Below are 57,671 nucleotides of genomic sequence, written 5' to 3'. Positions count from 1 at the left end.
GCGGGCTTTATTGGCAGTAAATTTGGTAACAAAGCACACTCAACTGAAGAAATGGACGTACCTAAAGGTCTGCTGTTCCTGCGTGATACACCGGTAGCAATTTCCTTCACTATGGGCATCATCTTTATGGTGACTTGTTTGTTCGCGGGCGGTGATTTTGTACGCGAAGTGAGTGGCGGCAAACACTGGTTTATGTTCGCGCTGATGCAATCCATCACTTTTGCTGGCGGCGTGTATGTCATATTACAAGGTGTGCGTATGGTGATTGCCGAAATCGTCCCGGCGTTTAAAGGCATCTCAGACAAACTGGTTCCTAATGCCAAGCCTGCACTCGACTGCCCTGTTGTATTCCCATACGCACCAAATGCAGTGTTGGTCGGTTTCCTATCTAGTTTTGCCGCAGGTTTGCTAGGTATGTTCTTGCTGTACGTAATGGGTTTAACTGTGATTATTCCCGGTGTAGTGCCTCACTTCTTCGTGGGTGCGGCGGCAGGTGTATTTGGTAACGCCACTGGCGGTCGCCGTGGTGCAATCCTAGGGGCTTTTGCCCAAGGTCTGCTGATCACCTTCCTACCTGTCTTCCTGATGCCAGTACTGGGTGATCTGGGCTTTGCGAATACCACCTTCAGTGATGCTGACTTTGGTGCTGTGGGTATTTTGCTGGGCTTGATTGTTCGCTAAACGACTCACTCAAACAAAGATCAAAAAGGCCGCCCGTTATACAGGCGGCCTTTCTATTTTGAAACAATAGGTATGTGGTGATTAACGTGCGCGATTCTTCACATGTTTTTTGACTTTTTTCATCGCCATTTGCTGTTTCAGTGGTGAGAGATAGTCGATAAACAGATTGCCAGAAAGATGGTCAATTTCGTGTTGCATGACAATGGCAAGGAAATCGCTCGTTTCGATGCGCAGTGGCTTACCCTCACGATCCAGCGCTTCCACCACGACAGAAGTATAACGCTCCACGTCCGCGTAGTAGTCTGGCACCGATAGGCAACCTTCTTGGCCCATCTCTTTATTGCTGCCACTGACCACTTTTGGGTTGATCAGCACAAGTGGCTGGTCACGATTATCTGACAAATCAATCACCACAATCGCTTCTTCGCGGCCCACTTGCGGCGCTGCTAGACCAATACCGTTGTCCGTGGCGTACAGGGTATCAAGCAGGTCGTCAATTAAGGTTTGTACTGAGGCCACATCCGTGACCTGTTTGGATTGAACACGAAGTCTTGGATCGGGTGCAGTAAGAATCTCTAGAACAGCCATGGTTTCCTTGGAGCATTAGTTGAATAAAAATAACGCGGCGTAAGATAGTATTTTCTCTCCCAGTTGTAAACCAAGGCCGATAGTTGCAAAAACAATGTTTGGCGAAAAAATAAAGCCAGTCGTTTGACTGGCTTTGAGCTTGAGCGAGGTTTAAAACTGGCCGAGATATTCCCAGTGTCCATTGGTTGGATTGGGATCGGTTGGGTAAGGGAAATAACCGTATTTCGTCACTTTTAAGCGGTAATAGTGGTAGCCACCTCTAAACGCATATTGATAAATATCGTTCACGTTGCCACGCTGGCCATCACTGCCCCACACGCCCATTGCATCTTGTTGATACCATTCGAGCAGTGCACGTTCAAAGCTCGCCAAGTCACGATTTAGCTCAGAAAGATAAGCTTGAATGGTGCTGTCACTGCCAAGGAAGTACCAATCTTGGTTTGAGTCGCCATGGATTGGGAATGCCTCCCCTTCGCCCGGACGTTTTTGGATGAAGTAATGGTCTTCCCCCTCAATTTGACCAACAAACACTGCGTTATAAGCGTTGTCCCACGTGGTTGAGGTGCGTTCATCCCATGTCAGCAAGCGTGATACACCAAAGTAGCTTTGCACACGTGCTTCAACGCTCACACCCTCGGCTCTGTTGAGCTTGATTGGGTTGAAAGCAAAGTTAATGTGGTCATCTGCCGAGCCAAGGTATTTCCAACCTTGATCACTGGTTTGGTCGGTCGGGAACGCCCCAGCTTCAAGCGTGCGCATCACAAAGTAGTCGCGCGTGCCCGTTTCTGGATTCGGGTAAACATACAACGCCCCCGCACGGCGCTCCGCTTTCGTCACACCATTGTTGAGCACGCCGCGCCCATAGTGTTCGGCCACAAAGGCATCAAACTCAGCGATGGTCGCAAAATCCGTGTTCAGCAAAGTCTGGTTCTGGGCGAAGGTTTTCGTCATATCGATGACTTGGCTGTAACCGTATTCCTGACCGATGATGATTGGACCTTTGAGCTTATCCAGCGGCGGATTCTGATCTGGCGTGAAACGTGTCAGCGTTGAAGTACCGTTAAAGTCACTACAGCTCAAACTCACTTGGGTAGGTACACCTTTTTCCATCGATAAGTTAACGTGGAACTTGTTACTTTCGGTCGATTTATGACGATTGCCATCCAGTGCGATGTGGGTTGAACCATTGCGATGTTCCACCACTAACTCACAACGACGTTGAGAAGCTAAGGTTCTCGACAACACTTCGCTATTACGAATTGCATAGCTCCAAACGCGACCTTCAGCGTTATTTTTCACGCCTTCGACTTGCTCACAGCGGCCATTGCGAACAAAACCTGCTCCGTCATGACTACCGTTATTGTGCGGCTTGTTTAGAGTACACAGTTGCACTTCTCCAATCTCCGCATTCGGAGTGTAGGTGGCATTACCTGCACCAAATTGTGAAAGTAACTCATACTGCCCTACTGGCGAATCGATCTGATAATCGTTATACCAGCGCATATCTCGGCTACCTTCACACACGTTACGCTGTGCATTTAAGCCGCCAACAAACGTCGCGCTTTGACCATTGGTATTGGTGTAATCAAAGCGGCAAATTGGCAGTTGTTGCCCATCAATCAATAACGTCTGCCATTGGTTGTATTGGATTTCGGCTTGAGTGAGATCCCCGGCTGCTTGCCAACCTTCTAGCTGATACTCACCTTGCTCTGGCTGTGGCAGTTCAAACACGTTGCCATAATTTGAATAAACCAGAGGATAGATTTGGCTAGGGTTCTCATTCTGCGGATCGTAAATCCCCAATAAGGTCACTACCGGCACACCCACTTGCTGGGGTTTGGGTGTATCCGTTTCGACGGCTTTATAACGTTGCGTCGCCTGATCCCATTGCACATAGCCGCTTGGGCTGTGGCTATCTAGGTTGAAGCCGTTGTTCATCCAACGCTGTGCTTTGCGCGACTGAGCCGGATGCTCCAAGGTAAAGCGGCTGATGGTGCCAACGTACTCTTGCTCTCCGCCATTTTGCGCATCACGTAAGAAACGGAAGGCATCTTTAAACGGTGGCACAATATCATCACCTTGCTGTTGAGTATAAACATCGCCTTTCCAGTGTAAGTTACCAATAAAGCGTTGGTGGAATGCATCCCACCCCCAACCGGACTCCAGATCGTGAATCGAGGCCATGTATGGCCAATGACCTAAACCATAGTTATGCCCAAGCTCATGAGACCACTCGTTACCGGTCGTCGCTTCCAGTGTCACGATGCCGCCGCCACCACTGCCGCCATGCACGACGACTTGCGGTAAATCCGTGTCTTTTTTGGTGTAGATGCCCACGTTGGTATGGGCAGTGATGTGGTTAAAACGTCGATTGTACTGCTGCGAATAACCCGCACTGCTCACAATACCAACATTGGCATTATTGATACCCGTAGAGACCATGGCTTTACCGATCGCTTCACGCATATCACCGCTGTGCCAACCGCCCGTACTTGCGCTCTTATCGGTATACACCACACCGTTTGGCATGGTCACGACTGGGAAATGCGCTGGCGTATAATCGGCCATCACCAGTTTAGAGGCAGGAATTTTCTGGAAATAATCCGCCGCAAGCGTAGGCAAGTTTTGGATCATGGTGTTGCGATCCCGCGGTGGCATTAACATGCCGATATCGATGTTCTGGATCACCAACTCAGGCGCACCGCCAAACTGGATTTCACCTTGGCTGAGCACACCCTCACGGCCTAAGTTGTCAGTCAGGCGCAGCGATAGTCCCGGCTTCATCCAATCCCATTGCAGGGGCAATGACCATGCAAGATGCGAAAACACCACTTTCATGCGGCCATTCTCTGGCTGATCCGACGCAGCCAGAGCGCTTGGCGGCAGCATCAAGGTGGTTTGCACTACTTCGCCATCGAGGAACACTTCGGCGCGGACTTGGTTAATCTCCTCACCTTGCTGCGGCGTAAACAGCAGCATCGCTTCACGGTTCATGATCGCATCGAGATGGCCTTGCCCTGTCAGTTCGTTACCCTTGGGCGCAACCGAAGTATGGGTTTGCGTGATGCTCAACCCGCCTTCTAAACTGCCTTGCAAATGGTTCGGGGTTGGGATCTCATCAGCAAAACCAACTCGATCTTCCTGAGTCGTGAAGCGCACCACTTTCGGCTCAGCGCAATCGACCTGATTGCAAGAACTTAAGGCAATTTCATACTGGGTTTCTGGCTTAAGCCCACCCACAAAGAAACCCGCAGAAACATGGTCATAACGTCGAACATCACTGTGATCACTGAGGTTAGTGACCGTGAGTGTCACTGAGTCCGTTTCGTTTTGCCCAAGCCAGTCAAATGACACACCGACATCAGACAGGCTCGAAACGGTTAACGAGCGAATCTCTGGCTTTACTAACGCACCGCAATCATTGGTTTCGGTGCGATAGATGACATCGCGCTCCCAAATGTAGCTGCCATCGGCACGCTTAGAGCCGTGTGACGCAGGAATGTATTCAATAAAGCAGCCTTGCTCGTCTGATTCGTAAACACCAAATTCGCGGCTCATGAGATAAAAACCGCCGTCATACATCATGAATTCCCAACTCTGATCGACAAAGTCAATCACGTTGCGATAAGGCGTATCATCGCCGCCTTGATAAGGTAGAAAAGGGAACTGCAGATCATTTTTGTAGCTCAGGCGATAGTCCGTCCCTTTGTAACGGATCCAGCGTTCGCCATTGCGCTCAAACACCCCTTCTCCGCGTTCGGCCATCGCTTTAATCGATTCTAGCCGCTCAACGGTTTTTTCGCCGATCTGCACTAGCGTGAGCTCATGTTGCGCCCACGCCGATGTGCTTTCCAATAGCCCAGCTATCAGAAGCGTTAATGGTTTCTTGTTCATGGTTGGATTTCTCATTTTGTTTTTCTTGTGGTTAGCGTGCGTGATGCGACCTGAATTTCGGCCGCAGTAACCCTCGAAACCTAGGGTATTCACACCACAATAGGTTCCGGACATAGACAACCGAGTTACGGATTTATTATTAGTTACCGAATGGCATTTCGGTAGAATCGCTGCTTCCACAACGAGATAAGGGTTCCAACTCTGTGAAGATGGCTTCTTGGAAATGAGACTCCGTGCCAAAAAATATGCAAATGATTACACATAAAATCAGCAAATAGTTACACAACAATCAATTAAAGATTATGATATATAAGTACTTTACAATTCGAGGTGAAGAAGATGCCCACCTTCATTGATGGGCATTGAGAGGCTCAAGCAAGCGATTTTTCCGCGATTTTGTCGCACAGATATTCGCCGATTGGCATTGCGGAAGTGGCCGCTGGAGAAGGCGCGTTACACACATGCAAACTGCGCGGACTTTCGGCAAACAGAAAATCGTGCACTAGCGTACCATCACTTAATACCGCTTGGGCACGAATGCCTGCAGGGTAAGGCTCAAGATCGGTCAGTTCGATACTTGGGCAGTATTTACGTACCAACTGTAAGTAGCCCGCTTTCCACCATGAGTTTTTCATTTCGACCATGCCCGTTTTAAAGTGCTTGGTACTCACTTTCCAAAAGCCGGGGAAGCGAACCATCTCCCACACATCGCGTAGGCTGACATTCCATTTACCATAACCTTCACGCTTAAAGCCTTGAACGGCATTGGGGCCAACGGTCACGCTGCCATCAATCATGCGGGTTAAATGTACGCCGAGAAACGGCAATTCAGGATCCGGAATCGGGTAGATAAGATGACGCACCACTTGGTTATGCTTGAGTGCCAAACGGTAGTATTCGCCACGATAAGGGATGATCTGAAAATCGGTCGGCAAACCGAGCATCTTGGTTAAGCGATCGGCCATTAAGCCTGAACAGGTGACCAGAAATTTGGCCTGATAACTCACGCGTTGGTTCTTCTGTTGGCAAGTTAGCGTGACCGAGGATGGCGTTTCTTCCAAGCCCACCACTTCCGTGCCTATTTTCACATCCCCACCCAACTGCATAAAGGCTTCGGCCATTTTCTCAGTCACCAGACGATAATTGACGATACTGGTCGCTTTCACCAAGATCGCCCCCAAGCCACGAATATTGGGCTCCGCCAGCTTCAACTGCACGGCATCCAGTTTTTCAACGTCGATCTGATTTTGTAAGCAGCGATCATAGAGTGCGTGCATGCGTTCGAGTTCTTGCTCATTGGTGGCCACCAGTAACTTGCCGCAGTTTTCCACTGGAATCTTGTGCTGCGCGCAAAACGCCAAAGTGCGTTCGACTCCGCGTTTACAAAAATCAGCCTTCAAACTACCGGGAGCATAATAAACCCCCGCATGGATCACCCCGCTGTTGTGACCAGTTTGATGGCGGGAGAATCCCACCTCTTTCTCAATCAACAGCACCGATTTTTCCGGATAACGCTGTTTCAGTTGCCAAGCCGTGGAGACACCGACAATCCCACCACCAACAATCACGTAATCATAAGTCATGCGGATTTTGCTCCCCGTACTGCGCTGTGGGCACGCTCAACACGCGCTGCCGTTTTTCCAGAGTAGATAAAGATAGCGATAAACAGCGCCACACAGACTAAACGGATCCAAATCGGCAAATTTGGCCACACCAGCAGCACACCGATCACCGCCAGCAGCAAACGCCATAAGAGATTTAGCTGCCCTTCCAGATAGCCTTCAATCGCGCCAATCATGGCGTAAGTGCCAAAAATCGCGAAGATACCGATGGTGACAACCGTGGTCGCATCCCAACTGATGAGTTGGGTATAGGCAATCAACACGGGAACCAAATACAAGCCTTTAGCAATTTTCCACGCGGTAAATCCGGTGCGCATCGGCGGGGTTTTGGCGATGGTGGCCGCGGCAAATGCCGTCAAACACACCGGTGGCGTCACGTTACTGTCTTGCGAGAGCCAGAAGATAATAAGGTGCGCCGAAAGCAGAGCCAGACCAATCGCTTCTAACCCTAAGCTTTGTTGTAACAAGGTTTCCACAAAATCCGCGGGCACAAGGCTAATCAGCTCATGGGCTTTTTCCGCCGCCATGGGCGCATTGAGCAAACTGAGTTGATCCGGTGCCGCCAGCATGAAAATCGCTTTGGCTTGTTCCGGTAATTGCCCCGAAACCATCAAATCCACCAACTGGCTTTCGGCCAGCAGTTTGTAAAGCGCAGGAGCCGAAAGAGTACCCAGCACAATGTACGCCGCCGTTACTGGCAGCCCCATACCAAGCACCAAAGAAGCCAAAGTGATCAACACCAGCATGGTCAGCAGATCGCCATTTGCCCAGTTGTTGATCATCAATGAGAAGGTATTGCCGATGCCCGTTGTGCTAATCACGTTAATCACCAAGCCGATACCGACCAGCAATACCGCGGTAGTCGCCATGTTTTTCGCCCCTTGCTCCAACGCTTCAATGATCGCTTTAGGCCCCATTTTGTGATTTTTGGAAAACCACGAAGCAACAATCACCGACAGAATCGACAAGCCCGCCGCGTACGTTGGAGTAAAACCGACTACCAATAACGTCACTAACACGGCAAGTGGGATCAAGTTATGCCAACCCGACAGCAGCACTTTCATAAACGGCTCTTGGCTCGTAGTGACAATCTGTACGCCCATGCGTTTGGCTTCAATCCGCACGAAAAACGCAACGGAAAGGAAATAGATAAGTGCCGGAATAAACGACACCGCAACAATATCCACATACGGAATTTGCGTGTACGACGCCATGATGAACGCGCCTGCGCCCATCACCGGCGGCATGAGTTGCCCACCCGTTGAAGCTGCGGCCTCTACCCCTGCGGCGAAACGTGCGGGAAAGCCCGCTTTCTTCATCATGGGAATGGTAATAACGCCCGTAGAGACCGTGTTCGCGACACTGGATCCAGACACCGACCCCATCAAACCCGAAGCCAGTACAGCAATAAAACCGGGGCCCCCCACCACTTTACCTGCCGCAGCGCGTGACACATCCATGATGTAATCGCCAACACCAGAGCGCACTAAGAAGGCACCAAACAGGATGAACATGAACACGAAGCTCCAGCTTATCGCTGCAATCGAACCAAACATGCCTTCCGAGGAATAGAAACTGCGATACAGCAGGGTTTCGGCACTTAAGCCGGGGAAATGGAAAATGCCGCCGGCCCATTTGCCCCAGACCGAAACATAGGTCAGACAGATCAAAATCAACGTGGGGATAAACCAACCCATGGTGCGGCGGATCATCTCCATCACAATCAAGATCGCGAGAATTGAGAACACCCAATCGCTGGTGACAAATTTCACGCCGCGCTCATAGAGTGCATCTTCCGCCAGCATCAAATAGATCAAACATGCCAGTGCCAGCAGCGCTAACAACACATCAAACGCCAGCGCAACTTTGCTCTCACGCCAACGAGGTAAGGCGGGATACCACAGCGCGCAAATCATCGCGAACCCCGCGAAGTGGATGGCCGAAATCCATAATTCTGACCAAGTGGATAACGTATTAAACCAAATGTGCGCCAGTGACAGCAGCACACACAGTACGGAAATCGTGCGCGTTACCCAGCTAAAACGGGTACGGGTCGGCACTTCGAACTTTTCCAGTTCTTGTTCTACTGAATTGCTCATTGCGTTACTCCAACAGCGAGACAACTAAGCCATATCCCCGCGCGAAGCGGCCGTATTGCAACCACTTCCAGCGGTTTGGGGATAGACGAAGAAAACAGAGATGCCCTTTCTTTATTTGTGATTGAAAGGGCAAGACTGCCCGCTCACGAGCAGTCTTTCGCGTTCACCGAACTTACTGTGGCATCAAGTGGGCTGGAATTTTAATTCCCACTTCTTGGTAGTAACGCGCCGCACCGGCGTGCAGTGGCATGGGCAAGCCTTCGATGGCTTTCTCAATCGCCATATCTTTGGTCGCTTTGTGGATACCTTGTAAGAAAGCTAAGTTCTCGTACATGGCTTTAGTGAGCTGATACACATCCTCTTCCGAAATGTCGGTGCGCACCGCGAGGAAGTTCGGCTGAGCAATGGTGGTGATGGTTTTATCGACGCCCGGATAGGTGTTCGCCGGAATATCAAACTTGGTCCACAAATTGTAGTTACCGTTGGCTTGTTTAATCTGCTCATCAGTGAAAGAGAGGATCTTGATGTCGTTACCCATCGCTGCAAAAGCTTGAGTCACCGCGCCCACGGGCACACCCGCAGGCGTGTTCATGCCATCAATGGTGCCGTTTTGCAGCGCACTAGCACTGCCGCCGTAACCCAAATAAGCCAGATTAAAGGTATCAGGGTCAACGCCAATCCCTTGCATGATCTGCCGACCAGAAAATTCCGTGCCTGAATTTTTCGAACCAATCGAAAACTTTTTCCCTTTCATGCTGGCCAGATCGGCAATGGTTCCGGTTGGCGCGAGATCAGAGCGCACAATAAAGTGTTCCACGTTCTGCCACAGCATAGAAACCGAACGTAATTGGTTTTGACGCTCCGTATACGGGCCTTCGCCTGCCCATGCCCAAGCACCATACAAACCTTGCAAAATCGAGAACTGGGCTTCGTTATCGTTCATCAACTTCACGTTTTCACCCGATCCGGCCGAGCTAATCGCGGAGAGTGAAAAGTGGTAGCTCGGGGTGAGTTTGACTTTGGTCAGGGTCGCCAGAGCTACACCTACGGGGTAATAGGTCCCTCCGGTTGAAGCGGTGGCAAGAATGTAGCTACGCTCTTCTGCTGCGTAAGCTCCACCGATTAAACCAAACGAAGTGATGGCGGCTAATAGGGTTTGCGTAAGGCGCTTTTGTTTCATCGTGACTCTCCATGTTGTGATTATTTTTCGATGCTGCACCGTTTCCAAACGTACAGCATGAGCAATATCAGTAAGAGCAAAGAAGATGCCAAAAATTAATCCATTGTTTTATAAGGAATTAATTTTCAAAACAGATAAAAATGAGCAAAATCTTGCTGATTGAGCCTAAAGTACATCAGCAAAAAACCGCCGATCATCGCGCGTGTTTTAGGCTCAAAAATCAGGAGAGCGATCACGCAAGGTTAATTAAATGTGATCGATGTTAATAAAAACCATTGAAAAGTGATGAGCAAAATTTTGCTCATTCCTCCTGCGCAGTAAAATCACCGCGAAGCAAACCAAACTTCTGCATTTTCTGATTTAGGGTGCGCCTTGGCAAATCCAGCTCTTTCATCACTTCACTGATGTTACCTTGATGACGATGCAGCGCCTGAGCGATCACTTTACGTTCAAAATTGTGTACCTGAATCGCCAGCGGTAACCCCGCCGAGGCTTCTTCTTCAGTCATTCCCGGACGTGAAGCCAGAATTTCCCCAACACTGATGCTGTCATCCAGCGCATAACGCAGCGCGACATTGCGCAGCTCGCGCACGTTGCCCGGCCAACGATAAGTGAGCAGTGCCAGCCGATCCGCTTCACTCAGGCTGCGCCAAGTCGGTTTCACTTGTACGCAGAAGTGTTCAAACAGCAGCAAAATATCGTCGCCTCGCTCACGCAGCGGCGGTAAATAGAGCTGCGCGACATTGAGGCGGTAAAAGAGATCTTGGCGAAATTCCGCGTGTTGACGCAGCTCTTCCTTGGCTGCCGCGATGACCCGCAGATCAATGGTGATCGGCTGATTACTGCCCACCCGCTCTACCACATGATCTTGCAGCACGCGGAGCACTTTCACTTGCATGGCCAGCGGCATGCTCTCGATTTCATCCAGAAACAGGGTGCCTTTATCGGCCAGTTCCAGCTTGCCAATCCTCCGCTTCACCGCACCGGTAAACGCGCCCGCTTCATGGCCGAACAGTTCACTTTCAAACAGATTTTCTGGGATCGCGCCACAGTTGATCGCCACAAACTGACCACGCTGACGCTCGCTGGCTTGATGCAGACACTGCGCCACCAGTTCTTTGCCACAGCCGGTTTCGCCGTAAATGATCACGTTGGTATCCATCGCTGCGACTTTGGCGATTTGCTCGCGCAGCAGTTGAATCGACTTACACTGCCCAATCAAGATCTGCTCTAACCCTTTGGCAGAGGCAAGATAGTGGGCACGCGATTGTGATGACAGCGCGTTTTGGTACTGACTGACCGCTTGCGCCACGGTGTTGGCAAGACGTTCTGGTTGAAATGGCTTCTCGATAAAATCGAACGCGCCTTGATGCAGCGCTTTCACCGCCATGTCGACATCGCCATGCCCAGTGATCAAAATCACTGGCATCAGCGATTGCACATTTTTCAACGCCACCAACAGACTCAATCCATCAGTATCGGGCAGGCGCACATCACTCACCACGGCGGCGAAATTCTGCTGCTCAATCGCCGCTAACGCGGATGCGCCATCAGCAAACATCGCCACGTCAAAACCCGCCAGTTGTAACCACTGGCCTGTGGCTTGACGCACAATGTCGTCGTCCTCAATCAATGCAATCCGTTGGCTTTCCACGCTTTATTCTCTGTTCTATTTATAGTGCGGCTAAAGTAAGCAAATTTGTCGAGCTTGGAAAGGAGCCGCCTCTCACTTCTGAGTTACCCGTCATTAACATTTATCGCTTTCGTTGCTAAGTTGAACCGTCAATCTCGGTGCTCGTTTTAAATAGGGAAATGCTTTGAAGCTCAATAAAGCAAGTTGGATAGTGTTGGTGATTTTACTGCTGATCGCGGTGCGATGGGGTTCGCATGCCGTCAGTGAAAACTGGCAATTGGGGCAAGCGCAGCGTCACGGCGAGCAGCGTTTGCTCGATTACATCAGTGATGTGAGGCGCACCCTAAGCCGCTTTTATCATTTGCCCTACTTGATGACCAATGAAGCCAACACGCTCAAACTGTTTCAGGGCGATGATCGCCCGCAAGCCCAATTACAGCAACAATTGGCGCAACTCGATAAAGCCGCGAATACCAAAGGTTGGTACATACTGACACTTTCCGGTTCACTGCTAACGGCCAGTAAAAATGCTGAAAACTGGAAGCTCTCTGATGGCAAAGCCATCATCCATAAGATTTTGCAGCAACGCGAAGGGATTTCGATTGTCACCAAATCCGTTGGCAGCACCCCCACCTATTTTGTTGCTGCGCCAGTTTATCTGGATGTCGAGATCGTCGGTGCGGTTGCCGTACAAGTGGATTTAAACGTGCTTGCCGATCAATGGTTTGCCAGTGATGAGTTAATCCTTTTTCAAAATGCTCAACGCCATTTTTTTCTCTCCAGCAGTTCAGTTTACAGCGCAGACTGGATAGCGACTCACCCCGAAGTGGTCACGGCGGCGCAAAAACGTAGCTTATTTGATGGAACACGCCTAACACTGTGGCAAGTTGAACAAGCGCCTTATCTTGCCCAATCCGTCACGCTGGATGATCTGAATTGGACGCTCACTTACCTCACGCCGCTTAAAAATCTTAATGCCACGGTTAACTGGATCAGCACCAGTGCCATGGTCGGCGTATTATTGCTGCTATTACTGATACGTCTGCGTTACGAGCAGTATCAAAAGCGCCTCAGTGAAGCCAAGATTCAGCAAGTGTTGTTTGAGGCCGAAGAGCGACAACGCAATATGATCAACAAAACTCATGTTGGGCTGCTGCTGATCGATGGACAAGGCCGCATTGAAGAGATCAATCCGATGGCGAAGCGCTATTTCAGTCTTTCGGAAAGCATGGTGCGTCAGCTGCAAGCGTGGTCGCTGTTTGATACTGGAAACCCGAATGCCACCGTGCCACTGCTGCTGAAAAATCTCACCGAGCATCAAGAGCTGGCCGACATCACCAACGTGGAAACGGTCGCGCGGCGCAGTGATGGCAGTTTGTTTCCGGTGCTGTTCTCCCTGATTGCGGTCAGTTGGAAAGATCGCCGCCACTATTTGGTGACACTGATTGATATCAGTAAACGCAAGAAGGCGGAAATCGCACTTCAGAATGCCAACCGCGATTTGCAACAGCGAGTAGAAGAGCGCACCGCAGCGTTGAAATCCGCTCAACAAGAGCTGATTGAAGCGAGCAAAATGGCCGCATTGGGACGTATGTCAAGTGCGATTACCCATGAGCTCAATCAGCCCCTTACCGGTTTGCGCACCCTACTTTCTAGCAACGAATTGCTCCTTGAACGCGGTGAAACTCAGCTGCTCAAAGCCAATACCAAGCTGGTGCATTCTTTGATTGATCGTATGGCGGCGATGACTTCCCAACTCAAATCCTTCGCGTTCAATCGACCCGATGCTTTGCAAGCCATCTCGCTGCCCGATGCGTTACAGGAGATTTTGCGCATCCATCAAGCACGCTTAACTCCGGTGGATGTTCGAGTTCGGCTTTCTAGCGATCTGCCGTTGGTGATGGGGGAAGAACAACGCTTGCGCCAGGTACTCGGCAATTTGGTGTCGAACGCGTTAGATGCGATGAGTCAAACCTTAGAACCGAAGCTCAGCATTAGCGCCGTGAGTGAAGAACAGCAAGTGATCGTGCGCGTGAGTGACAACGGTTGTGGGATTGCCCCCGAGCTTCTCACCACCATGTTTGAGCCGTTTCAAACCAGCAAGAAAATGGGCGAAGGATTAGGGCTTGGCCTAGCGATTGTCGCCAATAGCCTGCGAGATATGCAAGGCAGTATCGTGGCAGCGAATAATCCCGATGCGGGCATGAGCTTTGAAATCCGCTTGCGTGCCGCCCAATAGCGGCAACCTGCTTGTTAAAAAGAAAAACAGGTTGTACGAGACAACCTGTTTTGGCGAGTGACAGCCCCCTTTTGGCTGCATATAAACGCTTAGTTTGTCAAATAGGTAGCGCGCTTAGCGCCACACCCCCCATTCGCCTGTGGTTCCCGGCTCTTCACCTTGTGTCCACCACTGGGCAGTCCAGCTCTTGCCTTTATGAGTGACTACCGCGCCTGCGGTATAAGTCTTGCTCTTATCCCATGCATTTTCGGGTTGAGTCGGTGGCGTGGTATCTCCCTTCGTCAGCGATAAGCGGTAAGTGAGGTTACTGTTTGGCGCAAAGACTTGGTTGGCGTACAGATTTTGCGTATCAAACATGTAGTGGTTCATCTCTTGGTGCCAAATACCAATAAACCATTCGCCGTTTTTGAGTTGATTAAACTGACCCGCTAGCTCGGCAGGCCAAGTCTCCAAATTGTTGGCACGGATTGGCAAGGCAATATCTGTCGTTTCCATGCCCGTCGCATCAAATGTTCGCAAGCGAACACTGTCTCCGACTTCAACAGGGCCAAACCCTTGCGGTACGTAGTAACCCAAAGCGGTGAGCTTAGCCGGATCGGTCGGGTCAGTCGGATCTGGTGGCGTGGTAGCGCCGCCAAAGGTGATGTCACTGCAGTTATAAAAGCCTTCACCACCTGCATCTACCCGCTGCCAGCGCGTGTAAAGAATCGCATCGCCACTGCGATCTTGTGGCAAGGTGACTTTAAAACGGTATTTCTTATCACTTCCCGCGGCGACATCGTCCGAGCTGCCCACCAATTCCAAGTCATCCCACGTCAGTGGTTTGGTATGGTCGTAAGTCGCTTTACTTAAATAAAATTGCCAATACGAGGGATTGTGGGGCGTTGCCGCATGGAACACGACCTCAATTTGACCATTAGCATCTAGGGTAATTCCGGTTTTTTGCCAATGGGCAGAAGGCACATTCAAGCCCGCTTTGGCTTTATCGCCCGCCGAACAGAGCTCGCCATCTTTCACCACCGCTTTTACCGCGGCCATATCCCGATACAGCTGCACATTGGCCGAGACTTCATTGCGCTGCACAAACGGAAAAGCGCCGGAAACATCATAGGCCGCCTGACAAGCTTGATTTGGAATCGCGTTATCCCAAAAACCGCCGTCGAGATAACAGGTGTTTTGTCTTGCACTTGGGAATTCCACCCAACCATGTGCTTGTACCTGCGAAGCCGCCAAAGCCCCGAGTATGACTGAGCCTAGCGCACTGATTTTTAATCCGTATTTCATGGTTATTCCTTCTTGATTGTGACTCTTGTTATTCGCCATTTCTGTTTACAAATGGCTAACAAAAGCTAGCAATAACCCCAAAATAACGTGTCAATTTCGGCACAAAGCCACACGGAAAATCGTCAATTTGCCGCCTACTTTCCAGTAACTACATGCAACAGTCTTGACTTGCTTGGGCTCTTCGAGGCACTTCAAACTCCCTTAGCCAGAGCCCGGTGTGACGATGCTAAATCAGAAAACTAAGGCTGATGGAGACTTAACAGTGTCATGAAAACCCAGCTTAAGTCAGTTTATGTAAAGAAACCCAACCATACCTTTTCAAAAGCTTTACCCTGCTTGACGGACTCTTTACATAACCATTGATAGTATGAATACCTCTCTCAATAAGAGAAAACAAATTACTTTTAGAAACTCATTACAGCTTTCAAACTCAATAAGGAAAACTTATGAAAAAGATTATTCTCGCCGTTACCGCTCTTACTCTCAGTGCTGGTGCGTTTGCGTCTATCGATACCAACCACAAAGCACGCTCAATCAATGCGGGTGTTTACGCGAGCCAAGAACAAGCTTACGCCGCTGGATTTAAGAAAATCGAGCAGTTACAAGCTCTACCTAGCAACAAATTAGCGAATGAACTTTCAGTATGGCAAAACAGCGTTGTGCCAAAAAGTGTCAAGATTGATGATACTGAAGTTGTGGTTCAATCTTTTGCAAAACAGCCTGGTGTCGTTGAGTATCGCTCGATTGTTAAAGTCGACTATCAATACAAAACTCGTGAAAGCAATCGAGACTAAGTCGATCAAACCTGTCTCAGATGGCAAAGGATTGCCATTGATTCACCCTCCTACGTCCATTCCCTCTCTTCTTATCCCCATACGCACTTCCAGCACTCAATTTACGAAACTGATTTATTTTCGTTCAACCTACATTTAATTTCAGACGAAAATTTCATCACCACAAAAGCAATGGAAATAATCCAAACGCTTAATTTTGCGATTAAAGTCAACAAAATCGAAAATTTACAATTTGTTTCTATACGTAAAATAATTCACGTGCCACATCAATCACAGTAATAACAATTCAGAAACATAAGAATCTCGACACTTTCGAACGAAAATAAATTGCTCGTTCGCCATTTCTTTACTGCGGTGATGCTCACATCTGTACTGTGAGTTCCGATAGTAGAGGTTTATACCATCGCAAAAACAATGAGGTCACTATGTTCGAGCTCTTCAAACCGGCTGCGCATACGCAGCGGCTGCCATCCGATAAGGTGGACAGCGTCTATTCACGCCTTCGTTGGCAACTTTTCATCGGTATTTTTGTTGGCTATGCAGGCTACTATTTGGTTCGTAAGAACTTTAGCTTGGCAATGCCTTACCTGATTGAACAAGGCTTTAGTCGTGGCGATCTGGGTGTGGCTCTCGGTGCGGTTTCAATCGCGTATGGTCTGTCTAAATTTTTGATGGGGAACGTCTCTGACCGTTCTAACCCGCGCTACTTTCTGAGTGCAGGCCTACTCCTTTCGGCACTAGTGATGTTCTGCTTCGGCTTTATGCCATGGGCAACGGGCAGCATTACTGCCATGTTTATTCTGCTGTTCTTAAACGGCTGGTTCCAAGGCATGGGTTGGCCTGCTTGTGGCCGTACTATGGTGCACTGGTGGTCACGCAAAGAGCGTGGTGAGATTGTTTCAGTCTGGAACGTCGCTCACAACGTCGGTGGTGGTTTGATTGGCCCCATTTTCCTGCTCGGCCTATGGATGTTTAACGATGATTGGCGCACGGCCTTCTATGTCCCCGCTTTCTTTGCGGTGCTGGTTGCCGTATTTACTTGGCTAGTCATGCGCGATACTCCTCAATCTTGTGGTTTACCACCGATTGAAGAGTACAAAAACGACTATCCCGATGATTACGATAAGTCGCATGAAAATGAGATGACTGCGAAAGAGATCTTCTTTAAGTATGTCTTCAACAACAAACTGCTTTGGTCGATTGCGATTGCTAACGCCTTCGTTTACCTGATCCGCTACGGTGTACTTGACTGGGCTCCGGTTTACCTCAAAGAAGCCAAACACTTCACGGTTGATAAATCTTCTTGGGCTTACTTCCTGTACGAGTGGGCGGGCATCCCGGGTACTTTGTTGTGTGGTTGGATTTCCGACAAAGTGTTTAAAGGCCGCCGCGCTCCAGCAGGCATCCTGTTCATGGTTTTAGTAACTCTGGCAGTTCTGGTTTACTGGTTCAACCCAGCTGGTAACCCAGCGGTAGATATGGCTGCTCTGGTCGCGATCGGCTTTTTGATCTACGGCCCTGTGATGCTGATTGGCCTTTACGCTCTGGAACTGGCTCCGAAGAAAGCCGCCGGTACCGCAGCAGGTCTGACTGGTCTCTTTGGCTACTTAGGTGGTGCTGTGGCAGCTAACGCGATATTGGGCTATACCGTTGACCACTTCGGTTGGGATGGCGGCTTCATGGTCTTGGTTGCCTCTTGTGTACTCTCAGTGCTCTGCTTGATTTACGCTTTCGTTGGCGAACGCGCTCACCATAACGATAAGCTTAAACAAGCGACCACTTAAGAGCGTGTGTCATCAAGCAATAACATCGTCAGTATAGCTTGTCCCCCTCGCCGCGCTCTTGCCTGATTAGGAGCGCGGCAACTCTCTCTCCCACCCTAACATCACGCGCCATTTGACGCCTTAGGGTTGGGAAGAACAAAAAAGGAATTCATGATGCTAAAACCATTCTCGCTTTCTCTGCTAGCACTGGCCTGCTCAACGTCTTTATTTTCAAGCATTGTTTCTGCAGAACCATTAGTGATTGCTCACCGTGGAGCCTCTGGCTACTTGCCAGAACATACATTAGAAGCCAAAACGCTGGCTTATGCGATGAAACCGGATTACATCGAGCAAGATGTGGTGATGACCAAAGACGATCAATTGGTGGTATTACATGATCACTATTTGGATCGCGTCACCGATGTTGCGGAGCGTTTCCCTAACCGCGCACGAGCCGATGGCCGTTATTACGCGATTGACTTTACCTTAGCCGAAATCAAAACCCTGCGTGTCACGGAAGGGTTTGATATTGATGCGCAAGGCAATAAAGTCGCCGGCTTTCCTGATCGTTTCCCTCTTTGGAAAGGGGATTTCACTGTCCCGACTCTCGCAGAAGAAATTGAGCTGATCCAAGGGCTCAATAAAACGCTCGGTTATAACATTGGTATCTACCCTGAAATCAAAGCACCTTGGTTTCACCGCCACGAAGGCAAAGATATTTCTCAAGCCGTCCTCAAAGTGCTAAAGCAGTATGGTTACGACAGCAAAGACGACAAAATCTATCTGCAATGTTTTGACCCTATCGAGCTAAAACGCATTCATGATGAGCTGCTGCCAGCGATGAAGATGGATCTCAATCTAGTTCAGCTGCTGGCCTACACCGACTGGAACGAAACCATGGTTTATCAAGCAGACCAAGCCACACCCTATGACTATGACTGGATGTTTGCCGAAGGCGGCATGGCCAAAGTCGCGCAATACGCCGATGGCATCGGCCCGTGGAAACCTATGTTGGTTGATGATGCTTCCACCAAAGACAACATCATGATTAAGCCGTTGATGAAGCAAGCAAAAGAGGCTGGCCTCGTGGTGCATCCTTACACCTTCCGAGCCGATAAAGGGCGCATTGCACCTTGGGCAGACAACTTCGAAGGGATGTTGGATGTGTTCTACAACCAAGTGAAGGTGGATGGTCTGTTCACTGACTTTCCCGATAAAGCGGTAGCTTTCTTAAATCAATAATGCTTTAAATTGACATTATCACCAGTCAGCGAATAAGCGAGGGACACCTCGCTTATTCAAAGCTGGCCACAAAAGCACGCAGAGCTTCAAGATCTTTGATGATAAGTCCACGCTCGCCTTTTTCGACCAATCCCCTATCCACCAACTCTTTCACCGCTCGGCGATAGACCCGGCTTGATGTACCGAAGCGCTCCGCTTCGGGTTCCATCCGTTCAAAGCCACCCAAATTGACCCGAGTTTCATGCTGGAGCAGCAGATCATACGCAATGTTAAAGCTGATTGAATGCATCAAACGCTGCGTGTAAATATCCAGTGACTCTTGGTAATCCTGCGCTAAAGCAGAAGCAAAAAACAGGCTAAGCACAGGTTGCTGTTCAAGGCACTCTTGCAGCTTCTGAGCACAAATGACCATCGCTTGAATCGGCTCTTCAGCCACCACATTCCACTGACAAGACATGGCGGTAAAAAACTCCATCTCGCCAAACAGGTGATCGTCACACTGCACTTCACCGAGTTGAAAACGGCGTCCATTAGCCGCCAGAATGTTCATCGAAACTCGACCACAAGACACCACATACAGAGACTCAACAGGCTGGCCTTGCTGCAACAGCGCCTCACCCGCATCAAACCTTTTTGTCGCGGTTTGGCACTGAGACAACGCCAGACGAAACGCAGGCAGTTGCGCATTCAAATAGCCTGAAAAACGGCCGGTAGTATTCGCGGTAAGTTGCATAGCGTTTTGAAATTCGATTCACATGGGCATAGGCTACCTGTTTTTTGCACTTAGGCGAAGCTCTACCTAGATTCCTCACTCAACTGAGCAATACCGCTCATTGAGTGAGGCCATGTTATGGGTCGTGAATAGGTTGGGGCTAATCGAATTTAAGCGCGTTTAACGCATGCAAAGCAGCACGTGCAGCCAGCGTTTCGCCCTGCATCATCCTTTGATCAGCATTGACGTATTGATTCACGCCCGTTTGCACATCTTGCTCATACAACACCACATTATTGAGAACGGAAGCGACATCTAACCCGCGTAAACGGCCAACCGTGAGCAGCGCAGAGGTTTCCATATCCGCCGCAAGAATCCCTTTGCGATGCCAATAACGGCACAGTTCTGCTTCTTCATCGGTATAAAAGCTGTCATGCGAGCGAACAATACCTCGGTGAATGGGTACTGACTGCTCAGCTAAAAAGCGTTGCATCTCCAGCACCAATTCAAAGCTTGAGTAAGCCGGATAAGCGGCGCCAATATATGCCTTTGAACCGCCCTCATCACGCACTGCGCCTTCCACCAAAATCAGTTCACCTAATCCGATTTCTGACTGCATTGCGCCTGCAGAACCTACTCGCACAATGGCTTTTGCACCACTTCGCGCTAACTCTTCCACCGCGATGATTATGGATGGCGCACCAATCCCTGTGCTGCATACGGTCATCGGCTGCCCTTCGAACTCACCACTGAATAAGCGGTATTCGCGGTTTTCCGCCACAAGCTTAGCGTTATTCAACAAGCTGGCAATGCGGTTCGCACGATTCGGTTCACCGCAGACCACAACACGTGGCGCCACTTGAGCAACATGAATGTGAGGTTGAATGCTCATGCAGTTGCCTCAATGGTCAGGTTTTTTTCTGCATTATGGCGAGCGGTTTGCATCCAAGCTCGAGTGCCATTGGCAGCGATGAACAGCAAAATCGCGTATTCGATAGAGAGGGCATACACACCTTGCGCCGCATAAATTCCGACACTGATGATGTTGATCACCACCCACAGAATCCAGTTTTCCACGTATTTACGCGTCATCAAAATCTGCGCCACCACAGAAAGTACTGTCATCGTCGCATCCCAGAATGGGAAAGCATCCGGAGATAACACTGGGCGATCCAACTGTGCGCCGAACAGATTCAATACATCAACGGTAATATTGGCTAAAGAAAAGAATACCGGATCGATATAAATGGTCATCAAGATAATGCTGATCACGCTAATGCATGCCGTGAGCAGCAATTTTTGGCTGCTCATCCAACGCACGACGAGCGTATCCCCTTGGGCATTGGGACGAGTCCACGCATACCAGCCATAAATGTTGGCGCAGAAGAAAAACAGCTGGAGCAACAAGATGCCATACAGTTGGATCTGATAGAAAATCACCGCAAACAGCGTGACATTAATCAAGCCAAACAAATAGTTAATGGTTTTTTCTTGGCTCGCAAACCAGATACACAGCAAACCAAACAGCGTTCCTACCGCTTCAATCCACGACATGGCATATCCGCCACCGATCGGAATATTGACTAGGGTGTGGTTAATATCAAAAAAAGTCATCAGATCCATTTGTTCTATCTCTCATTGTTATGACTTGCCACACTATAAGGAACAATATGAGGAAAGCGAGAGGACATTTGTCCTCTTCGATTGGTTTGGATCATAAATTAGAACAATGGGACGAGCGGAGAGCGCTAGCCGAGTTTTCGTACACTATTACGCACCACTAAAGTCGGCTCTAACTGTACCACTTGCGCAGTGGTGTCTGGATTTTCCAACCGATAAAGCAGGGTATCCACAGCGGCTTTGCCGAGGCGGTATTTGGGTTGATGGATGGTGGTTAACGCCGGGGTCATAAACTTAGCGATATGCACATCATCGTAGCCAATCAAGGAAAGATCGTCCGGCACTCGCAAACCTCGTTGGCTGGCGGCTTGAATCACGCCCATCGCCATCATGTCATTAGAGACAAACAAAGCACTGGGCAATTTGCCACGCTGATAGAGTTTTTCAAAGGCTTGGTAACCACCTTCACACTCGAAGTCAGATTCCACAATCCAATCTGGATTAATGGCAATTCCCGCTTCCGCGAGCGCACGTTTGTAACCTTCATAACGCATCTGTGCTTGGTGGCGAATCAGCGGACCTGTGATACAACCAATCTCTTTATGCCCACACTCAATCAGATGCTTGGCCGCCATGTAGCCACCTTGCAGTGAGTTGTCTTGAATTTTGTCACTCGCAAAAAGGATCGGGCCCCAGTCCATGACCACAATAGGAATGTCGGGATAGCGGTCAAACACATCCAACCTTTCACCCTCAAGGGTTGAGCACATCAGCAGCAAACCATCGACACGCTTTTGCAGCAAGGTGTTGATGCTGGCTTTCATGCGTTGGTTATCCCCTTCGGTATTGCACAAGATTAGGTTGTAGCCTTGGTGATAACAGCTTCGCTCTACGCCTTTTACCACTTCACCAAAAAATGGGTTGGTCGAGGTGGTCACTAACATGCCAATGGTTTTGGTGCGGTTCATTTTGAGGCTACGCGCGAGAGCGGAGGGGGCGTAATTGAGTTGCTGAGCGGCGTTATTCACCCGCTCAGCAATTTCATCACTCACAAAACGACTCTTATTGATCACATGGCTTACGGTTGAAGTGGAGACGCCAGCAAGTCGAGCGATATCCTTCATGGTGGCCATGTGTTTTCTCCTATGAGTGTTCTGCTAAAAAGGCCTCAACTTCCGCACGAGTGGGAATCGAGGTTTGTGCACCAAAGCGTGTTACCGAAATTGCGGCAGCAGCATGGGCAAACTTAATGGCTGATTCTAGAGGCATTTCTTGCAACAAGCCAGTCACCAATGCACCGTTAAAGGTATCACCTGCGGCGGTGGTGTCCGTGGCTTTCACCACAAAACCGGGAATTCGTTGCCCGCGACCATTTTGGCTCAGCCACACACCCTTTGAACCAAGGGTAATAATCACAATCTCGATGCCTTTACAGTGTAAAGCGTCCGCCGCTTGCTGCGCGCTGGCATCATCCAAGACCGTAATTCCAGTGAGCACTTCCGCTTCGGTTTCGTTCGGCGTAATCAGATCTACACACTTCAGCAACTCATCAGGCAGTTCACGGGCTGGTGCAGGGTTAAGAATCACATTGGTTTTGGCCGCTTTGGCTTCTTGCGCCGCTTTTAAAATGCCATCAAGCGGCGTTTCCAGTTGCATCAGCAAATAACGTGCATCCCGGATCGCCGCGAGATCAGGCTCAATCGCGGCAGCAGTCAACTTGGCATTGGCTTCTGCAGAAATGCAGATACTGTTCTCACCACTGTCTGAAACTTGAATCATCGCAATACCAGTTGGACAATTCGGTTGCAGCTTCACGCCCGCCGTATTAATGCCATCTAGCTTAAAACTTTCACGAATATTAATGCCAAACGAATCATCGCCAACACAGGCAATGAAACCTACATCCGCTTGCATACGCGCGGCGGCAACCGCTTGGTTTGCCCCTTTTCCGCCCGGAATGACTTGATAATTGCGCCCGTGTAGGGTTTCTCCGGGGCGAGGAAATGAAGGCACTTGCAGCACATGGTCTGCATTGACGCTACCCAGAACCACCAACTTATTCATACGGTTATCCTTTGTATTGATGAGGAAAAACAGAGTGGTTTAATGGCTGATACCCTCTTTATTCGTTGGGTAAACGAGGAAAATAAAACCAGTAAACCGCTCGGTTTTCCCTCCTCATGTGAGGAGGGAAAGAGGAGATTATTTTGCAATCACTTTCAGAGCGACTGGGATGTAAGCTTCCACTTTTTCACCCTTGAGCATTTTGTCGGCAGTTTCAATACCAATCGCGCCAATCATGTCTGGCTGCTGTGCGACAGTGGCGGCTAATTGACCGCGCTCTACCGCTGCGATGCCATCATCGGTGCCATCAAAGCCAACAATCATCACCGACTTGCCTGACGCTTGAATTGCACGCAGTGCACCCAATGCCATTTCATCGTTTTGCGCGAAAACCGCTTGAACATCAGGGTTCGCTGCCAGTAGGTTTTCCATTACGTTCAAACCTTTAGTGCGGTCGAAATCCGCAGGTTGGCTAGCCAGCAGTTGCATCTTGCTGCCTTTCACTGCATTCATGAAACCTTCACCACGCTCACGCGCCGCTGAAGTTCCGGCGATGCCTTCCAGTTGGATCACTTTGGCATCGCTGCCAATCTTCGCTTCAATAAAATGGCCTGCCATTTCACCGCCGACGACGTTATCGGACGCAATGTGGCTCACTACCTCACCACGGCTTGCGCCACGGTCAAGCGTCAGCACTGGGATCTTTGAGCGGTTCGCGATACGAATCGCGTTAGAAACCGCATCCGAATCAGTCGGGTTGATCAGAATCGCTTTTACGCCGCGCACTGTGAGGTCTTCCACGTTCGAAAGCTCTTTGCTTGGGTCATTTTGCGAGTCCAGCACAATCAGGTTGTAGCCAAGTTCTTTGGCTTTCGCTTCGGCTCCATCCTTCATGGTCACGAAAAACGGGTTGTTCAGCGTTGAAAGAACAATCGCCACGGTATCTTGCGCTTGCGCCGCAAAAGAAACCGAAGTGGAAAGTAGAGCAGCAGAGATAAGAGTGGTCAGTTTTTTCATTCTCATAGTCCTTTTTGGTTTAGCCTCGCAGCCCTTGCCCTGTCGAGGCGAATTCACGTTTTATTTATTTTTGTTGTCTACCAAGACCGCCAGCAAAATAACCACAGCTTTCGCAATCATTTGGTAGTAGGAGGAAACATCGAGCAAGTTCAATGCGTTGTTTAAAAATCCGATGATGAGAGCGCCGATCAGCGTGCCCATGATGCGACCTTTACCGCCCATCAAACTGGTGCCCCCGAGCACCACAGCCGCAATCGCGTCCAATTCATAGCCCATACCCGCGGTAGGTTGCGCAGAAGAAAGGCGAGATGTAACGATGATGCCTGCTAACGCGGCCAGTAAACCGCAGATGGCATACACGCCGATTTTGACGCGATCTACGTTGATACCTGAAAGGCGAGTTGCTGATTCGTTGCCGCCCACTGCATACACATAGCGGCCAAAGCGAGTGTGATTGAGTAGATACCAAGCGCCGGCAAACACCACCACCATCAGCCATACCGGAACCGGAATACCCAACGCGTAACCCGTGCCAAACCATGCAAAGGTGTCCGCCGTATCAGTGAATCCGGTCGAAATCGGACGCCCATCGGTGTACACCATGGTCACGCCGCGCAGCAGAGTCATGGTTACTAATGTCGCGATAAAGGCCTGCACTTTACCTTTGGCAATGATGATGCCGCTGATTGCGCCAAGCGCAGCACCAGCCAGCAAAGCCGTAGGCACAGCTACCAGAACAGGGACTTCCATCGCCACTAAGGTGGCCGCAAAAGCACCACACAAGGCGAGCACCGAACCGACGCTCAAATCAATCCCTGCGGTTAAGATGACCAAGGTCATACCCACCGCGATGATCGCGTTGACCGAAGTTTGGCGCAGAATGTTTAGTAAGTTATCAACCGTAAAAAAATTCGGGTTTAAGAAAGAGACGACAACCACTAAAAACAGCAGTGCGATCAGCGATTTTTGTTCAATCAACCACTCTTTGCTGAGCAGTTTTTTACGGTTATCAGATGTCGTATTAGTCATGGTTCGGGTACTCATGCTGTATCCTTGTTTCATGCTGCGTGAGCAGGGTTACGCCCTACCGCACACGCCATTAATTTCTCTTGATCGGCTTCGCTCGCCATAAACTCGCCGCTAATCCGCCCTTCATGCATCACCAGAATGCGGTCACTCATGCCCAGCACTTCGGGCATTTCTGAGGAGACTAAAATGATGCTCATGCCTTCAGCTTTGAATTGGTTGATCAATTGGTAGATCTCTTTTTTCGCGCCAACGTCAACACCGCGAGTCGGTTCGTCCAAAATCAGTACTTTGGGTTTGGTCATCAGTCCTTTAGCGATCGCCACTTTCTGCTGATTGCCCCCAGAAAGGTTGCCAATGATTTGCTCACGACTTGGGGTTTTGATGTTGAACAGACGAATAAAGTCATCCACAGCAATCACTTCATCGGCATGACGAATTTGCATACCTTTGCTCAGTTGATCGAGCGCGCAAAGTGACATGTTCTCTTTCACCGAAAGACCGAGTACCAAGCCATCGCCTTTACGATCTTCAGAGATATAGGCGATGCCATTGGCCAAACCATCTTGCGGACTGACAGGGTTAACCGTGCGCCCGTTGAGGTTAATCACGCCACGCTCCGAAGGCAGCGCGCCATAAATCACCTTCATCAGTTCAGTGCGCCCAGCCCCCATCAGGCCAGAAACGCCAAGTATTTCGCCTTTTTTGAGCGTAAAGCTGACATCGTGCACACCCGAGCCAGTTAGGCCAATCACCTCAAGGCTGATGTCACCTTGCTGCGCGGCAATGCGTGGGTACTGTTCTTCCAGTTTACGGCCAACCATCATCTCAATCAGGCCATCTTCATTGGTATCGCATACGCGGCACTCACCAATAAATTTGCCGTCACGCAGTACGGTGATGTCGTCACAAATCTCAAAAATCTCTTTCAAACGGTGTGAGATATACACAATACCGCAGCCTTGTTCGCGCAGTTCATTAATGACATTGAACAGAGATTCGGTTTCGGTATCAGTCAGCGCATCCGTCGGTTCATCCATGATGATGACTTTCGATTCAAACGACAGAGCCTTGGCAATTTCCACCATCTGCTGCTCACCCAAGCTCAGCTCGCCGAGCAAGGTTTTAGCACTGTGTTTCACATTCAAACGTGCAAGCAGTTGATCCGCTTTACGATGCATTTCATCCCACAGAATGCGTCCGAATGGCGAAGTCATCTCACGACCAAGGAAAATATTTTCCGCAATCGTCAGCTGCGGGATCAGGTTGAGCTCTTGGTGAATAATGCTGATGCCCGCCAGTTGCGAATCTCGTGGACCTTTAAAACTGACAGGTTGGCCTTGATACTCAATGCTGCCCGCATCTTTGCTGTAGATGCCGGTCAGCACTTTCATCAAGGTTGATTTGCCAGCACCGTTTTCACCCATTAACGCCATTACCCGCCCCGGATAGACATTCAGGCTCGCTTTGTCCAAGGCTTTTACGCCAGGGAACGCTTTTTCAATTTGGCTCAGGGCTAAAATTGCTTGAGTCATAGTGGTTCCTCCATGGTTGGGCGTGGTTAAAACACGACACCCGCTTGGAAAATCACATTGGCGTAAGGCGTACATTCACCGGTGCGCACTACCGCGCGGCTTTGCAACGTGCGTTGTTTAAACGCTTCATGGCTGATGTATTGGATGGCAATTGGCTTACCGCACAATTGTTCTTCTGCTTTCAGCTCGCGACATAAGGCTTCATGCAACACCGGGCTTACTTGAGCAAACTCCTGTGCCACGATGACACTTTCAATCTGCGATTCAGACAAAATCACCCGTACTGTTTCCAAAAAAGAAGGCACCCCGTGAGTCAGCGCGAGATCAATACGCGTCACTTCATCAGGGATTGGCAGCCCAGCATCACAGATCGTGATTTCATCGGTATGGCCGAGTGTTGCCACCAAGTAAGAGAGTTCAGAGTTTAGTAGGGTACTTTTTTTCATGGTGATACCTTTTATTGATTCACGTTTGAATAACGACAGCATCACTTTCAGTTGGCGAAAAAATGCACATCGAAACGTTTCGATGACATAATAGTTTACTCAATTAAGTTTGCACGCGACAAATCCACAGAGTGTGAAAACGATCAGCAAAATGATGTACTGAATACTCACTTTGATGAATAGTGATAGGGTCGAACGGTGATCATTTCGCGCCGATTTAACACAGCGGCATCTCAGTTCGGTATAGTGGCAGCAAGTAATGAAGATTTGATGAGGATAATTGATGAAAAACACTCTGCTGGTGATCATGAGTGCGCTTACGCTTTCGGCCTGTAGCGAAGTGGGCAGCAAAGCTTGGTGTGAAGATATGCGCGAAAAACCGAAAAGCGAGTGGAATACTCAAGACACGCTCGACTTCGCCAAACACTGCATTTTCAACAATGAAGTCGGCAGCAAATCTTGGTGCGAAGATATGGATGAGAAATCCAAAGGTGACTGGACAGCCAAAGAAGCAGGTTCGTACGCTAAATATTGTGTGCTGTAAGAAGGAAAACCCCCAGTGTTTAATTGCTCTGGGGGTTTAACAACGACTCAATTTAATCGATGTATTTTTAATATCATTGATATTTAATTGTACTAATTCAGACCTGATCTGACAGTTACCCACTTTTCGACTTGGTGCCTGTCAGATTATATCTGGGCTAGATTCTTTTCAGCCCAGATTGATTTCCCATCCTTTAATGTTTCTATCGGCGTTCTGCCACAGCACATTTTTCCTTGATGAGTACGGTGATTGTTGTAGTAGTCCATCCATTCGTCCAGATCTTTCTGCAACTCTTCGATAAAACCATACAGTTTCTTTCTGAATGTCACTTGGTAGAACTCATTCAATATGGTCTTGTGGAAGCGCTCGCAGATACCATTTGTTTGTGGTGACATCGCTTTAGTTTTCGTGTGGTCGATATCATTAATGGCTAGGTAGAGCTGGTAATCGTGCTGTTCAACACGACCACAGTATTCAGTGCCTCGGTCAGTCAAGATTCGCAGCATTGGCAGTTCATGCGCCTCAAAGAACGGTAGAACCTTATCATTCAACATATCCGCTGCTGTGATTGGTGTTTTCGTTGTGTAGAGCTTGGCAAAGGCGACTTTACTGTAGGTATCAACGAAGGTTTGTTGATAGATGCGCCCAACACCTTTCAAGTTGCCAACATAGAACGTGTCTTGAGAGCCGAGATAACCTGGATGCGCTGTTTCTATCTCACCACAAGCCTCATCATCGTGCTTCTTACGCTCAAGAGCCGCGACTTGCTCGTCCGTTAGGATAATACCGTTCTCTGCGACCTGTTTCTCCAGTGCGATAAGACGTTTCTTGAAGTTCTCTAGGTCATTGCGAAGCCAGATTGAGCGTACGCCACTTGGAGAGATAAACACCCCCAGTTTACGTAATTCATTACTCGTTCTAACTTGTCCATGAGCTGGGAAGTCGATGGCGTATTTGATAACGGCTTGCTCAGTTTCACTATCAACACGGTTCTTTAAGTTCGGTGCTCTTCGGCTCTGGTTAATCAGAGCATCAATACCGCCCGTCTCAACCAACTCTTGATAACGGTAGAAAGTATCTCTTGATACCCCCATAACCTTACAGGCTCTAGATACATTACCGAGTTCTTCTGCAAGATTGAGAAGGCCCGCTTTGTGTTTGATGATTGGATTGCTAGTATGAAGCATGAGAGTTACCTCTTTTTGTCTTTGACTAGTGATTAAGCACCTTTAATCAAAGTGGGTAACTCTCTTCTTTTCAAATTGAAGTGTCAGATCTAGTCGGAACTAATACAATTTAATTAACAATCCGTAATAAACCCAAGGCATTCATTATCACAAACTTATTTGTGATGCTAATCCTAACTATTATCAACATCCTCTATATACTGTTGAATATAATTTCCAGGATCTTGTAATATTGATAGATCGCATTGATTCATTAACAATTCACCACTTTATCCACCAACGTTTGTGTAACACATACACTTCTTATGAAGATTGTTTTATTTTTAACTATATTTCACAAGATAATAATAACAACTAACATTGATGAAATTAAATTCACATATGTTTAGATTGTCTATTCTCTTTATTCAGCCTTATCGCATTTGATTTTCTTATCTGAAATTGATAAACGGCAGTTTACTGAATACCAAATGGTATTATATGAAAAACTAACCGAACTCTCTGAGACACTATCTAATGTTATAAAAAAGCCTTCTTTATCACCATTTGAAAGATTTTCTCCTTCATTGATTACACAATATTCATAATGCTCATTTCTAGCAAGCAAATTTAAGCATGGCTTTTCTATTGGTATATAGGCTATTGTCTCGCCTATATTAGCGGTTTGTATGTCATATGAACGAAGTAAACTTCTCAATTGGCTACTGGAAGGAATACTACCCCCAACGGCTTGTAATGAAAACATAATTAATATGATGCAATATATGATTTTTTTAAAGATGTTCATATCTTACTCTCTTTCTACTCAAGGGCACTTTATCCCATATTGAATTTTTATAATCCAACGATTTTTTGAAGTTTGAATAATCTACAGAATTTCTGTCATTAACTAAAGTTGGAACATACCATGCTCGTGTTTTAGAATAACTATCACCACGATAAGTAATATCTACTAATACATCTTTCACATTTCTTGGCATTCCATCCCAATCAACAGAACCATATGCAGCTTTTACGTCTGGCTTTGTTATTAATACCCTTGTCTTCTCTTCTAGATAGTCATATACATGATTAAACATTATGTACTGTTGCTTTCTAGTAATCGTTAACTCCTCATCAGACAAACCACTATTCTTAAGAGACTCTAATGCCGAATCCTTCGTTTTTCCCTCAACACTTAATAACCATTTTGACAATTTCGGATTAAGGTTGGCCAATTCAAATAACTCTTTCAAGTTTATTTTTGAAGGTGTTTGCCCACTGGCAGCACTTGGAGGATTACCTAAATCAAGTCCCCGCCCGATGGTCACGCCTGAATTTCCAATAACGCTACCTCTCATATTAGGTACGTGCACTTTTCTAGAAAAAAAAGTTGATGAATCAACATCATTCCCTTCGGCATCAAAAGTGAGCTGACCTTTGGGTACAGTCAACCATTTCAAATCCATCTCATCATTTTCATACACCCACCCATCCATCAAGGCTTCATCTAGTGCCAGTAGTGTACCGTTGCCGACAATACCGTCAACGGGGCCAATGCTGTAGGACGGATGTGTTTGGTGGCTTGGTTGATAGCTTTTCTGAAACTGCTCAATCGCGGTTTTAGTTTTGCCACCAAAGTCACCATCAGCTCCTGCTTTCCCGAGATCAAACCCCAGTTTTATGAGCGCTTCTTGTAGTAACTTAACCTCATCGCTGTTATTACCTTGACGATAAGCACTCGCTTGTCGCTTGGCGAGTTTCTCTAACTCATCGGATGGTTTGAGAAGATCGGATTTTAAAATTCGCTCCGGTGTTTTCTCTTCAGCCACAGGCTCATCATTTGCCGTGTTATTGGCTGAACTCGGCATAATAGTGGGGAGTGATGCAACATCAATAACACGCGCCGCGCCTGATTGCATTGAGGCAGCAATATCCGGCTGAACCAATTCTGCTACTGGTTTAGCTTGCGCTAACATTCTTGGTGCTGCGGCTAATTGCCCACCATAAGCGCTACCGCTGCCTGCACTGCCGCCCGCGTTTAGGTTAATGGCAGGACCGACTAAGTGCACGCCACCTGCATCGACTTTTACAAAGCTGCCCCCTGCTTTTAGGGTTAACTCCGCTCCGGCTTCAACCACGATTTTTGCGCCGCTTTTGAGTGAAATCTCTTTACCCGCCTCGACAGCAATGCGTTGCCCGACTTTGTGTTGTAGTGACGCGCCGACTTCATGGCTGCTATCGAGTGCGATTTTGCTACGGCTTTCGCCTTCGATGGTAACGTGTTGATTGCGCTGGATGCGAATAAAGCGATCATTGTCCACAGTGAGATGCTGATCGTGGCGAATCACTTCGGTGTGATCATGCTCAATCAACGCATCCCAATCTTTTTGTGCATGCAGCAAAATCTGTTCGCTGCCCGCTTGATCCTCAAAACTCAGTTCGTTGTAGCCTTGCCCTTGGTGAGTCTCAGTGCGCAGTACGGTTTTGGTTTTGTGGTCAGGCAAGGCGTAAGGCGCGGTATTGGTCGCATGATACGTACGACCTGTGATGATGGGTTGATCCGGATCGCCATTCAGGAACGAAACAATCACTTCATGGCCAACTCGCGGAATCGCCATACTACCGTATTGGCTACCCGCCCATTCTTGTGCCACTCGTACCCAGCAAGAGCTTTTTTCGTTGCTACTTGAGTAGCGATCCCACGGGAAATGCACTTTCACGCGACCAAAGTTATCGCAATAAATCTCTTCACCTTGTGGCCCAACTACGGTGGCGATCATGGGACCATCCACTTGCGGCTTAGCACAAGGCCTTGCTCGCCAAGTGATGTGAGCGGGGATAAGTTTTAGCTGATTGCTGTAAGTGGTAGCGCCTGACCCCCCCTCTTCTTGTAACGCTTGTGGCTGCGTCCCTTGGTGATTGGCTTGTACCACGAGCCAATCTCGATTCATTGCGAGATCAAGGTGATCTTGCAAGTCAAAACGCACTCCCGCCAACAGCAAAGGTTCGTCACTCTTCGCATCAGCAAGCAAAGCATCGCGGCGTAAATACTCTAAGCGAATTTGGCTAAAGGCCTTGCCATTTGCATCGTCTTTGTAGCGTCCCGGAGCATCAAAATGCTCATAATTTGGCTGCTGATAAGCGATATCTTTACCCTGCGTACGCTGAGTAAATCCGTAAGCTGGCTTTTTAAAGCTGTAATCCTTTAGCTCGGTATGGCTGACTTGCGCGGTGGTCTTGAATTGCAGATCGACCACATAAGGGAGATTGATCTCGCCACCCGCCAGCGCATTATAAGGTACTGGCTTGGCTAACTTCGGTTGGCTGTCCGAGCTATCGGTAAACAGCAAGGTGTGTTTCTGCGCTTCATGTAGGTGACTGTATACCAAGCCTTCTTCGGCGGCGATACGGTGTAAAAACTGCAAATCTGTTTCACGATACTGTACACAAAACTCTCGCTGGGCACACTCACGCTTAAGGGCAAAGGCGTAATCTTCAATCCCCATCTCTTGCAGTAAAATAGAGATAATTTTCGGCACGCTTTGCTGCTGGAAAATACGGCTATTACTGCGTAAAGAAAGCCTTTCCAACGCAGGAACTAGCGTTAATGAATAGAAAGTATGTCGATGGCCGGTATCCCCTTTGCTCAATTGACGCACAATACCGTTTATTTGCTGCACCACTTGCCCGTCACGCAGAATGGTTAAATGAGCGGTTTGGTCGACAAATTGCTCAGCAGTAAGGTTGCTTAGCGCACTGGCTAAATCAACCTGATAGCGAAAACCATAGCAGGGTTCACTGCGCCATACAGAATCAGACAAGGACTCTTGCCCTTCAAATCCGCGTACGACGAGGGATTCATCCTCAAGGCCATCCACCTTTAATTGAAACTGTAACCTTGCCATGCTGTTTTCCTTGTTCTTTTTTTCGACGATAGCACTCGATATGTGGCCATCTTAAGTTCGATGAAAATGGTTCGTTGAAAATGGTGCGTTGAAAATATTGTGTGGCAGTCAATGGCAAACTCAATGCCAGCTTTTTGTCTACTTTTCCCTGTTTAGCACCAGGGCTAACTCTGATCACTGAGCAATCCTTTGCCCCAATCAAGCAAAAAACTGCCTATGAGCGAGTTTTTGCCCCACCTCTTCCTTCAGCCATCACTGCAACAAAGCCGCATCGCCGATACGCTGCTCAAGCTCGGCAATTTTCCAACTTAGGCTATCTAGCCTTTGTTTGAGGATCGCAAACTCTTTCTGGGCATTTGTGACATCGCCCTGTTCAAGGAGGCCTTGCACATAGTCAACTCGACCATAAATCGGTGATAGGCTGACCGCGAACTCTTCTAATGATTTGGTCTGCTTTTCTAACTCAGCCCATTTCCCTCGCTTAGCCAGTAACGAGATATTGGCCATTTTGGTGCGAATTTCGCTGAACTTAGCCACGAACAGCGCGGTTTGCTCCAACGCTTGTTGCTGCTGAAGGGCAAACTCTTGACTCAGTGCATTCACTTGCTCGTTTTCAGGATAAAGAGTGCGCAATAGATTCAGCTGAGTGATGGCATGTCGCTTAGGTTCACTAAACGAGATGGTTAAATTCTGCTGCAAAGTATCGCGATACAGCGGGATCAAATCATGTTGCCAACGCGCACGCTCACTTGTGGAAGAGTCGTTGAGCAGTGCTTGAGTTTGAGAGGCCTCATTCAACGTGGTGATGCGCTGTGGCGCGGCATAAGGCGTGGTATAAAACCAAGGCCACCCCCAGTAGCCCCCCACCACTCCCAGTGCAACCCCAAGTACACCTAGAGTGAACAACGCGTAACCGCGCTGCCAAAACTTAAGCTTAGGTGGCTGAGCCTTCTCCTGCTTTTTCAATAAGCTGTGGTATTGGGTTTCAATTCTGTCTATGTGTTCAAACAGAGCAAACCCGACCCCTTCAAAGTCTACTTTGTATTCGGTTTGTTGCTGTTCAAACAGCTGATGTAACCGCTCGCAATGGCGCTCAGCCCGATACAGATCTCGCAGCGATTCATAAGTTGGCTTAAGTGCTTTCAGTTCCTGCACCACACGTGCATTGACCCAATCAAGGATCTCTTTGCGCACTTTGGCGCTTTTCACATCACACTCACCTTGGTTAGCAAGGCTTGCACTCATCAGCTCCATACCGGTGGCATACCCCGCCAGCCCCTGAGTTTTCAGGCAGGCTACCGCATAGTAACCGCAGATCAGAAAGTCCATTCCTTGGTTACAGGCCAGTTGTTCACAGTACTCTTTTACCACTGCCCAATCCGTGCCCCCGGCAATCGGATTAAAACGGCGGTTTATCTCCTCACGAACCTTCGCATAGGGCTCTAATCCGCGAATCTCCTCAGAATCATTGGTTAATCGGTAGCAAACGTTATCAATAAAAATCACATTGGACATCACAACTTCGTCCTAAAAAGCCAGAGCGAAAAACTCGCTCTGGCAACCTATTAATAGAGTGTTTTAGACAGTTTGAACGACTTGAACAGGCGTTCGGTAAATGGGTTGGCATCGGCCTCTGCGTTAATACGGTAGATCATCTCACCACCATCGACGATAAATTTGAAATCAACCGACGTTTGACTCGCCGAAACCACATCACCTTGATCCAATAAGCGGAAGAATGCCCACGGTCCTTGGATTTGCAAACTGCGCGGTGACATATTGGTTTGGGTTGGAATCAAGGTCACCTTAGACACCGCAGAATCACGCAGCGTGTTAGGCCAAATCAGCTCCACATTTTCACGCGGGCCATGGCTGTAAGCTAAGAACTGACCATCCACATTCAGCACACTACGACGCTTGTTGTTACTCAAACTGAGCGGCTCAACCGAGAAGCTGACATCCAAAATTCCTTTACGGTTGAAGAAAGCCTCACGAATTTTCTGCGCTTGCTTGATCTGATCCAGCACTTCTTTACGAATGATCGACTGCGCTGAGTCATCCGACGCGACGCTGATGTTCTCATCAATAAACATCTTCAGTTGCTGATTGTAGAAATTGTCTAACGTGCCATTCGGCGCAAAGAAGGCTTCAAAATCGGCCAAGGCCACATCTTTATTTGATGCGGGGTTGAATGGATAACGCCCAGCCAGCTTGCTTTGGAAGGTTTTATACACATCCTCCGTCCAGCGTACTTCCAGATGCTTGATCGCTTCTTGCTTGACCACATACCAGCTCTCATCTGCGAGTTTTGCCATCATGCTATCCAGCGGCTTCGGCAGTCCTGACGAGATACGCTTTAAGGTATAGATAGGGTCAGCATTAACCAGTTTGACCCGCGCTTTGGTTGCATCGAGCGCCGCCATACCGACATCGGGAGCATCTTGAATCGATTTCAAGTAGCTTTTCAGCTCATCCACCGAAGCCAAAACTTCCGTCATGTAAGCTGGTTTGCTGCCTACCGGCTTGAGCATACCGTTCAGATCGGCAAATGGAGTTTCAATCATCGAAGCCACTTTGTATTTCGGGCTTTTCAGCAGCTCTTTTAACGCCGATTCATCTTTAGGTAACGCACTGTACAGTTGGGTGTTGTCATCTAATGTGCGCAGTAGACGCTGCATCGGCTCAAGGTTGCTGGTGATATTTTCCAAAACCATGACCGCATCATTGATGTCATTGAAATACTTCACATCAATTTCATTGAGTGCTGCGCGCCATGTGTTGGTGTAATCCGCCACATAAAGATCGCGGATTTTTTCGCGCAGTGCCTGCTTGTCTGCTTCACTAAACTGCGCCGTTTTGCTCTGTCCCAGAACCCAACTGTCAATCAGTGCCAGCTCAGAGACCGATTCAGATTGCGGCATAAAGTAGTCATCAAAACCACGCTTGGTGAGCATTTGAGGAATAAACAGGCTGCTACTGTTAAGAACGCGCTCTTCAAACACCACATCGAACACCGGCCCAATCAAGCTACGCAAGTTAACCGAAGGACCAAGCACCGTTTGTGCGCTCAACTTCAAGTTACGATAGACGCGCTGGTCGTTTGGCATTGAACCCAGTTCAACCTGAGCACGAGCAATCACTTTATCGTAAGGGCGCATCACCTGCTCCGCCCCTTTATCACCGTTGAGACGCTCTGCAGTGAGGTCCGTATGACGCATCGCGTAATCTAAGTGGCCGAGCAGCTCTTCCTGAATTTGACGCTGACCTGAGAAGGATTTTTGCCAATACTTCGCAAAATAATCCATCACATAGTCTTGGTAACGACCACTTTTATCGACCAGCATGCGATACACGCGCAGCACCGCTAATTTTTCTTCATCTGTCTCAGCTTGATTGAGCGCAACAATGGTGTCCGCCATCAACAGAGGCAAGAAGCGAGTTTCGAGTAAGTTTAAGTAGGTCTCTTCTACTTTCGGGCCAATGGTGTGCCCTTGGTAGAGACCAAAATCGGAGATGTACTGAGGTTTATCACGGAAGAAACCAAACTCCAGTGTCGCCTCACGGATCTTGTTCAACGGATCCAATACCTCTCTTTGTGAGGCCAGTGAACGGCTGGTCGGGAACTGCTCTTTATACTGATTCACTTTGGTTAATACAGTATCGGCGTGTTGCACGTTATTGAGGTAGTTACGATGCCAAGTACCTGCCAACAGCAAAGTCGCCACTGAGCATGCGACAAAAGAGAGCCCCATCAAACGGCGTTTGTTTTTTGCAACCCGGAAATTATCGGACGCTAAACCTGCTTCAGGATAGATGATGTGGGTAAACAATTTTTGCGTGAAATAGACCGTGGAGTTTTTCGCGCGCTGCGCCGTATTAATCGCATGAGACAGACCATAACGACGGGAAGCCGCATCATCAAAAGCGTTGGTAGGTACACCTTGTTGGTAAACCGACGTGAAATAGGCACCACGCACCAGCGCTGACGTTGAGAATTGATCGCTCGCCAAAGCCTCTTGGAAAAACTGTTGCAAAATCTCTTTCAAACCTGAGATTTGACGCGTGAAGCTGTAAATCGCGTTACGTTCTTCAAGCGTCATTGGCGCTGCGACCGCATGCGGCAGCATGCCATTAACTCGTGACACAAATTGGGTGTACTCGCTGGCAAACTCTTCCAACCATGAATCTAGGTTATCTACCGAATCCATTGAGAAGGTAAAACCCAACACCTCTTCGCGCTGACTTTTGGTGTAGTGCTTAAAGAAAGGCTCAAAACCGTGCAGTAAGTCAAGCTTAGTCAGTGCAATGTACACCGGCAGACGAGTCGATAAGGTTTCCATCAACTCACGCAGACGAGCACGCAGCAAATTGGCATAAGCTTTACGCTCTGAGGCAGTGGCGGTAGCAAGATGCGCCACATCCAACGCCAACACGATGCCATTTAGCGGGCGGCGGCTACGAGTGCGGTCTAGCCAATCGACAAAATGCAACCATAAGCGGCGCTCTAACGCACCATCATTTTCTTCACTAAGATTACCTTGCGTTAACAGCTCACCATCAGGATCAATCAGGACAGATTCATCACCAATCCACCAATCAAACGAGTATGGGTTTTCGCTTTTTTGTCCCGAAGCTCGCATGACCGAAGAGAAGACAAAGTTCTGACCAGAACGGTTGATCAGGCTGGTTTTACCCGCATTTTCTAAACCTAGAACCAAATACCAAGGTAGTGCATACAAGTAGTTGTGTTTATTTAGGCTCTGCTTCATGTTGAGCATCACCTGATTCAGTTCAACCTCTTGGCGCTGCTCATACACCTTGATCGGATCTTGGCGCAGTTGCTCTTCGCGCTTTTGTTCCGATTTGAAAGCTTGCAACTTACGCCACTGCCAAATGCCCCACACGGCTAAACAGCCGAGAGTAAACAGACTGCTTGACACAACTCGAGCCATGATCGACTCCAGCGGTTTATAGCCAGCCACTTCTAACCAAGGGCCTGCCCACCAAATGGCAACGTTCAGCAAAATGAACGTAGTGAATAGCAAAATGGGAAGTGCTGCCACCACCGTGGGTTTAAGCCGCCTTACTATTCCAACAATGAATTTCCACATGAATTGTGTCCTTGTTTACTCTGACGTTGTATATCTTTGAATTTGTTCCACTAAACTCGGCTCCCACTCAGGAACAGACAGCGTCGTTACCTGATTGAGCAGAGTTTGATACTGTTCACCAGCCATCGCATCGAGATGATTTGCCCGCAGCAGATCCGCCGATAGCAATCGCCAGTAAAATTTGTCACGCGGTTCCACCGCACTGACCAAGCCATCATTGAGCATGGAAAGTGCCACGGCGATTCCACCTTCTTTAGCCAGTTGAAACGCCTCTTTACGCTTCTCTTGCCAATCTCCGCCGACCGATTGCCCCGCAGCACCTTGGCTCTGACCTACGCTCGCCAGCCACTCTTTGACCGAATCACTGACAAACGGCTCTCCGCCTTTGAATTTGAGCTCAAGCAGCGAAGGCAAACGACGTAAAAACTGTTGTGTTTCTTCGGCAATCGCCTGACACCAATCACTTTTGCCGAGTTGCTGGGCAATGGTGTAACTCATCCACTGTCCTTCAAACCAATAAGGAGCCATGGTTAAGCTCTGTTCGACTTTGCGCCACAAGGCTAAATCGGGGTGACGGAGTTGATCTTGGTAATCCTTGACGCGATCCGCCTGCATTCCTCGCAGCAGTGTTTCACCATCGGGTTTATGATCGGGCAATGAGGTAATGCTGCCCCACACCGCAAAGCGGCGCAGACGAATCGAAAGAGCGATACCAAACTCTTGTTCGGCAAGAAAATCTGCCACTTTGAGTAGGGTTTGTTTCGCTGCTTTGTCACTCGAATGATCCACCACCATGCTCGCCGCAGGAGAAGGCGTTGCAGCACTTGGTGTTTCACGCTCCGCGCTGCTTTGCGCCGTCACTTGCTGGCGCTGCTCTGCGCGTTTGATCTCCGCGGTAATTCGCACCACCACAGACTCCACCAACTCAGAAGAGAGCCCTTGTTTCTCAACGGCTTGTTGCCACTCTTCAACCGCCGCTTGCAGCGCTTGGCGATCCGCTTCATCCAGATGATGAAAATCGAACTTTTCGATCACCGTGGTAAAACGTTGCGCCATCTGGCTGAAAAATTTACGTCGCGGCAGATTGCCACGTGCGCCCGGCGCTGGATAACTGTCGTTCCAATATTGATTGAGGAACTCACTCATCACCGCAAACGAGGTAATAAGGCGCGTCGGGGTAACTTGGTTATGCAGACACTGCAGCAGGTAAACCAAAAGCTTGATGTCTTTACTCTGTTCACCAAGCAGTTTGAGAGTGCTGTGCTCCACTTCATCCCACTGCACTGAAGCGTGAGAAAGAGAGCCCACTTTCATCATCTGATCCTCAATAAAATCAAACAGTGGGTGATCGACTAGCCGCTCTCCGACAGGATTGCTACTGCTGATCGGTTTGGCCACACACTGACGGTATTCAGTCATTTCCATACGGGCTCCTTACCATCCACAGCGTTCGCGCAAAGCATCAAGGGCTTCATTGACACCTCGAGTATCAAACTGTAATCCGTCAGCAAAGGGCGCATTAGAACGCAGCAACAGGCGAGGCTCACTGGCGGCCAATTTCATCATTTCGATCGCAGGCATGCCGCGAGCCGAGGAAAACAGTACGCCGTGATCGTCACTGCGCCAGAACTGTGTCTCGTGTCGGATAGAGACTTGAATCCGTGCATCAGCCACTTCTTTCGGTAAAGCCAGCTCAATGCGGCTCAGGTTATTAATGCAACTGAGCAAGAGCACTGGCGGAGATGTTTCCCCTGAGCTGCGATTTTGCGCAGGCAAAGCAATCCAAGCGCTGCTGCCCCGTCCTTCACCTTGCGTACCTAATACCCAACCCGCTTCGGACTGCGACTCAGACAATGCCGCCATGGCGCGTTGCCACTCTGCGGGATAAGAATTGGACGGTGCGATAGCCACTTGCTCAAGGGGCGTGGCAAAGACACGGTCAAAACAAGCCAAACGCTCTAAACGCACAGGAATTTCGCGGCACAGCTCAGCTTGCTCAACCTGTGATCCCGCCGCTTGCGAGGCCGCTAGAACATGCGCAGAGCCCGCGCAACCCAAGATCAAACTGGCCACTAAAACGGTAATTCTCATGGGGTTTTGATCTCCAATTTCAGGCACTTGTAGGCCAAGGTACGCTTAGGGATACCGAGACTTTTCGCCGCTTTCGCGCGATCGCCAGCAAAGCGGTTCAAACGCTCACTGATGATCAACGCTTCAAACTGACTGACCGCCTGTTTCAAATCATGGATAACCGCAAAATTCGGTTCTCCAGCCAACGCAACCGAGGGTTCAAGATCCACGTTCTCAGTTTCGACGGAAACGGCTACCGGCGTCGCCTCTGGCGCAAGACAGGGTAGGGTTTGTAAACGATGAGCAAAGCAACTAGCTTCCACCTGCGTACCATCTGCTGTTTGCGCGCAGCCAAACTCAATCAAATGTTTCAGCTCACGCACATTTCCCGGGAAATCGTACTGCTTAAGGCAGTCGATGGCTCGATAGTTCAAACCACGAATGCGCGTGTTATGTTGCAAGTTGAACACGCGCACAAAGTGCTCACTGAGCAGCTCAATATCTTCCAAGCGTGCCGCCAGACGCGGCAAGGTGATCGGATACTGGAATAGACGGTAATAGAGATCTTGGCGAAATTCTTTTTTGCGTACTTGATCCAGCAGATTGACGTGTGTGGCCGATACCAGACGGAAATCGGAACTGAGCTCCTGCTTACCACCGAGCGGTCGAAAAGTACGCGATTCAAGCACACGCAATAATTTGGCTTGTAAGGTGAGCGGCATATCGCCGATCTCATCCAGAAATAGCGTGCCACCATTCGCTTGTGCGATAAGTCCCTGTTTATCGCTGTCCGCTCCAGAAAATGCCCCTTTGCAGTAACCAAACAGTTCACTTTCCAGTAGATGCTCAGGGATCGCCGCACAGTTGATCGCAACAAACGGCGCAGACTTACGTGACGAAAGTTCATGCACAGCCGCGGCGACTAACTCTTTACCCGTGCCAGTTTCACCTTGCACCATGACCGAGAGCTGAGAGTTAGCGGCAGAGACAATCTGCTCACGCAGCTTTTGCATCGCAGCGCTTTCACCAATCAAAGTACGCGATAACGCATTGGCCAGTGAGCGCTGCGCCGAGTCGCGTTCAATATCCGTCAGCGATTGTTTCAGCTCCAAGCGGCGCTGCTCTTCACGTTCCATATCGTTGAGCAGTGACCATTGCTGGGAAAAGACCTCGATAAACTTCAAAAAGTCCGCGTTTTCAAAAGCGCTCACGATACCGTGACTCTCGCCCATCAACAGCAAGATCGAGTGTACTTGACGAGTATCCATCGGCAGGGGTTGGATCCATACCGAATCAAACATCCCCACGCGAGAGGTTAACTGGCTAAAAGTGCGATTGGATTGCCAAAATACCAACTCTTCTGCGGTCAAATGCATCGCATTGGATGACTGCAAAACATGGGCAAAAGGCACATCAAAATCCGTCACTGACCACGCGAACTGACGCTGTGGATCATGAGGCACAAGTAAACGCCCATCCGACGATGGCAACAACAAAAGGCTATCACTCAGATCTAAGCCTTGAGTCAGCAGATCAACAAATTGCAGCGCAAGCTGGTGGGACTTCCTTACTCCCACCAATTGGGTTGCAAACGCCAGCCATTGACTCATGGTTACGCTACCTCTCCGATAAATTCACCCGCTTCTGCCGCTAAACGAATGCGCTCAACGGGCGCTCTCTCGGCGAGTTTATTCAGCAGCGCCAATGAAACGGGCGGCAGCAATTGCCCTTCAATGATCGCCTCCAGCATACGCGCACCGTTTTCGCTGCGTGTCGCACGGCTTAAGATTTCGTCAATTAAGCTCTCTTCAATCACCACTTCTGCGTTGTAACGTGTCTTGAACAGTTTCTCGAGACGAGCCAGCTTGCCGCGAACAATCTGTGCCAACACTTCTTTACCCAGTGGTAGGTAAGGGATCACTTCCATACGCGCCAGCAGAGCAGGTTTAAAGAAAGCGGCCAATTCAGGATAAAGCGCTTCATCAAGCTTGGCGGGCTCATCGGCATAATCGACTATGGTTTGGTAGCCTAAGTTCGATGTCAGGAAGAACACGATGTTTTGGCAGTCGATGACACGACCTTCACCATCGGCGATTTCGCCTTTATCAAAGCCTTGGTAGAAGATATTTAAAACTTCTGGATGGGCTTTTTCGACTTCATCAAGCAGAACCACCGAATAAGGCATCTTACGGATAGCCTCCGTCAGCACACCGCCTTCACCGTAGCCAACATAACCCGGAGGTGAACCAATCAGGCGGGAAACGGTGTGTTTCTCTTGGTATTCCGACATGTTGATGGTGGTGAGGAACTGTTTACCACCGTAAAGCTGCTCTGCCAGTTGCACTACCGTTTCGGTTTTACCTACACCGCTTGGCCCCACCAGCAGGAATGCCCCTTTCGGACGTCCCGGACGACGCAGATCGGCACGCGCTGTCAGTAAGTGACGATGGATACGTTCGATGGCCGTTTCTTGGCCTTTGATCGCTTGGCCTAAAATCGAGGTCAAATGGGTGATTTTATGCAGCTCATCGGTGTTCATCTGATCAACAGGCACGCCCGTCCAATCGGCGATCACTTCAGCAATCTGATCCGCATCGACTTGCGGGTGCATCAAGCGCTCAGCATGATCAATCGCATCGAGTGCTTGATACTGCTCTTGCAGCGCCGTACGCACCACCAATAAATGGTCGGGATCTTGCTCTTGCGCTTGGCTTAACTCCATCAGCTCAGCACGCAGTGCGATGATCGACTCCACCAAGCTTTTTTGCTGCTGCCAACTCTGTGTCAACGCGGTTTTTTCCGCTTCATCGGCCAACTCTTGATTACGCAGAACATCGAGGCGCTCGCTATCGACCTCTTGGCCAAGGAATTGCGCCCGCTCTAGCATGTCAATTTCGAGTTGACGCTGATGGCACAAGGTTTCAAGTAGCGCTAAACGCTTAGGTGGCGTGGTCATATTGATCGCAATCCGCGCACAAGCGGTATCCAGCACATCAATCGCTTTATCGGGCAGTTGACGACCTGAGATGTAACGCGCTGACAGTTCAGCGGCAGCTTTTAGTGCATCATCAGTGATGAGTACGTTGTGTGCCTTTTCATAGACACTGTTAAGACCGCGCAGAATATCGACGGCTTGATCGATCGTTGGTTCATCGAGTTTGACCAGTTGGAAACGGCGCGTCAGCGCGGGATCTTTTTCAAAATACTTTTTGTACTCTTTCCACGTCGTCGCCGCCACTGTGCTTAACTCACCACGCGCCAGCGCAGGCTTGAGCAAGTTTGCCGCATCACTGCCCCCTTCTTGGTTACCAGAACCAATTAAGGTGTGCGCTTCATCGATGAATAAAATGATCGGTTTAGGCGATTGCTTAATCGCATCAATCACCCCTTTTAGGCGCTTTTCGAACTCGCCTTTCACCGATGCACCCGCTTGCAAGCGACCAAGATCCAACGAATAGAGTTCTACATTTTGCAGTTGGGTCGGCACTTTGCCAGCCACCACACGCAGCGCCAAACCTTCAATCATGGCACTTTTACCAACACCTGCTTCACCCACCACAATCGGGTTGTTTTTGCGGCGACGGCACAGAATATCCACCATCAAGTTGAGTTCATTTTCACGGCTCAGGACAGGATCAAGCTCACCGTTACGGGCTTGCTCAGTCACATTCGTGCAAAAGCGTCCGAGTGGTGTTTCTGCGGCAGCTTGCAGTGGATTGGCCGCATTTTTGTCTGTTTTAGCCACTGCGGTTTCTGCAGAATCACTTAAGATCATCGCAAAGTGTTTTTTGAGGTTTTCGCGATTGATGCCTTCAAACAAACTGATCAATTTGAATGACAGATAACGGTCCGCACGGGTCAGCGCGGCTAAGAAAATCGCCCCTGAACGCAGCTCAGCCTGCTCTAACTCGGTACTGGAAAGCAGCCAAGCTTCTTGCAGTAACTCGACCAGCAGTGGCGAAAACGCTGGATAGGTATCCAAGACCTGTTCACGGCTATAGGTTGATGCGATGGCCTGTTTCACCTGATCGACTTCCAGCCCCGCTTGCTTGAGTACGAGACGCACATCAGAGAGGGGATTATCCAGTAACACATCCAGATAATGTTCTAGAGTGACTTCAGGGTGTTGGCGCTCAATACAGAGAGAGGCCGCTTGCTCCAGAGCCAATTTGCTTTGTGCATTCAGTTTTGCAATAAGAGTGGGTAATTCAATACGGATCACAACGTACCACCTAGCCTAATTATGTTTAAAGTATTTGATTGAGTTGATTGAGCACATCGCTGGATTTGCTATGCAGCACATAGCTGTAGCTGAGAAATAGACCTATCCAAAGCACGATAAAGCCAGCAAACACAGACCAAACAGGCATCTGTCTGCTTAGGGTGTATTTCGCACGCACCACATGATCGGTCGGACGGGTTAAGTCTTGTGGCTCGCTCTCTTCCAAGCTGCTCAGCAGTTGATGCAGGCGGCTGATCACTTTTTCGCGCTCAGCTTGTCCCCCTTCCATCACACGGTATTTGCCTTCAAAGCCCAAAATCAGGCAGTGATAAATAAAGGCCAATAGCGCTTGGTAACGGTGTGGTTCACCCTCAAGACGGCTCAAAATCGTAAACACTTTCTCGCCACCCCACGTTTCATTATGGAAACGTGACAGCATGGAGTGCTCGGCCCATAAACTGGACGCGCCCCACTCGGTTCCCATCACGGATTCATCCAAAAAGGCGCACAAGATGTAACGATAGGCCATCAAAATGGCGTGTTCGTAACCTTGCTCCGTCAACTCAATTTCAATCGCTTTGATCTCTTCAATCGTCTGACGGTAGATCTGTTCAATGTTGTCGCATTCGGTGAGGGTGCGAACCCGCAGAGAAAGCCCAAACAAGGGTGTCGCGGCATCAATCAGCACATTCGGATTGTCCCCACGCAATTGGAACCAGTAGTCTTGGTCGTGGTTAATTTTTTCCACATCGTCGAACAACAAACTGGCTAATGGCGTCTCTTTTTTACTCTGTGACATAGTTAGCTCCTGATAGCCCAGAATTGCAGCTCAAGATCGTCAAAAGCTGCAGCAACGTGGAACGCAAAACCGCTGGAATGAGTCAACATCGCCCATGCAGCGCTGGTTTTATCCAGTTGGTAGTAGGTGTAGCCAGCGTGGTAAGGCAATTGGCGCGGTGCGACCGGTAATGGCGTCAATGGAATACCCGGCAGTTGCAGTGAGATGAGTTCACGAATTTTCTCAACCGATGCCACTTTGGTTTGCTGAGTAAACAGACGACGTAGCTCATCCAACGGCATGCGAGCTTTAACCGCGATGATAAACTCTGCACTCTCCATCAGTTGCGGATCATGGATTGGCGCAACCATCAAACCGTACTTACGTTTATCCAGTTGGATAGAGACGGCGCGCGGCTCTAGCACCACGCTCAAGCTCTGACGCAAGCTGCGGATCAGCGGCTGGAAAGAGTGGCTGGGTGAATCATGGTTATAGCTTGGCAAACTGGGCGGCAGACGACTTTCGTCAGTAAAGGTAGCCAGCTCACCACACACACACGAGAGACATTCAAACAGACGCTCTGGGTGTAAGCTGCGCAGCTCTGCCAAATGCTTCATTTGTGGTTGCAGACGGTTTAAAGCTTGCAGCAGCATAAAGTCCGAAACATCAGCAACCCCACCTTGTGCTGGAGAGCTGATCCGCTGAGCAATATTTTTCGCTCGCTCACGCATCAGGCCTGACATCTCATTAATAAAGCGGTGCAGCGCAGAGATGCCCACCACATTCAAGTGACAAGGGATGAAATCCGGATCGAGCACCACACTGCCATCAGGACGTTTTTCTAAAATACGGCCAATAGCAATTGAGGCATACGCACTGCGATCCTCTCGCTCAAGCATGAGTTGCAAACGCACAGGGGAAACATCAATCGTCGTGGTATCACCCTGCACGCTATGGACATCACGCACTTCGAGACGACGGCTGACATAGCGCCCCGTACCACGCTCTTCTGGCCAGTTAATCTCCATCAGCGACTCACTACGTAGCGGTACTGCTAAGTAGACAATCTGGTTTGCCAATGACGCATCGGTCACTTCGAGCGCATCGGGAAGATGATCTTCTTGAGGAATACGAAAGGTGGTGCCATCGGGCATCACGCCGACCGCACGCTCAATCGCAATACGGCCAAACGAGAGGTATTCCGGGTTGAGCGACAACTCGGAAATCCCATACAAGTAACGGCTCACGGTGCTCAGGCGCTCGTCTAGGCAGTACTCCGTATATCTCTGCTGTTGCTGGAAATGTTGCGGCTTAATAAATAGCCCTTCATTCCAGATCACTCGGTTACGCGCAAACATCGTTTGTTATTCCACCCTATCCAATTTCACATCGTAGTCTTTAAACAGCATCAGCAAGTGATACTCTCGCCCTTTATTGATCACCTTGACCGCTTTCTTCCATTCGCTAAGTTCCGGCTCGGCAAAATGAGCCATCACGCCGATGTAGTTGGTCTCCCCATCGACTTCGAAAGCGTTGACGAATTTGAACTGCCCTGGAGTCAGTACATAGTCGTAGTTTTTAACAAAGTTACTGCGCAGCGCTTTTTTATAATCGGTTTTGATCTGGTCGTAGTCGGACGACATAAACATCGAGTCATCCTTTAGCTCAAAAACTTGAATTTCTATCGGTGACGCTTCACCCCAGATGTTCGGGTTCACCCCTTCATCGCTGACTAAGCTAAAAGTCACCTTGGTCGGCTCTTTCGCAGGCTCGTACTTATCCGACGAACTGCACGCGGTCAGTACCGTCAAGGCAAACAGCATCCACAGCACTTTGTTCACGGTTATAGCTCCAGTTGCTTCTCGCGAATTTTGCGATCATAGGCTTGCTCAAAGATCTCCCAGAACAACTTCTCAAAGCCGCGTTGGCGGTTAGAGGTCAGCTCTTGGTAGTAGCTGCAGTACATATTCCACGCCCAAGCATCCGTTGAAGTTTGTGTGGTATCAGAATTGCGCTTGTAGTGGTGGAATCGGCGCAGCATCACCTGTGGTGAGAAAGCGTTGAGAATTTGGCTCAAGGCTTCTGACGTGGCGAACTGCATCGCTTCATTATGATCGCGAACGGTTTTTAGGCTTTCAGCAATCGCCGCAGGGGCAGAAAGGTGCACGACGCTCTTATCAGCATCGTACAGAGTGCGGATCGTCTCTTCATAGGAGAGGCCTAAACGCAGCGGGTTATCTTCAATGGGTTGCAGATTACGGTTCAAAGTACCGAAACGGCTTTCACTCACTTGTTGATGCAAATCGAGTAAACCGCGCACACAAGCTTGCAAAGACTCACCCAACTCTTGCGATAAAAGATGCATACGATTCATATCATTTTCATCGCTCAGATCTACGCCGAGCCCTTCCAAGATCGGACCTGTCACCAAGTGGTTAGCTTGGCTGGTTGAGCTTGTGTGCATAGTGGAATACGCGCTTTTCTCCAACTGCGGTTGGAAACTTTTCGCAACTTCCTCTTCTAACAAATCCAGTACTTTTTCATCCATTGTGAAGCCCTCTGATACGTTGCTTTCGCTGGTTTTATATTGAGAAATTGTGGGGGTGGCAGAAGTCACGTTCGGTGCTTCTGATTTGGTTTGCTTAGCAAAGGTGGCCTTCGCAAAACCAAGAATTTTCTTAAGGCGGATAGATGAGGTCATCTCATACTCACTGTCCGCTTGTGGCGTAAAATCGGCATTTTGCAGCACTAAGTTATCTTGTGGCACGAGGCTAGGTTGGGCGGATAACGGCTGCTCACTTTTAGGATCATCCAGTAAGGAGGTCGAACTGCCCGCCGCACCCATCAGGTTATCGAGCGCCTGTAATGGGTCTGTATTGGTTGGTAATTCGTTTTTTTCTGGTTCGATGTCGAGCGTCAAATCCGCTAGCAGATCCTCATCCTTAGAGGCAAACAGCGCATCTAAAGATCCATATTGTTCTTCCACTTCGATGGCGTTACCAAACAGCACTCGCAAACGGTAAGGCCCCACACTCACTTCATCTTTGTGAGTCAGACGTGCCATTTGCCCAACGCCCAGTGGCATGTCTGCCCCGTTGACATACGTGCTGCCGCAGCTGTCTTTTAAACAATACGCCCCGTCTACCATCATCACTTCACAGTGCATGGGTTTTACACTGCCTTGCGCATCGACCAAACGCCACTGCGCATTCGGCGATGAGCCGATCACCCCACCTGACGAGGTCCACGTATGCTGAGCGGACAAGCCAGACTCTAAGTGCTGAGCATTGGTGACTAATAGGGTCAACGAAGGTAATGTCACTGAGTTCATGGTTATTGCCTTACTTGAATTAACACATGTTTATTGGCTGCATCTTGGCCAAGAAACGAAGTCCAGCCGAGGGCGATATTCTGTTTAGTATCCAGACAAAACAGCGGCGCTTCTCGTTCATCCATCGCCAGCTCGAGGTCATACGCCATCTGTTCGCGCAAAATAAACTCCACCAGCTTGCAAAGTGGCTGATACTCTTTACCGGAGGGCAAAAAATCAGCAAAACGACTGCGAGATAACCGTTTGATACAGATAATAAATTTTCCACTACAATCAATAACGGACTCGCCAATCACCGTGTCCATCCCCAACCGCGCATTCTGCTTGCCCAGCGCCAGTTGCTGACTCCGGTCAATCGATACCCGACGTCTGACCCACTGGCGAATGGAGACATCCGGTAAATCAAAACAGTGAGCAATAATGCCGGCCACGACTTGTGGCGAACGGCTACGTCCGGCAAGCGTGCCCGCGTAAGCCAGCATTTTGCACCAGTTGATCGGCGTTTCACCGCGAAGGTCAGGATCGCCCAACCCCACCAGCGCAAACAGCTGTGCAGAGAACACATCCTGCGCACCGGGCTGAAAACGTACGTAGTAACGGTATTTACGCCAAACGCGATAAACCAAATTAATCAATCGGTTATTGAAAAAATCGAGAAACGGCTGCTTATATCCCCCAGGCTCTTCCGTCACCAATTGCTCAAGGATGAACCCCGGCAGAGGCGACTGTGCACCGGAAAGGCCAAAAAAGTTGGTCAACATAACCCAACGCTCATCGTCACGCGCTTCAAGCGCCATCACATCACTGGGCGAAAATCCAAGGCTCGGGTTAGCACTGAACACCAAGCGGCAATCGCGCTCCCACTCTTCCGATTCGGGATTGATATCAGCCAGTTTTTGCAACAGCTCAACCAGTTGGTAGAAGTTGTATTCCCGTACATTGCCCGGCAAGCTCAAGGGAGAGGCTTGCGCTGGATCTGAATTCAGATCAACGGCTGCATTCCGCTCTGTGTGCCCCATGAGTACTTCTCTTGATTGCTGATGTTAACCACGACTAATTCGTGAAATGAGTTGATGCTGGCGTAAAGTGCAAAGAAATGACTGAGTACCGTACCAAACAGGAACAAATCACCTTCCGAGCCAAATCCCGCTTGATCGACATACAAAGTCGATTGCAAACCACGCACAGGCAAACCACGTAGGATTTTATCAACCGGTTTAGATTCAATTTTGACTATGCCATCAAGGCGCATCCGTGCGACACGTTCAGCTTGCCTATCGACCAAGGCGCGAAAATCGTAAGCGCGTAGCACACAGCTCAGTGCATCTTTTGAAAGCAGTGATAGGTAGTTCAGCGATAGATTCGAGATCAGCGTCCACAGTAAGCTGCCATCGAGAACCGGGCGCAGTGACTGCGAAGGCACCGTAATATTTTTGAATGTGGCAAAAGGGGGTGAGCTGTCGGTCGCTACGCAAATATCCCCCACCCCAAGTTCCAATGGCAGCAAGCGATTGGTGCAGGTGAGTTTGATTGAGACGGCTTCATCCACGCCCATTGATAAGGTTTCATCACCGCGCACAAAAGAGATAAATGAATCAAAACCATCCCCCCGGATGCTCTCTTTGACTCGTGTGCGATAGTAAAGCGCTTGACGATGACGAACCCGTTCCACTTCATGTTGGAAGCTTTCAAAAGAAGAGTAGATACGCTTTTCTCCGCGGATCCGTTTGCCTTCTGACTGGGTATCTTGCCAACCAACCACTTGATCCACGCTGAAAATTTCATAGTGGGCAGGATAGCGACTGGACGGGACGATTCGATACTCTGAACGACGCCCAGTCAAATCGATCGGATCGGCATCATGCTCAAACAGATTGATGACCGGTGTGCAATAGAGTTGAAAATTGTCCTGACGCACTCGCGTATCAGCAGGCAATGTTTTCGAAAAATGGATGCGTAAGGTGAAATCACCGCTGACCGCTTTCGGTAAAGCTTTGGCAAAACCTTTTACATCAAAGAAGTGAAAGGCTTCAGGAAACGACAGGTACTCTTGCAAAATACGATAACCGTCATAGACATTCTTTGGATAAGGCAGCAAAGCTTGGTCACTTGAGAAACCAACGGTTGAAAACGCATCAGCAGGCAGTGCGAACTCGACACCTTGCACTTCAATGGTCATTTTTTGTAGATAATGGTGTAACCAAAGATAGAGAGTTTGCGAGCTGTATTTATCACCACCTAAGTAAAAACGTACGGTATCGAGCTTAGCGTCGCCTACTGTCATATCGCCCAACATGCGCAACGAGATCTGAATGGTCGTGGCTTCACGTGTGTGCTCGGCATGAACACCTTGACACTGCATCGGATACAGCGCGACATCACGGCAAGTGTTGAAATGACACGCCGTGCCAAAGACTGGCTTGCTATCCAATTGGGTATTACGTGGGATGACTTGCTTCTCGCTGACACTTTTGTCAGGTTCAAACGCCACCACACTCATGCTCGGGATAGGGCGCAGATAATTTGGCCACAGCATGTTAATGATGGAGTGAGTAAGTTCAGGGAACTCATCCTCCACCTTTTCGCGCAAACGCGCGGTAAGAAATGCAAAACCTTCCAGAAGACGCTCAACGTCAGGATCGGTCGTACGGCCATGAAGAAAACGCGAAAGCTGAGGGTGAATTTCGGTAAATTCTTTCCCCTGCTCTTTTAAAAAAGCGAGCTCTTCCCTGAAATACTTGTCTTGCGTCATAGAGGTTAAAACACTCGATATTTTCTGCTTTGATCCAATAACAGACTGAACTGGACTTTTTCGTGTAACGCTTCGCTATTGATGGTCGCGGTAATGTGGAACCTTAAAGTCAGCGGGTTAAAGCTATCTTGATCCGCTCTCACCAGAACGCGAGTTAAACGCGGCTCATAGCGCTCAAGGCACTGTTGAATCGCCAATTTAATTCGCACGGAGAGATCTAAGGTTTCCAGCGTTGCATCATTAAAATCCACCAACCCGAGATGAGGGGCACTTTGCGCTCCACCAATTCGAGTGTTCAGAATGTTAGAGACATTCCGTTTGATCGATTCGAGTACATCCCACGCGTCTGGCCCACGGGTCAGCGACATAGGTTTGGCGTTGGCTTCCAAACGTTCGAAAAAGCCAACACCAAATGCACTCTCTTCAGGTGCGATGTACGTCATAATCAGGCTTGATCAAGACGTCCAACTAATGACAACTCAAAGTTCGCACCCATGTACTTAAAGTGAGGACGAACCGAGAGCGACACCTGATACCAACCTGGATTGCCTTCCACATCCATCACTTCAATGCGCGCAGCACGAAGTGGACGACGGCTACGTACGTCTGCAGGTGGGTTCTCTTGATCAGCAACGTATTGTTTGATCCATGAGTTCAGTTCACGCTCAAGATCTTGACGCTCTTTCCAAGCACCGATCTGCTCACGTTGCAGAACTTTCACATAGTGCGCCAAACGGTTGATGATCATCATGTACGGCAACTGGGTACCCAACTTGTAGTTGGTTTCCGCTTCTTTGCCTTCTTTGGTATTTGGGAAAACCTTAGGTTTTTGAATGGAGTTTGCAGAGAAGAACGCCGCGTTATCACTGCCTTTACGCATAGTAAGAGCAATAAAACCTTCTTCCGCCAGTTCAAACTCTTTACGGTCCGTGATCAGGACTTCGGTTGGGATCTTGCTTTGCAATGCACCCATAGATTCAAAGACATGCACCGGCAGATCTTCAACTGCACCACCACTTTGTGGACCGATAATGTTTGGACACCAGCGATATTTAGCAAAGCTATCCGTCAAACGAGTTGCGAAGGCAAATGCCGTGTTACCCCACAGGTAGTGCTCGTGCGAAGCACTGACGTTTTCCGCATAATTGAACGACTTCACTGGATTTTCGATTGGATCGTAAGGAACACGCAGCAGGAAACGAGGCGCAGTCAAACCAAGATAGCGCGCATCTTCCGATTCACGCAGTGAACGCCATTTGGTGTATTTCGGGCTTTCAAATGTCGACTTGAGATCTTTAATGTTAGGCAGTTCTTCGAAGGAGTCGATACCAAAGAATTCAGGACCTACGCTTGAAATGAAAGGAGCATGCGCCATGGCACCCAGTGCGCCCATGTATTGCAGCAGCTTCATATCTGGCGTTGAAGGGGTAAACGCATAGTTACCAATGATCGCGCCAACAGGTTCGCCACCAAATTGACCATAACCGGCAGAATAAACGTGCTTGTAAAGACCGGACTGAGCCGTTTCTGGAGCAAACTCGAAATCTTCCAGCAGTTCATCTTTGGTTACGTGAAGGATTTCGACTTTGTTATTTTCACGAAAATCAGTGCGATCCACGAACAGCTTCAAACCGCGCCACGCCGATTCCATCGCTTGGAATTGTGAGTTGTGCAGGATTTCATCCATCTGTGCACTGATTTTTTTATCCAGTTCAACCAACATTTGGTCAACCAGAGATTTGTTGACAGGCTCAGCAGAGTGTTGTGAACCCATAAGATTTTCGATAAACGCTGCAACACCTTTTTTCGCGATGTCGTAACCCTCTTCGCTTGGTGCGATACGGGTTTGCGCCATAATTTCATCAAGAAGGCTACCTTGAGCAAGCTGTGGCCTTTCCAATACCTTTTCAGTCGTAGACATCATTAAGTTCCTAATGAGTGATTAATTGATTAATAACGTTTGCTTACGCTTGTGGCTCTTCTTGACCACTGAGCAGATTCAGTTCTGCCAACAGTTTTTCTCTCGACTCTTCTGAGTTGAGTAATGACTGTAAACGCTCACGAAATGCGGGAATGTTGCCTAGCGGCCCTTTAAGGGCAACTAACGCTTCACGCAACTCAATCAATTTTTTCAGTTCTGGAACTTGTGATGCCACCGCATCAGGAGCGAAGTCGGCTAAGGATTTGAAATTGAGTTCAACAGGAAGCTCGGCATTCTCATCATCAGTCAGCTTGTTTTTCACCGTGGCGGTGATTTTCAGCTCGCTCTCGCGCATTACGGCTTCAAAGTTGTTCTTATCTACCGTGACTGTTGCACGCTCTTCCAATGGCGTTTGCTCCGCATGCCCTTTGAAATCACCTACAACTAGGGTTTTGAGTGGTAGCTCAACCTCAGCCTGTGCATCCCCCGTCGCCGGAATATACTTGATATTAATCCGCTCTTTGGGAGCTACACTTCCTTCTTTAGACATATTACGTCTCCAATACCTATGCCAAACGTTGTCAATGAAACAGTTGATTGAAATCATTCAATCAACCAAGAATCTTGAACTTATCCTTAGTGATAACTAAGGGCTCTCATTTCAAAATATGAAATAGAGTCAATCACTTCCGTGACACTGTGAGAAAATAAATCCCACACTAAGCCATGTCACAGAGTGTTGTTGTATTTTGATATATTGATGAAAAATAGGCTTATTATGCAAACTTATCATTAGCAGCTTTTTGCTGCCATGTATCAGTTATCTGGTCTAAATATTGTTTGCGATGATCTAATACCCAATAAATATGAGATGGCATTCTATTCATGGAGACAAAAAAGTAATCGAAAAAAAACCCGAAGCGTGATCTTTTACCCAAAAATATATCCAATAACCATACTTAAATAATACTTAACAGGGAACTAATTATCCCAGTAAGCATCATGGTTGAAAAAAGGCTGATAATTTTCGAGTTGAAGCTCTATTTTCTCTGAAATTTCTTTTTCATGGTCACTTAATTGCATTGAAATATCAAGCAGTTGCTTTTGACTATTTTGGTAGACATGACTCAAGCGATCGCTGCCTGCCACTTCTAAATATTGATTGAAGTAAGCCTTGGCCTGCTTAAGATCCGGCTCGACAAAACGATAAAACTCACTCTGTCCACTGAGAATACCGCCCATCGCCACCAAAGAAGTGAGATCGCCACGCTGTACTGCCTGCTGGCGCCAATAATAGGCATCTTGGTATTTACCTTTATTTTCAAGAAGTTGAATATAGTTTCTTATCGCAGGGATATAGCCCGTTTGCGCCGCTTTCAGATACGTTTTTCGAGCTTCGGTTGCTCGGCTACCAGGCATGGGATAACTGCCCTCTCCTTGCTCAATCTGTTGCGCCATAAGCATCAGAGCTGCAGGGTGTTCAAATTCAACTGCAATCGTTAAATAATGCTGTGCAAGCTTGGGATTATCCTTTTGATGGTACAGCGCGAGCTCATAAGCGGCCTGACTCGGTTCACGAGAGCCTAATTCAATCAAAGTATCGTAATAAGTTTGTTGCCATAAACTGCGTTCTGCGGCTCTGAGCCACTCACCGTTTTGATACAACACTCGCATCGCTTGACGGCTTCCACCTTGAGCAGCGAGCAATAAATAGTGCTGGCTTTCAGGCGGAGTGCGAATGGTGGTTCGGTAGTTAGCCACTTCCATCGCATAAAGATAAGCCGCACTTGGCTCACCAAGGTCTGCTGCGTATTTCAAGTATTCGCGAGCGGCTAAATTCTTAAATTGCGCACGCAGCAAACGACCATTTTCGTAGGCTTGCTGAGCACTCAACTGCTGCATATCGTAGTTTATTTCCTCGCTAAAACTACGCCCTACAAACAGAAGAGTTACGATAAAAATCAGGGTCTTAACCGATGTTGACACTGCTTGCTCCCTGTAATACGCCACCACAATCGACCGCATCTCCAGCCCTTGCTGCGGGTTTACCATCAATCATCACGGTACCTGAGCCTGCGGCAATCGCACGGCCATGGGGCGGATGCTTGGGCTTGTCATGAGGGGCTAGAGGATCACCAAGCCGAGCCGCTGGAATCCCATCATAACGCACAGTGGATGAGCCTGCGGTCACTGGCGTTGGCGGGAAACCATCATGATCTGTACCTAAATGTCCTACTACGATTCCGTTACCCATATTCTGTCCTCATAGGTTAGTAAAATGTGTTAAAGCAATTAATGTTCCATACTTTTGGAGGTCATTTTTGCTTATCAACCTCATAACTGGGCAATATATTGCCTAAATGGGACTAATCCTCGCCAAATAGGCAAAAAATTGCCCAAAAATAAATAGTGTCATGCTAGTGTCAATAAATAAGAAATTAATATCAACATGGGATACTTATTCCTTAAATGCAAAATATTAGTTTCAATTCATAATATGGAAATAAAAACGTCTCTAATTTGAGATTTCTAATTAATTACATCCTAATAATTAAATAGGCTCAATTAGTTTATTTTCTATAATTTCTCAATATTGAGATAAGTAGAGGCAAAATGAGTTTTAATGACTTATATTTAATGTAAGGCATTGAAATTGGTTGAGTATGATAATTTCCGGAAAATATAATTTGGCTCAGAGTGATTGATAATATCAATAACTTACATAGGAATTTTTTGTCGTTGTAGGCTGGCTATAAATGAGCCCATCACGCATTGCAGCTCTCGCATATTAAAAGATTCACTTTAATAACCCACCTGCGTACTGCTCAAAACTCTACCTGACAAGTTTCACCCAAGCAGGTAAGATGCGTCTTTGCTTTACCCACTCTGTCATTTGTATGTCTGCACTGCCCGATTGCTTCACTCGTTTCACTTCTGTCATCGCTCATATCGCGCTACCCGAGCGCTTTACTTTTCCATTTTGTTATCAGCCACACCCACTGTCTGAAATTGCGGCCGATGAGCTACAGCAACATTTGCTCACTCAAACCGATTGGTATCACCCTTTTGGTTTAACGGAAACCGACCCACAAGCTCACGGCAAAATGTTTGGAGTACTGGTTGTGCAGCATCGCTCTGGAACCTTGGGTTATTTAGCGGCGTTCTCTGGTCAACTGGCTGAACAAAATCGGTTGCCGGGATTTGTTCCTCCTGTGTTTGATCGCTTTGCTGATGCGTCTTTTTTCAGAGTGGATGGCGATCAGATTGCGGTCATTAACCAACAAGTGCGAGAGCAAGAAACTGATCCGGAGCTTGCGGAACTCGCTAGTGCCCTTAAGCAATCTCAGTTACAAGCCGAGCATGAGCTGAGCCAACGGCGTACATTGCACAGCAAGCAGCGTCACTTTCGAAAACAGCAGCGCTTACAAGCAGAAGAGCTACCAGAAAAAGAAAAACACACTCTGTTGGCTCGCCTAGCGGAAGAAAGTGTGCAACAAAAGCGTCAGTTACAGTGCCTCAAACAAGAGTGTGAACAGCGGATTGCGGCTTTACAGCATAGGTTAGATCATAAACTCATGCGCATTGAGCAACTGAAACAGCAACGTAAACAGCGCTCTGCGGCGCTGCAGAAAAAACTGTTCTCCGCCTATCGTTTTGCCAATATCCGTGGCGTTGAAAAGGATTTGGTTGAGCTATTTTCCGTGACCAAAAATCCGCTTCCACCCGCAGGTTCAGGCGAGTGCGCGGCTCCAAAGCTATTACACTATGCGTTCCAACATCAGCTGCGACCCATTGCATTGGCAGAGTTCTGGTGGGGGCGCTCCCCCAAATCGGAAATTCGTCAGCATAAGAAGTTCTATCCTGCATGTCAGAGTAAATGCCAACCGATTTTGGCGCACATGCTAGAAGGGATGGCGCTGGAAGATAATCCACTGCTCAGCAATCCGGCGCAAGGTCAAGACATCACCATTGTGTATCAAGATGACGCCATCGTGGTGGTCAATAAGCCTGCTGAATTTCTCTCTGTCCCCGGTGTGCATGTGCATGATTCGGTGTTGACGCGCTTAAAGGCTCAATTTACCCAAGCAGAAGGGGTATTTGCCCTACATCGTCTCGATATGTCTACTTCTGGACTTTTGGTGTTTGCGCTGACGCGACGTGCTAACAAACAGTTGCAAAAGCAGTTTATTTCTCGTGCCGTCCAAAAGCGCTATGTCGCACTTATCGAAGGAAAATTAAGCGAAACACAAGGTGAGATCCAGTTGCCTTTGTGTGGCGATCTGGATGATAGGCCAAGACAAAAAGTGTGCTGGCAGCAAGGTAAGCCTGCACTCACTCATTGGGAAACCGTGCAAGTGGAGCAAAACCGAACTCGTGTCTACCTCTACCCACATACAGGACGTACCCATCAATTGCGAGTACATTGCGC

At 48.6% G+C, this 57,671-nt stretch carries 43 protein-coding genes and 1 pseudogene (2 of these 44 cut by a window edge); 7 read left to right on the top strand and 37 right to left on the bottom strand.

Translation table 11 applies throughout. From position 1 onward, the window contains the following. Nucleotides 1-681: the 3' portion of a PTS ascorbate transporter subunit IIC gene (locus F0316_RS17665; protein WP_000394153.1), read on the top strand. Its footprint begins 576 nt before the window's first position; 681 of the gene's 1,257 nt are visible here — the last part of the coding sequence; the start codon falls outside the window, past its left edge; it ends in the stop codon at nucleotides 679-681. Between the two features lie 81 nt (nucleotides 682-762). Here the strand turns inward: F0316_RS17665 and def are convergent, their stop codons facing one another. The 6 genes from def to F0316_RS17630 form a co-directional block, all read right to left on the bottom strand. Further along, nucleotides 763-1,269, bottom strand: coding sequence for a peptide deformylase (gene def, locus F0316_RS17660; protein ID WP_000279461.1), 507 nt, complete (start codon nucleotides 1,267-1,269; stop codon nucleotides 763-765). 150 nt (nucleotides 1,270-1,419) lie between these two features. Continuing rightward, a complete protein-coding gene (locus F0316_RS17655; RefSeq protein ID WP_149560770.1) occupies nucleotides 1,420-5,163 on the bottom strand; it encodes a M66 family metalloprotease in 3,744 nt (1,247 codons plus the stop codon). A 371-nt stretch (nucleotides 5,164-5,534) separates the two neighbouring features. Beyond that, nucleotides 5,535-6,746 (bottom strand): L-2-hydroxyglutarate oxidase, encoded by a 1,212-nt coding sequence (gene lhgO / locus F0316_RS17650; RefSeq protein ID WP_148498293.1) that lies wholly within the window; start codon nucleotides 6,744-6,746, stop codon nucleotides 5,535-5,537. Continuing rightward, nucleotides 6,743-8,884, bottom strand: coding sequence for a TRAP transporter permease (locus tag F0316_RS17645; RefSeq protein WP_149560769.1), 2,142 nt, complete (start codon nucleotides 8,882-8,884; stop codon nucleotides 6,743-6,745). Before F0316_RS17645 ends, lhgO begins: the two co-directional genes overlap by 4 nt. Before the next feature lie 172 nt (nucleotides 8,885-9,056). Then, complete coding sequence (locus tag F0316_RS17640) at nucleotides 9,057-10,064, bottom strand: TAXI family TRAP transporter solute-binding subunit (protein WP_149560768.1); 1,008 nt, start codon at nucleotides 10,062-10,064, stop codon at nucleotides 9,057-9,059. Between the two features lie 301 nt (nucleotides 10,065-10,365). After that, complete coding sequence (locus F0316_RS17630; RefSeq protein ID WP_057554095.1) at nucleotides 10,366-11,718, bottom strand: sigma-54-dependent transcriptional regulator; 1,353 nt, start codon at nucleotides 11,716-11,718, stop codon at nucleotides 10,366-10,368. Between the two features lie 163 nt (nucleotides 11,719-11,881). On the opposite strand from F0316_RS17630, the gene F0316_RS17625 reads away from it, so the two are divergent. Next, nucleotides 11,882-13,936 (top strand): sensor histidine kinase, encoded by a 2,055-nt coding sequence (locus F0316_RS17625; RefSeq protein ID WP_149560767.1) that lies wholly within the window; start codon nucleotides 11,882-11,884, stop codon nucleotides 13,934-13,936. Nucleotides 13,937-14,050: 114 nt separating this feature from the next. On the opposite strand, the gene F0316_RS17620 is transcribed toward F0316_RS17625, so the two are convergent. Then, nucleotides 14,051-15,220, bottom strand: coding sequence for a lytic polysaccharide monooxygenase (locus tag F0316_RS17620; RefSeq protein WP_046121785.1), 1,170 nt, complete (start codon nucleotides 15,218-15,220; stop codon nucleotides 14,051-14,053). Between the two features lie 446 nt (nucleotides 15,221-15,666). Here F0316_RS17620 and F0316_RS17615 point away from each other — a divergent pair, with 446 nt between their 5' ends. The 3 genes from F0316_RS17615 to glpQ all read left to right on the top strand — a co-directional run bounded on the left by F0316_RS17615 (nucleotide 15,667) and on the right by glpQ (nucleotide 19,019). After that, nucleotides 15,667-16,014, top strand: a complete 348-nt coding sequence (locus F0316_RS17615) for a DUF3316 domain-containing protein (protein ID WP_053055843.1) — start codon at nucleotides 15,667-15,669, stop codon at nucleotides 16,012-16,014. A gap of 425 nt (nucleotides 16,015-16,439) precedes the next feature. Further along, nucleotides 16,440-17,798: a glycerol-3-phosphate transporter gene (glpT, locus tag F0316_RS17610; RefSeq protein WP_148528444.1), complete on the top strand. Its 1,359-nt coding sequence runs from the start codon at nucleotides 16,440-16,442 to the stop codon at nucleotides 17,796-17,798. A gap of 153 nt (nucleotides 17,799-17,951) precedes the next feature. Beyond that, nucleotides 17,952-19,019 carry a glycerophosphodiester phosphodiesterase gene (glpQ, locus tag F0316_RS17605; protein WP_000917239.1) on the top strand — a complete coding sequence of 356 codons (1,068 nt, stop codon included), beginning with the start codon at nucleotides 17,952-17,954 and terminating at the stop codon, nucleotides 19,017-19,019. Between the two features lie 52 nt (nucleotides 19,020-19,071). Here the strand turns inward: glpQ and F0316_RS17600 are convergent, their stop codons facing one another. The 9 genes from F0316_RS17600 to rbsD all read right to left on the bottom strand — a co-directional run bounded on the left by F0316_RS17600 (nucleotide 19,072) and on the right by rbsD (nucleotide 27,439). Further along, complete coding sequence (locus F0316_RS17600; RefSeq protein WP_044126802.1) at nucleotides 19,072-19,752, bottom strand: Crp/Fnr family transcriptional regulator; 681 nt, start codon at nucleotides 19,750-19,752, stop codon at nucleotides 19,072-19,074. Between the two features lie 139 nt (nucleotides 19,753-19,891). Further along, entirely contained in the window at nucleotides 19,892-20,623 is a 732-nt protein-coding gene (locus F0316_RS17595) for a nucleoside phosphorylase (protein ID WP_108243946.1), read from the bottom strand. Next, nucleotides 20,620-21,354: a nicotinamide riboside transporter PnuC gene (gene pnuC, locus F0316_RS17590; protein WP_000365214.1), complete on the bottom strand. Its 735-nt coding sequence runs from the start codon at nucleotides 21,352-21,354 to the stop codon at nucleotides 20,620-20,622. Before pnuC ends, F0316_RS17595 begins: the two co-directional genes overlap by 4 nt. Nucleotides 21,355-21,479: 125 nt before the next feature. Beyond that, nucleotides 21,480-22,484 carry a substrate-binding domain-containing protein gene (locus F0316_RS17585; protein WP_000224436.1) on the bottom strand — a complete coding sequence of 335 codons (1,005 nt, stop codon included), beginning with the start codon at nucleotides 22,482-22,484 and terminating at the stop codon, nucleotides 21,480-21,482. A 10-nt stretch (nucleotides 22,485-22,494) separates the two neighbouring features. Beyond that, nucleotides 22,495-23,415: a ribokinase gene (gene rbsK, locus F0316_RS17580; protein WP_001038368.1), complete on the bottom strand. Its 921-nt coding sequence runs from the start codon at nucleotides 23,413-23,415 to the stop codon at nucleotides 22,495-22,497. 138 nt (nucleotides 23,416-23,553) lie between these two features. Beyond that, nucleotides 23,554-24,432 (bottom strand): ribose ABC transporter substrate-binding protein RbsB, encoded by an 879-nt coding sequence (rbsB, locus tag F0316_RS17575; RefSeq protein ID WP_000737176.1) that lies wholly within the window; start codon nucleotides 24,430-24,432, stop codon nucleotides 23,554-23,556. 60 nt (nucleotides 24,433-24,492) lie between these two features. Then, nucleotides 24,493-25,476 carry a ribose ABC transporter permease gene (gene rbsC, locus F0316_RS17570; protein ID WP_000107607.1) on the bottom strand — a complete coding sequence of 328 codons (984 nt, stop codon included), beginning with the start codon at nucleotides 25,474-25,476 and terminating at the stop codon, nucleotides 24,493-24,495. Nucleotides 25,477-25,490: 14 nt separating this feature from the next. Next, nucleotides 25,491-26,993, bottom strand: a complete 1,503-nt coding sequence (gene rbsA, locus F0316_RS17565; RefSeq protein WP_000189454.1) for a ribose ABC transporter ATP-binding protein RbsA — start codon at nucleotides 26,991-26,993, stop codon at nucleotides 25,491-25,493. Between the two features lie 26 nt (nucleotides 26,994-27,019). After that, on the bottom strand, nucleotides 27,020-27,439 hold the full coding sequence (rbsD, locus tag F0316_RS17560; RefSeq protein WP_000749918.1) for a D-ribose pyranase: 420 nt from the start codon (nucleotides 27,437-27,439) through the stop codon (nucleotides 27,020-27,022). A 283-nt stretch (nucleotides 27,440-27,722) separates the two neighbouring features. Between rbsD and F0316_RS17555 the strand changes: the two genes are divergently transcribed. Next, nucleotides 27,723-27,983 carry a DUF3012 domain-containing protein gene (locus F0316_RS17555; RefSeq protein ID WP_000799239.1) on the top strand — a complete coding sequence of 87 codons (261 nt, stop codon included), beginning with the start codon at nucleotides 27,723-27,725 and terminating at the stop codon, nucleotides 27,981-27,983. 146 nt (nucleotides 27,984-28,129) lie between these two features. Here F0316_RS17555 and F0316_RS17550 read toward each other — a convergent pair whose 3' ends face one another. The 21 genes and pseudogenes from F0316_RS17550 to F0316_RS17450 form a co-directional block, all read right to left on the bottom strand. Then, nucleotides 28,130-29,170 (bottom strand): IS481-like element ISVvu4 family transposase, encoded by a 1,041-nt coding sequence (locus F0316_RS17550; RefSeq protein WP_057569038.1) that lies wholly within the window; start codon nucleotides 29,168-29,170, stop codon nucleotides 28,130-28,132. A 173-nt stretch (nucleotides 29,171-29,343) separates the two neighbouring features. Then, a pseudogene (locus tag F0316_RS20390) lies at nucleotides 29,344-29,466 on the bottom strand (hypothetical protein). 107 nt (nucleotides 29,467-29,573) lie between these two features. Continuing rightward, nucleotides 29,574-29,957, bottom strand: a complete 384-nt coding sequence (locus F0316_RS17545) for a hypothetical protein (protein WP_001019995.1) — start codon at nucleotides 29,955-29,957, stop codon at nucleotides 29,574-29,576. Next, nucleotides 29,944-33,057 carry a type VI secretion system tip protein TssI/VgrG gene (tssI, locus tag F0316_RS17540; protein ID WP_149560766.1) on the bottom strand — a complete coding sequence of 1,038 codons (3,114 nt, stop codon included), beginning with the start codon at nucleotides 33,055-33,057 and terminating at the stop codon, nucleotides 29,944-29,946. The genes F0316_RS17545 and tssI overlap by 14 nt, the downstream gene beginning before the upstream one ends. A 252-nt stretch (nucleotides 33,058-33,309) precedes the next feature. Next, nucleotides 33,310-34,572: a type VI secretion system ImpA family N-terminal domain-containing protein gene (locus F0316_RS17530; protein ID WP_000073080.1), complete on the bottom strand. Its 1,263-nt coding sequence runs from the start codon at nucleotides 34,570-34,572 to the stop codon at nucleotides 33,310-33,312. Nucleotides 34,573-34,622: 50 nt separating this feature from the next. Continuing rightward, nucleotides 34,623-38,168, bottom strand: a complete 3,546-nt coding sequence (tssM, locus tag F0316_RS17525; RefSeq protein WP_149560765.1) for a type VI secretion system membrane subunit TssM — start codon at nucleotides 38,166-38,168, stop codon at nucleotides 34,623-34,625. A gap of 15 nt (nucleotides 38,169-38,183) precedes the next feature. Next, on the bottom strand, nucleotides 38,184-39,593 hold the full coding sequence (gene vasJ, locus F0316_RS17520; protein WP_000426086.1) for a TssA family type VI secretion system protein VasJ: 1,410 nt from the start codon (nucleotides 39,591-39,593) through the stop codon (nucleotides 38,184-38,186). 9 nt (nucleotides 39,594-39,602) lie between these two features. After that, nucleotides 39,603-40,259 (bottom strand): type VI secretion system-associated protein VasI, encoded by a 657-nt coding sequence (gene vasI, locus F0316_RS17515; protein WP_033927781.1) that lies wholly within the window; start codon nucleotides 40,257-40,259, stop codon nucleotides 39,603-39,605. After that, on the bottom strand, nucleotides 40,256-41,848 hold the full coding sequence (gene vasH / locus F0316_RS17510; RefSeq protein ID WP_000084793.1) for a sigma-54 dependent T6SS transcriptional regulator VasH: 1,593 nt from the start codon (nucleotides 41,846-41,848) through the stop codon (nucleotides 40,256-40,258). The genes vasI and vasH overlap by 4 nt, the downstream gene beginning before the upstream one ends. A gap of 2 nt (nucleotides 41,849-41,850) precedes the next feature. After that, nucleotides 41,851-44,460, bottom strand: coding sequence for a type VI secretion system ATPase TssH (tssH, locus tag F0316_RS17505; protein WP_149560764.1), 2,610 nt, complete (start codon nucleotides 44,458-44,460; stop codon nucleotides 41,851-41,853). A 25-nt stretch (nucleotides 44,461-44,485) separates the two neighbouring features. Continuing rightward, entirely contained in the window at nucleotides 44,486-45,259 is a 774-nt protein-coding gene (icmH, locus tag F0316_RS17500) for a type IVB secretion system protein IcmH/DotU (RefSeq protein ID WP_033927782.1), read from the bottom strand. Between the two features lie 2 nt (nucleotides 45,260-45,261). Continuing rightward, complete coding sequence (gene tssK / locus F0316_RS17495) at nucleotides 45,262-46,596, bottom strand: type VI secretion system baseplate subunit TssK (protein WP_000458007.1); 1,335 nt, start codon at nucleotides 46,594-46,596, stop codon at nucleotides 45,262-45,264. Between the two features lie 6 nt (nucleotides 46,597-46,602). Then, nucleotides 46,603-47,079: a type VI secretion system lipoprotein TssJ gene (gene tssJ, locus F0316_RS17490; RefSeq protein WP_032474502.1), complete on the bottom strand. Its 477-nt coding sequence runs from the start codon at nucleotides 47,077-47,079 to the stop codon at nucleotides 46,603-46,605. 2 nt (nucleotides 47,080-47,081) lie between these two features. Then, complete coding sequence (gene tagH, locus F0316_RS17485; RefSeq protein WP_001089714.1) at nucleotides 47,082-48,569, bottom strand: type VI secretion system-associated FHA domain protein TagH; 1,488 nt, start codon at nucleotides 48,567-48,569, stop codon at nucleotides 47,082-47,084. 2 nt (nucleotides 48,570-48,571) lie between these two features. After that, on the bottom strand, nucleotides 48,572-49,588 hold the full coding sequence (tssG, locus tag F0316_RS17480; protein WP_000510180.1) for a type VI secretion system baseplate subunit TssG: 1,017 nt from the start codon (nucleotides 49,586-49,588) through the stop codon (nucleotides 48,572-48,574). Beyond that, complete coding sequence (gene tssF, locus F0316_RS17475) at nucleotides 49,552-51,321, bottom strand: type VI secretion system baseplate subunit TssF (protein ID WP_000189792.1); 1,770 nt, start codon at nucleotides 51,319-51,321, stop codon at nucleotides 49,552-49,554. Before tssF ends, tssG begins: the two co-directional genes overlap by 37 nt. 5 nt (nucleotides 51,322-51,326) lie before the next feature. After that, complete coding sequence (gene tssE / locus F0316_RS17470) at nucleotides 51,327-51,764, bottom strand: type VI secretion system baseplate subunit TssE (RefSeq protein ID WP_000221000.1); 438 nt, start codon at nucleotides 51,762-51,764, stop codon at nucleotides 51,327-51,329. 2 nt (nucleotides 51,765-51,766) lie between these two features. After that, entirely contained in the window at nucleotides 51,767-53,242 is a 1,476-nt protein-coding gene (gene tssC / locus F0316_RS17465; protein ID WP_000108140.1) for a type VI secretion system contractile sheath large subunit, read from the bottom strand. A gap of 43 nt (nucleotides 53,243-53,285) precedes the next feature. Continuing rightward, the gene (tssB, locus tag F0316_RS17460; protein ID WP_000031391.1) at nucleotides 53,286-53,792 is read right to left on the bottom strand and encodes a type VI secretion system contractile sheath small subunit; all 507 of its coding nucleotides are present in this window, start codon (nucleotides 53,790-53,792) and stop codon (nucleotides 53,286-53,288) included. A gap of 431 nt (nucleotides 53,793-54,223) precedes the next feature. Further along, nucleotides 54,224-55,144 carry an SEL1-like repeat protein gene (locus tag F0316_RS17455; RefSeq protein WP_002052840.1) on the bottom strand — a complete coding sequence of 307 codons (921 nt, stop codon included), beginning with the start codon at nucleotides 55,142-55,144 and terminating at the stop codon, nucleotides 54,224-54,226. Nucleotides 55,145-55,211: 67 nt separating this feature from the next. Further along, the gene (locus F0316_RS17450) at nucleotides 55,212-55,496 is read right to left on the bottom strand and encodes a type VI secretion system PAAR protein (protein ID WP_000526406.1); all 285 of its coding nucleotides are present in this window, start codon (nucleotides 55,494-55,496) and stop codon (nucleotides 55,212-55,214) included. Between the two features lie 643 nt (nucleotides 55,497-56,139). Here F0316_RS17450 and F0316_RS17445 point away from each other — a divergent pair. Further along, nucleotides 56,140-57,671, top strand: partial view of an RluA family pseudouridine synthase gene (locus F0316_RS17445; protein WP_114813095.1) — the 5' portion only. It continues 148 nt past the right edge of the window; 1,532 of the gene's 1,680 nt are visible here — the first part of the coding sequence; it begins with the start codon at nucleotides 56,140-56,142; its stop codon lies beyond the right edge, outside the window.

It is taken from the genome of Vibrio cholerae (genome assembly GCF_008369605.1).
In the GTDB taxonomy this organism is placed as follows: Bacteria; Pseudomonadota; Gammaproteobacteria; order Enterobacterales; family Vibrionaceae; genus Vibrio; species Vibrio cholerae.
This window is presented reverse-complemented; position numbering and strand designations above follow the sequence as displayed.

Coding starts and splice junctions, on each gene's coding strand:
- F0316_RS17595 (WP_108243946.1), bottom strand. CDS start 20,623: ATGAGCATTCAACCTCACATTCATGTTGCTCAAGTGGCGCCACGTGTT.
- def (WP_000279461.1), bottom strand. CDS start 1,269: ATGGCTGTTCTAGAGATTCTTACTGCACCCGATCCAAGACTTCGTGTT.
- vasI (WP_033927781.1), bottom strand. CDS start 40,259: ATGAGAATTACCGTTTTAGTGGCCAGTTTGATCTTGGGTTGCGCGGGC.
- F0316_RS17615 (WP_053055843.1), top strand. CDS start 15,667: ATGAAAAAGATTATTCTCGCCGTTACCGCTCTTACTCTCAGTGCTGGT.
- glpT (WP_148528444.1), top strand. CDS start 16,440: ATGTTCGAGCTCTTCAAACCGGCTGCGCATACGCAGCGGCTGCCATCC.
- F0316_RS17550 (WP_057569038.1), bottom strand. CDS start 29,170: ATGCTTCATACTAGCAATCCAATCATCAAACACAAAGCGGGCCTTCTC.
- tssM (WP_149560765.1), bottom strand. CDS start 38,168: ATGTGGAAATTCATTGTTGGAATAGTAAGGCGGCTTAAACCCACGGTG.
- rbsD (WP_000749918.1), bottom strand. CDS start 27,439: ATGAAAAAAAGTACCCTACTAAACTCTGAACTCTCTTACTTGGTGGCA.
- F0316_RS17640 (WP_149560768.1), bottom strand. CDS start 10,064: ATGAAACAAAAGCGCCTTACGCAAACCCTATTAGCCGCCATCACTTCG.
- F0316_RS17620 (WP_046121785.1), bottom strand. CDS start 15,220: ATGAAATACGGATTAAAAATCAGTGCGCTAGGCTCAGTCATACTCGGG.
- lhgO (WP_148498293.1), bottom strand. CDS start 6,746: ATGACTTATGATTACGTGATTGTTGGTGGTGGGATTGTCGGTGTCTCC.
- F0316_RS17645 (WP_149560769.1), bottom strand. CDS start 8,884: ATGAGCAATTCAGTAGAACAAGAACTGGAAAAGTTCGAAGTGCCGACC.
- vasJ (WP_000426086.1), bottom strand. CDS start 39,593: ATGGAAATGACTGAATACCGTCAGTGTGTGGCCAAACCGATCAGCAGT.
- tssK (WP_000458007.1), bottom strand. CDS start 46,596: ATGTTTGCGCGTAACCGAGTGATCTGGAATGAAGGGCTATTTATTAAG.
- F0316_RS17530 (WP_000073080.1), bottom strand. CDS start 34,572: ATGTCCAATGTGATTTTTATTGATAACGTTTGCTACCGATTAACCAAT.
- rbsA (WP_000189454.1), bottom strand. CDS start 26,993: ATGACTCAAGCAATTTTAGCCCTGAGCCAAATTGAAAAAGCGTTCCCT.
- tssE (WP_000221000.1), bottom strand. CDS start 51,764: ATGACGTACATCGCACCTGAAGAGAGTGCATTTGGTGTTGGCTTTTTC.
- icmH (WP_033927782.1), bottom strand. CDS start 45,259: ATGTCACAGAGTAAAAAAGAGACGCCATTAGCCAGTTTGTTGTTCGAC.
- F0316_RS17545 (WP_001019995.1), bottom strand. CDS start 29,957: ATGAACATCTTTAAAAAAATCATATATTGCATCATATTAATTATGTTT.
- F0316_RS17450 (WP_000526406.1), bottom strand. CDS start 55,496: ATGGGTAACGGAATCGTAGTAGGACATTTAGGTACAGATCATGATGGT.
- glpQ (WP_000917239.1), top strand. CDS start 17,952: ATGCTAAAACCATTCTCGCTTTCTCTGCTAGCACTGGCCTGCTCAACG.
- F0316_RS17600 (WP_044126802.1), bottom strand. CDS start 19,752: ATGCAACTTACCGCGAATACTACCGGCCGTTTTTCAGGCTATTTGAAT.
- F0316_RS17655 (WP_149560770.1), bottom strand. CDS start 5,163: ATGAACAAGAAACCATTAACGCTTCTGATAGCTGGGCTATTGGAAAGC.
- rbsB (WP_000737176.1), bottom strand. CDS start 24,432: ATGAAAAAACTGACCACTCTTATCTCTGCTGCTCTACTTTCCACTTCG.
- rbsC (WP_000107607.1), bottom strand. CDS start 25,476: ATGAGTACCCGAACCATGACTAATACGACATCTGATAACCGTAAAAAA.
- tagH (WP_001089714.1), bottom strand. CDS start 48,569: ATGAACTCAGTGACATTACCTTCGTTGACCCTATTAGTCACCAATGCT.
- vasH (WP_000084793.1), bottom strand. CDS start 41,848: ATGAGTCAATGGCTGGCGTTTGCAACCCAATTGGTGGGAGTAAGGAAG.
- pnuC (WP_000365214.1), bottom strand. CDS start 21,354: ATGGATCTGATGACTTTTTTTGATATTAACCACACCCTAGTCAATATT.
- rbsK (WP_001038368.1), bottom strand. CDS start 23,415: ATGAATAAGTTGGTGGTTCTGGGTAGCGTCAATGCAGACCATGTGCTG.
- tssI (WP_149560766.1), bottom strand. CDS start 33,057: ATGGCAAGGTTACAGTTTCAATTAAAGGTGGATGGCCTTGAGGATGAA.
- tssC (WP_000108140.1), bottom strand. CDS start 53,242: ATGTCTACGACTGAAAAGGTATTGGAAAGGCCACAGCTTGCTCAAGGT.
- tssB (WP_000031391.1), bottom strand. CDS start 53,792: ATGTCTAAAGAAGGAAGTGTAGCTCCCAAAGAGCGGATTAATATCAAG.
- F0316_RS17585 (WP_000224436.1), bottom strand. CDS start 22,484: ATGGCCACCATGAAGGATATCGCTCGACTTGCTGGCGTCTCCACTTCA.
- F0316_RS17455 (WP_002052840.1), bottom strand. CDS start 55,144: ATGCAGCAGTTGAGTGCTCAGCAAGCCTACGAAAATGGTCGTTTGCTG.
- tssF (WP_000189792.1), bottom strand. CDS start 51,321: ATGACGCAAGACAAGTATTTCAGGGAAGAGCTCGCTTTTTTAAAAGAG.
- F0316_RS17555 (WP_000799239.1), top strand. CDS start 27,723: ATGAAAAACACTCTGCTGGTGATCATGAGTGCGCTTACGCTTTCGGCC.
- tssG (WP_000510180.1), bottom strand. CDS start 49,588: ATGGGGCACACAGAGCGGAATGCAGCCGTTGATCTGAATTCAGATCCA.